This is a genomic window from Halorubrum sp. F4 (genome assembly GCF_027257195.1).
Lineage (GTDB): Archaea > Halobacteriota > Halobacteria > Halobacteriales > Haloferacaceae > Halorubrum.
This window is the reverse complement of record NZ_JAPDFS010000003.1, coordinates 112,077-167,594: the sequence shown is the minus strand read 5'-3', so window position 1 is coordinate 167,594 and position 55,518 is coordinate 112,077. Positions and strand designations below refer to the sequence as shown.

The following is a 55,518-nucleotide window of genomic DNA, read 5'->3' as shown; positions in this document are numbered from 1 at the left end:
GGAGCAACCCGTCGACGAGGACGATGAAGCCGTCGTCGGTGCGGCCGACGCCGGCCCCGCTCTCGTGGATGTCGTCGACCTCGACGACGACCTCCTCGCCGGGCTGGACCGGCTGCTGTTTGAGCTCGTATATGGGCATGTCGTAGTGGTTACACCACTCGGCACCTCCCTTGTTGCCGTAGTGTTGACACCCCATGCCCTGGATCCGTTCGTCGAAACTGGGGCAGTCGTCGGCGAGTGGACAGTCCGCCATACAGTAGGTCAGACCGGCGGCGGTTGTAAACGTTTTCGACTCCCCGGGTGTGAAACGCCGAGAACGCCCGGCTCGTTCGGGCGAAAATCGGGAGATCCGGGTTCTCGGTGTGGCCGTCGAGCGACGGTCGGCACGTCGCTCACAGAAACTCGCGAACCTCGGAGTACCACATGTCGTGGTGGTCGACCGCGCCGACCGCGTCCGCGACGTCGACGGCGATGGCGTGCCAGCAGCGCTCGCCCGGGTCCTCGGGGTCGAGGTTGTACGTCGCGTCCGCGCAGTCGCAGCCGCCGTCCTCGACGACGTACTCGTCCTCGTGGCCGACGACGACCGTGAAATCGCGGTACCGCTTCACTCGGCCCTCCCCGACCGCCTCAAGCGCGCGCTGGCCGCGGTCGCCGTGTTCCTCGACGATCGCGGCGGCGATCGGGCCGGTGAGTTCGCCGGCCGCCTCGATCGCCGTCGGCCAGTCGTCGACCGGCTCCATGCTCCGTCGTTCTCGGGCGGTCGGTTAAATCCCGTCGGTCGCGCGGGTCCGGACTCCCGTCGGTCACGCGGATCCGGACCGATCGTCGACGGACGGAGGCCGGATCCGACACGTAGTTTCAAGCCGGTCGTTCACGATGACCGGGTATGGCCGAGACGTGTCCACACTTGGAGTACCGCGAGGAGAACGAGGACCGATCGTTCGAGGTCGCCCGCGCGTTCTGTACCGTGACCGATTCCTTCGTCCAGCCGATGCGCGCCGACATCTGTAACGCCCGATACGGACTCGACCCGGCGACCGACTGCGAGTTCTACGTCGAACCGGACGGTGAGGGGAGCGACGCGGACGACGCGGCGGAGACCGGAAGCGACGGGGGCGACGCGGAGGCCGACCGATGACCTACGACGAGTACCTCGACGGGAAGCCGGTGGTGATCACCGCGGCGCTCACCGGGGGCGTCCACGGGAAGGAGGCGCATCCGGACCTCCCGGAGACGCCCGAGGAGATCGCCGCGGCCGCGTCGGCCTGCGAGGAGGCCGGCGCGAGCGTCCTCCACCTCCACGCGCGCCGCGAGAACGGCGAGCGGGCGTTCTCGACCGAGCGGTTCCAGGAGGTGACCGACGCGGTCCGCGAGGCGACCGACGATGTCGTTATCCAGCACTCGACGGGCGGCACCGCCGCCCCCGACGACCTCCGGCACGAGCCGATCCGAACCGATCCCGCGCCGGAGATGGCGTCGCTCGACATGGGCCCCCTCAACCGCTACGACCGGCTCACCTCGGAGAACACCCGAGAGCTCGTCTCGTCGCTCCACGCGGAGATGCAAGAGCGCGGGATCAAACCCGAGTTGGAGGTGTTCAACGACGGCCACCTCAACGAGTCGCTCGCGATCCTCGATGAGTTCGAGGAGCCGCCGTACCTCAACCTGCTCTTCGGCGGCGGCACCACGTCGCCGCCGCACCCGCGAAACCTGCTGAATCGGGTCGAGGCGCTGCCCGAGAACGTCGAGTTCAACGTGATCGGGTTCGGCCCGCACCAGCTGCCGATGACGACGCAGTCGATGCTCCTCGGCGGGCACGTCCGGGTCGGACTGGAGGACAACCGGTACTACGAGCGGGGCGAACTGGCGACCAACGAGCAGTTGGTCGCGCGGACGGCGCGGATCGCGGAGGAGCTGGGACGACCGGTGGCGACGCCCGCGGAGACGCGGGAGCTGCTGGGGCTGCGGGGGCGGTGAGACCATCGCCGGCGACGGGTGAAGATCGAGATGAGATCGAGATGAGATCGCGGTGGCGTCGTCGGCGCTTCGCGCCGGCTTCAAGCGAGAGCTTCGCTCTCGCCCTGCGCCTCCGAGTGCCCGTGAGGGCACGAGGAGCCCGCGAGGGACGCCGTGAGCGCGTGAAGCGCGCGAACGGCGAGGCTGGGGAGGCGTGAGGTGCGTGGCGGTGCGGTTGGGTGGGGCTCAAAGGGGCAGTCGCGAGGCGGCCGCAGGCGACGTAAGCACTGGAGGGAGTGAGCGAAGCGAACGACCGAAGCGCGCAACGAGCGTGCGGCCGCCTCGCGACTGGGGCTTTGGAAGTTGCGTTCTCGGCGATCCAACTGATGATCTCGTCCGACCGAGCGGCTGGGGATTTGACGGTGTTCACCGCGCCAGCAACGTTTACCACGCCAGCAACGTCGTCTCGTTGATCGACCCCTCCCCTCGAGTAATACCCACGAACGTGCGCATAGAAAAGCATTAGAACCGGCTCGATAACCACGTAAGTGAATGAATCTGTCCGAGCCGGACCACGAGCTCGTCGCCGCGGAGCTCGGCCGGGAGCCGACGGCGGCCGAGGCCGCGCTGTTCGAGAACCTCTGGAGTGAACACTGCGCGTACCGCTCCTCGCGGCCGCTGCTGTCGGCGTTCGAGAGCGAGGGCGACCAGGTCGTCGTCGGTCCCGGCGACGACGCGGCCGTGCTCGCGCTGCCGACCCCCGAGGCGGCCGACACGCCGGCGGCCGAGCGCGACGCCGACGACTACGGCGACACCTACGTCACGTTCGGCGTCGAGAGCCACAACCACCCCTCCTACGTCGACCCGTTCGACGGCGCGGCCACGGGCGTCGGCGGCATCGTCCGCGACACGATGAGCATGGGCGCGTACCCGATCGCCCTCCTCGACTCCCTGTACTTCGGCGGCTTCGAGAGCGAGGAGTCGCGGTACCTCTTCGAGGGCGTCGTCGAGGGGATCTCCCACTACGGCAACTGCATCGGCGTCCCCACGGTCGGCGGCAGCGTCGCCTTCCACGGCGGCTACGAGGGGAACCCGCTCGTCAACGTCGCCTGCGTCGGCGTCACGAACGAGGACCGGCTCGTCACCGCGACCGCCGAGGAGCCCGGGAACGCCCTGGTGCTCGTCGGCAACGCCACCGGCCGCGACGGGCTCGGCGGGGCCTCCTTCGCGAGCGAGGACCTCGCGGAGGACGCCGAGACCGAGGACCGGCCCGCGGTCCAGGTCGGCGACCCCTACGCGGAAAAGCGGCTGATCGAGTGCAACGAGGCGCTCGTCGACGAGGACCTGGTCGTCGCCGCGCGCGACCTCGGCGCGGCCGGGCTCGGCGGGGCCTCCTCCGAACTCGTCGCGAAGGGCGGGCTCGGGGCCGAGATCGACCTCGGGGCGGTCCACCAGCGCGAGCCGAACATGAACGCCCTGGAGATCCTGCTCGCCGAGAGCCAGGAGCGGATGTGTTACGAGGTCGATCCCGCCGACGTCGACCGCGTGCGCGAGCTCGCCGAGCGGTTCGACCTCGGCTGTTCGGTCATCGGCGAAGTGACCGAGGGCAACTACGTCTGTACGTTCGACGGCGAGACGGTCGTCGACGCCGACGCCGAGTTCCTCGCGGACGGCGCGCCCATGAACGATCTCGACTCCACGAAACCGACCCAGCCCGACCGCGACCTGCCGGACCCGGAACTCGAGAGCACATTCGAGGCCGTCGTCTCCGATCCCAACGCCGCAAGCAAGCGCTGGGTGTACCGGCAGTACGACCACGAGGTCGGAACGCGAACCGCGATGAAGCCCGGCGACGACGCCGCGATCGTCGCGATGCGCGAGGCGGCCGCGGGCGGAGAGGACTCCAACGAGGGGACCGGCGTCGGGCTCGCGCTCTCCTCGGGGGCGAACCCCCGCTGGACGAGCGTCGCGCCCTACGACGGCGCCCGTGCGGTCGCGCTGGAGAACGCGACGAACCTCGCGGCCAAGGGGGCGACCCCGCTGGCCGCGGTCGACTGTCTCAACGGCGGCAACCCGGAGAAGCCGGACGTGTACGGCGGGTTCGAGGCGATCGTCGACGGACTGGCGGACGCGTGTACCGCGCTTGACGCGCCCGTCGTCGGCGGCAACGTCTCGCTGTACAACGACAGCGTCGAGGGGCCGATCCCGCCGACGCCGACGCTCGCCCTGCTCGGCACGCGCGCGGGCTACGACGCCCCGCCCGCCCGGCTCGACGCCGACGCGGCGGGCGACTCCGAACTCCTCGTCGTCGGCCCGTCCGGCGACGCGCTCGGCGGCTCGGCGTACCTCGCGGCGGCCGGCGGGACGGACCGGTTCCCGACGCTTCCCGACGAACCCGCCGACCTCGTCTCGTCGCTCGCGTCGATCGCGCGCCACGAGGGCACGCTCGCGACCCACGACGTGAGCGACGGCGGACTCGCCGTCGCGCTCGCCGAACTCGTCGGCCACGGCGCGGGCGCGGACGTCTCGCTACCCGACCACGCGGCAGCCTTCGAGGAGACGCCGGGACGGGTCGTCGTCCAGACGACGAACCCCGACGCGGTCGCCGAGCTGGTCGGCGACCTTCCCGTCTTCCGGCTCGGCGACGTGACGACCGACGGGACGCTGTCGCTGTCGGTCGGTGACGAGTCGGTCGTCGTCGATGCCGACGCGATCCGGGAGCTTCGCGGCGTGATCGAGCGCGAGCTCGCCTGAGACGGTCGGATCGGCCCGGGAGACCCTCCTCCGCTTCGAACCGCCGCGAGCGACACGCTTTTAGGTTCTCCTAAAATATGTGGTCCCAACGAACGGGTGCCGTCCCGCTCGGCACTCGAACCCACATGGCTCACTCCGAACAGACCGACTCACGACAGGCGGCGGACCGCGCGAAGGCGACGGCGTCCGTATCGTCCGCGGCGGCCACGGACGGCCCGGCCGACGGGGCGTCGATCGATGGGATCCCGACCGACGAAGCACCCGACAGCTCGTCCGCCGAGGCCGTCCTGTCGCTCTCGAACGTCACCAAGGAGTTCGGCCCCGAGCGCGCGGTCGACGGGGTCTCCCTCGAGGTTCGCTCCGGCGAACTGCTCACCTTCCTCGGCCCGTCCGGCTGCGGGAAGACCACGACGCTGCGGATGGTCGCGGGGCTCGAGGAACCCACCGCGGGATCGATCACGCTCGCCGACGAGACGGTCGCCGACGCCGACGACGGTGGTGCGTTCGTCGCGCCCGAGCGCCGCGACGTGGGCATCGTCTTCCAGAACTTCGCGCTGTTCCCGCACCTCACCGTGCGCGAGAACGTCGCGTTCGGGCTGGAGGACGCCGACGACGCCGAGACGACGGCTCGAGTGGACGAGCTGCTCGAGCTCGTCGAGATGACCGAGCACGGCGACAAGACGCCCGACCAGCTCTCCGGCGGGCAGAAACAGCGGATCGCGCTGGCGCGGTCGCTCGCGCCCGAGCCGGACGTGCTCCTCCTCGACGAGCCGTTCTCGAACCTCGACGTGCGCCTGCGCGTCGAGATGCGCGAGGAGGTGCGCCGCATCCTGAAGGCCGCGGGCGTCACCGCGATCTCGGTCACCCACGACCAGGAGGAGGCGCTCTCCATCTCCGACCGCGTCGCCGTGATGAACGACGGCTCCATCGAGCAGGTGGGTCGCCCCGAGAGCGTCTTCGAGCAGCCCGAGTCGAAGTTCGTCGCCTCCTTCCTCGGGCGGGCGTCCTTCCTCGAGGGCCGCCTCCGGGAGGGGCAGGTCGAGACCGGCGTCGGCCGCTTCAACGCCGCCACGCTGGAGGGGTACGACACCACCTACGACGGCGCGCCCGTCGACGTGCTCGTTCGACCGGACGACCTGCGCGCGACGCCCGCCGACGAGGACGTCGCCGACGGCGTCGTCGTCTCCAGACAGTACGTCGGGCCCTCGTTCATCTACCGGGTCGAGCTCGACTCCGGCGAGGCGGTCCACTGCCTCCACAACCACGTCGAGGAGTTCGAGCTCGACCAGCCGGTGAGCATCGACCTCATCGCCGACCACCCGCTGGCGTGGTACCCGCGGTAGGTGCTCTCAAAAGGACGTTCGTCGACCGGCTCTTCTCGCGCGTCTAGATCAGTACCGCCGGCACTACGTACGCGATCAGCAGACCGACGAGCGTGATCGCCGCGCCGATGCCGACCTCGCGACCCCCGAACTCCTGCATCGGGGCGGTCACGCGCTTCTCGGGGTCGGACTCGTGGGAGTGGTCATCCATGTTCGGGAGTGTGATCGCCGGATACAAAAACGCACCTGAACGGGGCGGCGGATCCGACGCTCGATGGGTCGTTTCTCGGAAAAAACCTCGGAGAGATTTATCCGACACCGTGTGGATAGACACGTATGACTGGCGTCGAACTCACCGATCGCGGGCTCGTCGTCGATCGGGAACCGAACCGGCTCGACGAGCTCGCGATCGGCTTTTCGGAGGTTCTCCGTCGGCTCGACATCGACCACGTCTTCGTCGCCGGCTACGTCTCGATCCTCGCCGGCCGATCGCGGTCGACCGAGGACATCGACGTGTTCATCGAACGCTGTCCGGCCGACCGGCTCGACCAGCTCGTTGCCGAGCTGGAACGCGAGGGATACTGGGGTCCCGCGATGCCGCTCTCCGAGATGTACGGAAACCTCTCGAACGACACGAAGGTCTGGGTCGCTCCGGACGGGGAGATGACGCCCCATCTCGAAGTGAAGTTCCCGGGCGACGAGTTCGACGAGGCGTCGCTTCGGAACGCGATCGACGCCCACGTCGGCGACCACACGATCCCCATCGGTCCGCTCGAGCTACAGATCGCGTACAAGCTCTCGCTCGGCGGTCGAACCGACCTCGAGGACACCGCGCACCTCTACGCGGTGTTCGGAGAAACGCTTTCCCCGACTCGTCTCGAAGCGTGGGTCGAACGACTCGACGTCGAGGACCGGTATGAACGACTCACGAACGTCTGATGCGGATCCAAACCCGGATGCCGACCCGGATCGACCGCCGCGCTACGAGCAGGTGATTCGCTGGGCGGAGTACATCAAAACCCACCCACCGGAGGTGTGGGGACCACAGCAGAACGCGGTCGTGAACGGGCAGCTCGAGAGCGCGAAGGCGGTCGACGTGAGCGCCGAGGAGCGAGAACGGGTCCGGGAGTTCGCGGACGACGTGTTGCGGGCGGAACGCGAGGGTGACGAGGACGAACCGGAACGGGACGAGGAGTAACTCGGCTCCGGCTTCCTTACTCGTAGAGGATCTCGTCGATGTCGTCCTCGTCAGTTTCGACCCCGGAACTGACTCGTCCCTGACGCATTCGCTTCTTCTCGGCATCCGACAGCGGAATCGCCATCTCACTGCGCGATCGTTTGCGGGCCGTAATAACCGTTACTCGAACGACTCCAGCTTCCGGACGACCTTCGTGTACACGTCCGGGGCGACGTACCAGCCGGCGTCGATCATCGAGTCGATCGTCTCGCGACCCTCGTCGGACGAGAGGTCGCCGCGTTTCACGGCCGAGAGGACGACGTACGCGGCGGACGACGTCCTCCGGAGTCCGGTCGTACCAGGGATCCGGCATGCGTCCATGAAGTTCCCGAGGAGTCATGATGCATCCGCGTTCGACCGGCCGTAGTACGTCGTCAACACGGCGTGTGTCCGGAACAGTGCCAGGTACGGCCGATGGCGTCGATCTCGCCGCGGATCGCGTCTCTGACGTACGAGAGCGCGGCGTCGTGAACTGGGGAACCTATATGTGCGAGAGTGATCACATCTCTGTTATAGAAGTTACTGATCACAATACAAAAAATACAGTTTATTCAGGCTCATTGCTGCACTTTCTGTGGATATTGTGAAAGTTTACTGGATAATAATATATTTTGAGTTACTACTAACTCCTCTAGTCTACTGTGACCAATATAAGATCGAACAGCAATATATATTTACAATATATACAATACGATATATTACTTATTATTATTCATTATAACTATTAAATTCGAATGTGGCTTGACCTGCGAGTTTATCATCGGTACTCGCATCCTCGCCACTCGTGTCTACACGAACAACAATGTACCAAGTTTCGCCGGGGTTAAGAGCTCTATTCTCAGCATTACCGTCTCCAAGAGTGAGCGGTGTATCCTCTCCACGTGAACCGTGTTGACCTTGGTCGGGCCACTGCTGCGAGCGTGCCCACTTTGGCCGGCCTGCAAAGTGCCCATCACCATCAAATACTTCGAATTCAATGTATGATTGATAGTTTTGATCCCAAGAAGCACTACCATTGACCCAACTCCGATCGTAGTCATAAGTCAAGGTCATTGAGTACGATTGCCCACTGTCGTCTTGGTTGACAATCTTAAATGCGTAGTTGGATTCCGGACTCTCAGAGTCTCCCCAAGTATAAACAGAATCAATGTTAACTCCTTCTCCTTCATCACCGCTTAGATCGAGTTCAAGAGCTCCCGATTCATTGGCAGAAATATCGGGATCATTACCCCCCATAAGCGCAATTTGTGCGTCTGCGTCTCCTGAAACGTCGACAGTTACGGATCGATCTTCCAGTGTCGCGGTTGTGAAAGCACCCGTACCCATCGCAGCTGCGCTTCCAGTGGACAATGCACCCAGACCGATTACGAATTTGCGTCGTTGCATGGTTGGTCTACCTCTGTTACCGCACGCGACCCGCCCTCGGGAACACAGGACATCCCGTGTCACCCCGGGTCGCTCTACTTCACCCATGGGACGTATCCCATATCGTTATGAGTCGGCAGAAGATGTTCTGACAATGGCTGAAGCTGATTCTGGACTGGTCTGTAACCGTTCTGGAGTCCCTCTGTATGCTTCAGGCGGACCCTTCGGCGACGAAATCTTATATTCCTCTTAGAACTAACCGCACATATCTATCGAGAACTCCGGACTCAACTACGATCGATTACTCACAACTCGGGGGTTCGTTTACGTGGACACCAGGCCCCCCGTCGGGGCCATTAAACTTACACGCACTTTCGTCCCAACCTGGATGTCGATAGATGCTGCCATTGACTTCGACAGCAACGATCCAGTCTGTGAGATTTTCGTTTTTGTTTGGTTCTATATCGACAGTCTGGGGAGACGACAGCGAGTTCTGCTTGTCCTGTTCCGATGAACTCCCGTTTGGAATACTATATGCCTTGATTTCGATGGTATCGTTATTTTCAGTCTGACTCTCGACGTTGATCGTCCCTTTACCGTTGTAATGGACCACACTGGATGACTCCGTCTTCTCTCGCGTAACGGTGAATTGGCGTGTCTCGGTATCACCGAACACTTCGGCAGACACGCCAGCTCCCTTGACCTGAATCGTGACGGCGACCTTGATCTCGTCGCCGGGCTCAAATGTCGGCGTTGCTGTGACTGTCGCAGGATCTCCCGGACTGATATCACCGTCCGGTATGTTCAACTCACCAAAGAATTCGCCACCGTCGTCGATAGCGGCGTCGACAAATTCGATCTCCTGAGTGAACCGGTTCGTTACAGTAACCAGATCGATCGTTCCGTCGTCGTTCAGATCGTTGGGGAGCGTTCGGTCATCTGATCGGTATCCCACGAACGCCTGATCGTCGCTCACCACATCCACCGATACACCCCGCTCTGCCTCCATGCTGCTGAACGCCCCCGTGCCGACGCTCATCGCCCCGGAACTCGCCCCGCCGAGCAGGAGGATGAGGTTTCGTCGTTTCATGTAGAGAACCCCTCTTGGGCTGACCGACGTGTTCTACCCGTATGGTTATGCGTCGCCAGAAGACCGGTACGGAGCGCTTGAACTCGAAGCGAGCCCTCCGATACCGTCCTCACTGGAGTTCCGGCGGCTTCTCCAGCTCCCCGACCTTCATCTCTCTCGTGTAGTACAGGTGCGCGATCGAGGAGAACGCGAAGGCGATCACGACCGCCAGCGTCCACGCGAGGTCCGGAAGCAGGAGGAACGGCCACGCCTCCATCCAGACCGCGCCCACGAGCGCGAGCGCGACCCCGGAAAGACCGACGTAGTAGAGGCTCCACGGGATCTCCTTCCCCTCGACCACGTCCATGTAGAGGTCGATGTTCTCGAGCGCGACCGTGGGCTCGACCACCCCTCGGTCCTTGTTGAACTCGACGACGCCGGCACGGTCCATCTTCGGCAGGTGTGACTGCTGGAGCGCGGTGTAGACGCGCTTGCGCTCGTTGCCCGTGATCTCCACCGGCTCGACGTCGTTCTCCCAGGCCGCGATCTGCTCGGCCATCTCCCCGATCTCCATCCGTTGCTCCTCCCGTTTCAACAGGTGCACCGCGAACCGTCGTCGCTGGTTCGCGAGCACCTCGTACAGTTCGTCGTCGGCGATGTCGATACCGACGTCAGAGGGCCCCCCGTCGATCTGCTGTGCCGACGCCATTTACGTCTGACACATATGATCCAATCTACATAAATCCTCGGATCGTGATAGAGAATTGAGAACTTCTCGTGAGTAAAATTCGTCTCCTCTCTCTCCGGCAAAATCTCGTATTACCGCCGATTGAGGGCTGAAACCGGTGTTCTCCGATCTTCATCATGCGATATCGTGGCTGGGAATCCTCTCTACGTTTCCGTTCGTTTACACATATTTTGCCGGATCATGCGGATTCAGACCGATCGTGAACGGTCGGTGAGTGGTCTTCAGACCGAGCCTGAAACGGTCCGACCACCGTTCAAACGGAGGCGGAAGCAAGTCTCCGGTATTCAATCGGTTCTGGAAATACTTCTGGTATTTCATAACGATATGGGTCGGGTTCCATGGGTGAAGTGAAGCGATGCTGCGTGATGCGGGAACTCCCGTGTCGGTGTACGTGGCGTCGCGTGCGAACACAACGAGGTCAACAACTATGACAAACCGACGCAAGTTCATCGCCGGCCTGGGCGCATTGGCTACGGGTAGTGCAGCTGCAATGGGTACTGGGGCATTTACGAGCGTGGAAGCGGAGCGAGGTGTCTCCGTTAACACTGCTGGTGACGCTAACGCATATCTTGGTCTCTCTAGCGACAACGATTTTGTCACCAACAATAACGGAGATCAACTCTCTATAGATCTCGGTGGGCCAGGGAACGGAAAGGGTGGACTCGGGTTCAACCGAAACGCGGCTACTGTGGTTCCGGAAGTTTTCAAAATCACTAACCAGGGACAGGATCGGGTTCGTATCTCTCTCGAATACTCCGGACAGGGAAGCGTCGCCAGTGAAGTAGACAACGTGGGTCTCGATGACGGCGAAGGAGTATACTTCGAGGTTTCCGACGATGGCGGGGGTACTGATATCTCGCCGGGTAACTCGACCACCGTCGACGTCGCCGTGGTTGAAACGGACGGAAACTCGGTTTCCGGCGGTACGCTCACGATCAACGCCGACGAAGTATAACGTACTGAGTCCCGCCATTCAGTGAGACCTCTTTTTATAACAACGACTGAATCACTCGTTCTCGGTTCAAGATCTATCCGCTAATTTCCACCCACAATGACACCCTTCAGTGACTTCAGGCACCGCATAATCAAGGACCCCCCGGGCGTAACTACAACCGACTGAATGCCCACCGCCCGCCGCACCGCGATCCTCGCCGTCCTCCTCGTAGCCGCGGGCTCGCTCGCGTTCGCGACGGGCGCGGCGGTCCTCGACGGGGAGGCGGACACCCTCGCCGACGACCGGATCGCGGTCCAGCCCGCGGACGGGCCCAACGGCGACTACGCGTACCTGAACGACGACGACGAGATCGCGATCGACGTCTCCGCGTCGAACCCGAACCTCCGGAACTCCAGCTTCGAGGGCGTGAACGTCGATTCTCAGGGTACCATCGACGACGTCTTCACGATCACCTACACCGCCGACCGGTCCGCCGAGGTCTGGATCGAACAGGACGACGCCGGCGAGGAGGGCGACGGAAACCTGACGTTCGTCCACGCGGACGGCTCGATCGAGAACGAGTCGAACGGCGTCACCCTCGCGCCGAACGAGTCGGTCTCGGTCGGTCTCCGGTTCGACACCCACGGCGCGGAGGCGGGGACGCGCCTCGGCGCGGACGAGTTCTCGATCCACGCGAACGTCACGGATCCGGAGTCGGAGACGATGACGACCGCGGACGACGACTCCGACTCCTCGGGCCCGAGGACCCTCGTCACGGGCTCCGGAGCCGAGCGAAGCCTCAGTGCGAGCGACGTCGACGGAGGCGACACGGTCCGGTTCGGGACCGACGGAATGCCGATCGACCGATCGAACGTCACGCTCGACCGCCTCGAGCTCGAGGGCGTCTCCGTCGAGCGCGTCGAGATGACCGCCGGCGGCAGCCCGGAGGCGTTCCCCGATGCTGGCGACCTCGAGACCTCGCAGACCCCGATCCCGCTCGGCTACCTCTCGCTCGCGTACGACTTCGACCCCGAGAGCGTCGGCTCGATGCGCCTCCGGTTCAGTATCGACCGGGAGTACCTCGGCGACGCGGACCCCGAGGACGTGACCGTCTTCCGCCGGAGCGACGGCGAGTCCGACGGCGACTGGGAACCCCGCGAGACCGAAGTCCTCGACGAGGAAGCCGTCGAGGTACGCGGACTCCCCGAGGATCGGGTCCACTTCGTCGCGACCACCGACGACTTCTCGACGTTCGCGGTGGCGGTCCACACCGACCGGATCGGCGTCGAGGAGGCCGAACTCGCCGACGACGCCGTCGAGACCGGCGCCGAGACGACCGTGACCGCGACCGTCGAGAACACGGGCGGCGCGGCCGGGGAGCGGGCCCTGTCGCTCACCGCCGACGGCGACACGCTCGACTCGACGGACGTGACGCTCGCCCCGAACGAGTCGACGACCGTCTCGTTCCCGGTCGCCTTCGAGGAGGACGGCGCGTACGACCTCGCGGTGGGGGGAACGCCGGCCGGAACCCTCCTCGTCGGTGACGGAACCGACTCGAGCGACGGAGGGGATCGGGCCGCCACGGACGGCGGAGACGCGGACGCGGACGGGTCCGGATCGGGCGCGTCAGACGACGAGCCGGGATCCGGCGCGTCCGACGACGACGAGCCATCGACCGACGCCCCGACCGAGGAGCCGGGCGGGTTCGGGCTCCCGGAACTCGCGGGCGTGACGGGAGTACTCGCCGTGCTCCTCGGGTGGTTGGCGGTGATCCGACGAATGCCGCGTTCCTGACCGCTCGCGGCGACAGGGATTTACTGTCGGCCGCTGACGGTGTAGTCGTGACGAATCGGTCGATCGATTCGAGCGTCCGTGGCGTGGATCCATCGCTTCGCGAGGTCCTTCGCTCGCGGGCCCGCCCGATCGACCTCCTCGTCCTGCTCGCCGTCCCGGTCGTCCTCCTCGCGGTCTTCACGCTCCCGGAGGCGACCCGCCGATCGCTCGCGTTCGCGTACCACGACCCGACCGTGCTCACGGCGTTTTCCGCCCACTACGTCCACCTCGAGGCCGACCACCTGCTCGCGAACGTCGCCGCCTACGGCCTGCTCACCGGCGTCGGCTACCTGTTGGCGGTCGCGAGCCGACAACGTCGGTTCTTCTTCACCGCGCTCGCGACGTTCTGTCTCGCGTTCCCGTTCGCGCTCTCCGCGTTGAACCTCGCCGTTCCGCGGCGCGCGATCGGCTTCGGCTTCTCCGGGATCAACATGGCGTTCGCGGGACTCCTCCCGCTTCTCCTCGCCGCGTTCGTCCACGAACACCTCTCGGAGCCCGGATTCGCCTCCGCGAACCCGTCGCCACGGTCCGGAGGCCCGCAGCACGTCCCGCTCTCCGACTCCGCTCCGGTCCGACTGCTCCCGGCGACCTTCCTCGTCGTCGTCGGCTGGATCGGCGTCCTCGCGCTACCGGCCTCGGCCGACCTGACGGGGCTCGTCGGCCCCGCCGTCCTCCTCGGCGGCTCGCTTCTCGGCGCGCACGAGCTCCTGTCGACCTCGCCGGAGGGCCGACCGTCCCTTCGGGACGGCCTCAGTCGGACGGTCGGTCGCCCCGGGTACGGCGACCTCTTCCTCGTCGGTGCAGCCCTGGCGGTCGCGTACCCGGCCGTCGGATTCCCGGCGGAGCCGTCGGTCGACGGCGGCGTGATGAACCTCTACGTCCACCTCCTCGGCTTCTGTCTCGCCTTCATCGGCCCGTACACGTTGCTCGCGGTCGGCGCGTTCGACCACCGGTCGTTGAGTTCCGAGACCCGCTCCGACCTACGAATCGATTGACACGACCCGCGAGTTTATTATGCGCCGCTGATTGCGTGCTACCGAACGCGACTGCTTCCTGACTGACACATGTCTCCCCGACGATTCCTCTCGATCGGTTTACAGGTCGCGGCCGTCCTCGTAGTGCTCTCGCTCGTCGTCGGGCAGTTCCTGGGGCAGCCGGTCCTCCTGAGCTTCGTCGAGACGGGAAGCATGCAGCCCACCCTCGACCCCGGCGACGGCTTCGTCGCGATCCCCGCGCCGGTCGCGGGCGGGATCGGCGTCGGCGACGTGGTCACCTTCGAGGCCCAGGAGATCCAGGGCGGCGGGCTGACGACCCACCGCGTCGTCGACGAGACGGAACGCGGCTACGTCACGCAGGGCGACGACAACCCCTTCACCGACCAGGACGGCGGGGAGCCGATCGTCCAGGAGGCCGACGTCGTCGCGAAGGCGCTCACCGTCGGCGGGAGCGTGGTCGTGATCCCCCACCTCGGGACGGTCGCCATGGCGTTCCAGTCGGCGCTGGAGGGGATCCAGACCTGGCTCGCGGTGACGTTCGGGGTCCGGTCGCTCCAGGGCACCCAGGGACTGGCGTACCTCCTCTTCGGGCTCTCGATCGTCGCGTACGCCGCCGACTGGCTGCTCACGGGCTCGACCCGCGACAGACCGGAGCGGGACCGCTCCCGGGACGACGGCACCTCGGTGACGTTCATCCTCGTCGTGCTCGCGCTCGTGCTGATGAGCACCGCGACGGCGGCGATGGTCGTTCCGGGCGGCACCCAGGAGTACGGCGTCGTCAGCGCGGAGTTCGAGTCCGAGAACCCGACCGTGATCGAGCGGGGGACGAGCCAGGAGCTGGAGTACGTCGTCCCCAACGCGGGGCTCGTTCCCGTCCGGACTTATATCGAACCCGCCAGTCCGGGCGTGACCGTCGATCCCCAGCGGGTCGCGGTCGGTCCTCGCGGCGAAGGGTCGACCACGGTGACGCTCACGGCCCCCGACGAGACCGGTTACTACCGCATGTTCGTGGTCGAACACCGATACCTCGCGGTGTTGCCACCGGCGGTCATCGACGGTCTCTACGAGGTCCACCCGTGGGCGCCGATCGTCGCGATCGACGCCCTGCTCGGCGGCGGCATCCTCCTCACCGGGTTCGTCCTGCTCCGCGGGGAGCCGGCGCGGATCCGGGGCCGCGAATCGCGCCGGACGACCCCGCTCCACCGACGACTCCTCCGTAAACTCTACTGATACCCATGAGTACGCCGCTTAACTCCGACGAAACCGCATCCACGGGTCCGGACGAAACCCGACTCCGGCTCCGTGCCTTCCTCGACGCACAGCTTTCCGTCCTCCTCGTCGTCTGTCTCCTGGTCGCTGCCGTCGGCGGCGGGATCGTCTACACCACTCACCTCGACCCCGGCACGGAGACGCAGACGCGAACCGTCTCCTCGTGGACCGTCGAATCCGGGTACTCCCACAGCGCCGAGGTGACCGAACCGAGCCCCGTCTTCTCGATCGGCGACGAACTCACGAACCGCTCGACGTACTTCGCGACCGTCGCCCCCGAACTCGACGTCGCCGCCGAGGTCACCTACGCCATCGATCCGGCCCGGGGCGTCGACGCGGACGATGCGGCCGAGAACGTCGACGTCGCCGTCGACTCGACGCTCGTGGTGCGCAACGTCGGCGAGGAGGGGACGCTCTACTGGCAGCAGCGGGAGTCGATCGACTCGACGACTGCCGAGAACGTCGCCCCGGGCGAGACGGTGTCCGCACCGTTCACGCTGAACAGCACGGCGATCGACGAACGGGTCTCGGCGATCGAAGAGCAGCTCGGTGCCTCCCCCGGACAGACGGAGACGTTCGTCGTCACCGACGTCGAACTGACGGGCACGCTCAACGGGGAGAACGTCACGTACACGCGGTCGGTCCAGTTCGGGATCTCCCACGAGGGCGCGACCTACACCGTCTCCGACCCGGGCGTCCAGTCCGACGGCGACGAACAGCAAGTCACCGAGACGGTCGAGCGGACGTACGGGCCGCTCCGCGGGATCGGCGGCCCGGCCCTCCTCGTCGTCGGTCTCCTCGGCGTCGCGGGGATCGGCTATGGCCGGTACGAGGGAGTACTCGACGTGAGCGAGGCCGAACGGGCGTACCTCTCGTATCGCGACGACCGTTCGGAGTTCGACGAGTGGATCACGCAGGTCCGGCTCCCGTCGGAGGTGCACGACCGGCCGGAGGCGCACGCGGAAGGTCTCCGCGACCTCGTCGACTTCGCCATCGACAACGACACCGGCGTCGTCGAGGACCCGAACACAGGGGCGTTCCACGCCGTCTCCGGCGAGTTCGTCTACACGTACCGACCGCCGCTCGCGCCCGGCTGGGGGGCGGACGACGGCGAGGGAGTCGCGGGGTCGACCCTCGACGGGAACGACGATCCCGGCGACGGGGAGCCGGCGGAAACGGACGCGGGGCTGTTCTCCGGATCGCTCCTCGGCGGAGACTCGGACGGCGGGAGCGGATCGGACGGCGATAACGACGCTCCGGACGCGACGGACGATCCGAACGAGAACCCCTGATTCGGAACCGGAGCGGGGCTCAGAGCGCCTGCTCGTAGCCCGCTTCCTCGATCGCGGCCGCGAGGGCGTCGTCGTCGGCGTCGCCCTCGACGCTCGCGGTGCCCGCCTCGTGGTCGGCGGTCGCCGACTCGACGCCGGGCACGTCGTCGAGCGCGTCCACCACGTTGTCCTCGCACCCGCCACACGCCATGCCGTCGATCTCGATCGTTCGCATGTCCGCCTTTCGGCCGCCACGAACATCGGGCTTTCCTTGACGGCAGGTGGGTCCGGACGCTTTTGTCCGCCGGGAGGAAAGGACGCCCATGCGCACGCTCGACGAGACGGATCGGGAGATCCTCCGACTGCTGTTGACGGACGCCCGGCGGCCCTACAGCGACATCGCCGACCGGGTGGACCTCTCCGCGCCGGCGGTGTCGGACCGGGTCGACCGGCTCCGCGACGCCGGCGTGATCGAGGGGTTCACCCTGCGGATCGACGCCGACGAACTCTCCGAGGGGCTGGCGGCGCTCGTGACGCTCGAGGTGTCGCCCGCGGACGCCCCGGCTGTCTACGAGGCCCTTGCAGGTCGAGACCGTGTGGAACACGCCCTCCTGACGGCCGACGGCGACGTGGTCGCGCTCGTCCGGGTCGCCGACGGCGACGTTCGCGCGTTCCTCGACCGAACCGTGGGGTTGGATCGGCTCTCGGACCTCTCGGTGCGGGTCGTCGACCGCCACGAGTGGTCGCCGGGGATCGGCGACGCCGACCTCGCCGTCGACTGCGTCGAGTGCGACAACACGGTCACCGCCGAGGGGGAGTCCGCGCGGATCGACGGGACGCTGTATCACTTCTGTTGTGGGTCCTGCCGGCGGAACTTCGAGGAGCGATACGAGCGATTGGAGGAGGGAGCGTGAGCCCGGGAAGGTAACCTACTTGAGTCCGGCCCGGTTACCGGCATTCGAAGTCCCGTGGTGTAGTGGCCAATCATAATGGCCTTTGGAGCCATTGACGGCGGTTCGAATCCGCCCGGGACTATGTCCTCGACGTCTAGAGTCCTTACACGCCAGCGTCCGCACTCTCGGCTCGGGCGCGACCCGTTGTGACCGACCGATACGTACGAAAGACCGTCGCGCCGCTCAGACCAGCCGCTCGGCGATGCGGGCCGCGCCCTCGGCGGCAGCGGTCGCGGGATCGTCGGGGGCGACGACCTCGACGTCGCGGTCGAGTTCGGCCGAGAGCCGCTTCTCGAACTCCTCGACCAGTCCGGGGATACACGCCATGCCGCCGGTGACGGCGATCGGGCGGCCCAGCGCGAGCTGGTAGGGTTTCATGTGGTCGTTCGCGAGCTCGGGGAGGAACTCGTTGGCGACGGCGTCGACCGCGTCGTCGATGTAGCGGTCGACCGGCTCCTGGACGCCGCGGTCGACGGTGAACTCGTGGCTCCCGCCGCCGGGCTGTTGAACCACGTCCGTGAACGGCTCGAAGTCGTACACGTCGGCGTGCTCCTCCTTGTACTCCCGGGCGGTCGTCCGGTCGATGTGGACCCGGCCCTGGCTCTCCTCCTCGACGGCGGCGACGATCCAGCGGTCGACCTCGTTGCCCGTGACCGAGCCGGTCGAGAAGGGCGAGAGCTGCTCGCCGCGGCGGTACGCACACGTCTCGAGCGTCGTCGACCCCATGTTGACCGAGATGAACACCTCGTCGATCGCCTCGAGGCCGTCGCCGTAGGCGGGGATCGCCCCGCACAGCGACTCGGGGAAGCTCCGCACCGCGACCTCGCCGATCGACGAGCCCTCGATGACGGACTCGAGGTTCTCGACGCCCGTTTCGTTGTCGATGGTCGGCACCGCGTAGACGACCGCGCTGTCCGCGGGGACGTCGTGGGCGTTCACGACCGCCTCGAAGAATCGCTCGGCGTCGGCGACGCCGTCGTCGTCCTCGGGCAGCCCCGATCGGAGCATGAACCGGACGGAGTCCGGGTATTCGATGGCGGCGTCGCGGCCGAAGAGCACCTTCTCCGCGCCCGTGATGGCGTCCTCGTAGGTCGCCAGACAGGTGAGCGTCGAGCGTCGCTCGCGGCCGTCGCGGTCGTCGGGGAGGTCGAGCACCGTCCGGGTGCTGCCGAGTTTCACTCCGACCGGGGTCGGGGCGTTCTGGTCGTCGAGGTCCGTCGTATCGGTAGATTCTGCGTCGCTCATTGTTCACTCGCACACGAGACGATCCGGACGACCGAGACGAGGCTGACCCGATGGTCGGCGGGGGAAAAGGGCCGGTCGTGGCGCGGCGCGTCGAAGCCGGTCAACCGGCGTTCCAACGCGTCCGCGACTCCCGGCGCGATCCACCCGAGTTCGGCGTAGTACGACAGCGCGTCGCGGCTCCGCAGGTGGCCGCCCACGTCGACGAGATAGCCGAGCCAGTCGGCGACCTCCCGCTCCGCCTCGGGACCGGCCGGGAGTACCCGCAAGTAGGGGCGCTCCCCGTCGACGACCCGCCGCAGCCCGCGTTGTCGCTGGAGGACCTCCGTGAAGGCGGCCGAGCGAGCCACCCGCTCGGCGCGGTTCCGGTTCGGCTGACGAAGCGGCCGCTCCCGAGGCGCTTCGTCCGCGCCCGCCCGCGTTCCCGCGAGCCAACGCAGTTCCCGTACGTCGTATCTCCGTGGATTCAGGCTCATCGTCCGTCCGTCGTTCGCGTCCGTACCGAAAGCGTCCCTCCCGGCGTATATGAGGGTTCGTGCGCAGTTATCAGCCGTGAAACTCACCGTGGCCCGTCGGATCCCCTTCGAGCCTCCGTCCGGCTACCACGCGTCTCGTCCCCTCGACCGGGTGACGATCCGGTTCGCGACCGCGACGCTGCCGATCGCGAGCGCGGCACCTGCGACGACGTCGGTCGCCCAGTGGATCCCGAGGTACATCGTCGCGACGGCGATGCTTCCCGCGAGGAGCGCGGCCACGGGCGTCCACCGCGGGAACTCCTCGTGGGTCGAGACGGCGACGAGGAGGACGGTGGCCGACAGCGCGGTGTGAAGGGAGGGAAACACGTTCGTCTCGACGTTCACCCGCGCCGTGAGCTGGGTCACCTGCCGGAACGAGTCGAGGAGCGGCTCCTCCACCCGCGCCGCGTTCGGGTCCGCGCCGGGCAGCCGGTGATAGTTTCGCGGGCCGTACGCCAACACCGCCGCGTAACAGCCGATCGCCGCGGCGTAGTTGACCGCGTACGCCGCCACGAGCGTCTTCAACGGACGGGCGTTCCCGGCGAACAGGTACGCGGCGAACGGGAACGCGAGCAGGACGACGTACCCGATCACGTACACCGGCGCGAAGTAGTAGAGTCCCCAGTCGGGGATCGCCCCTTGGAGGCTCGCGACGAAGTCGCCCTCGACGGCGTAGAACCACGCGGTCGCGTCCATGCCGTACCGCCGGGAGAACGCCTCGAGGCGGTCGAGGAGCCCTTTGTTGACGAGCAGAACGACTCCCAATCCGCCGACGTAGGGGGCGACCGCCCGGAGCCGCCGCCGGAACCGGTCGCGTTCGGCGGCGACCGTCCGGACTCGATCGAGCCCGACGCACGCCGGGAGCAGGACGGCGAAACACGCGAGGGTGACCCCCGAGACCAGGGTGGCAAGCGCCGCGAACAGCATCGGTTCTCCGGGGTTACGACCGGGCAGGTATCACTCCTCCGCTCCCGGCGAGGCGGGTCGTCGGCCGCCGTCCCTTCCGTTCCCCTCCGTCGTTCCCGTCTACTCCCCGTCGTCGACCCACGGCAGCGGCTCCGTACACCAGTGACAGAAGTCGAGGGTCGCGTCGGTCTCCCGCCCGCAGTGGGGACACTCGACGTCGGCGTGATCGCGGTCGGGCGTTTCGGCGGCCTCCGGTTCCGCCGGTTCGCGGCCGACGCCCGTACCGTCCTCCTCGGGTCCGCCCGTCGCGTGCCGCCGTATCGCCGCCGCGGTCGCGGCGGCTCGATCCGCCTCCGCGGCCTGCGACCGTGCCACGAGGTACGCGTCCACCGCCGAGAGCCCGACCAGCACCGAGATCGGCAGGGCGATCTCGGGAGGGATCGCGGCCGCGACGTCGGCGACCGATCCGGTCGGATCGACGGGGCCCGCGTCCGAGAGGCTGTACAGCGCGACGGCCCCCCCGATGACCGTCACGTGCCACACGATCGCCCGCCCGAACCGTCCCAGGAACGCGTGTCCCAGGCCGGGGACGAACGTCGCCAGGAGGGCGGCGACCGGCGCGCGGAGACGGCGTCGCATGCCGATCGGTTCTCGCGGCCGCTACTTACCGGCTGCGATGGCGGACGAGAAAGCACCGACATCGGCTCGCCACCGCGGATAACAACCGTTAATCGGGGGCCTCCCCTGCGGTGAGCCATGAACCGCCAGCGGGCGACCGCGTTCGTCCCCGGCCACGTCACCGCCTTCTTCAGCGCGCACCCGGCCGAGGATCCGGCCGTGGCGGGATCGCGTGGAGCGGGACTCACCCTCTCGGACGGCGTCGACGTGACGGTCGATCCGGTCGACGACGCCTCCGCGGCGGACGACGGCCTCGACGCGCTCACGCTCAACGGCGAGTCGGCGTCGATCGGCGCGGTCGCGGACGTGCTCTCCGCGCTCGGCGTGCGGGCGCGGGTGACGCTCGAGACCGACCTCCCGATCGGGGCCGGATTCGGCGTCTCAGGTGCGGCAGCGCTGGGGACCGCGCTCGCCGCCAACGCGGCCGCCGACCGCGGTCGGTCGGAGAACGAGCTCGTGCGGGTCGCTCACGCGGCGGAAGTCGAGCGCGGAACCGGACTCGGCGACGTGGTCGCTCAGGCCCGCGGCGGGCTCCCGATCCGCGTGGAGCCGGGTGCGCCCGGACACGGCGAACTCGACGGGATCCCCGCCCACGCCCGCGTGGAGTACGTCACCTTCGGGGAGCTGTCGACGGAGGACGTGCTCGCGGGCGACACTTCGACGCTCTCGGCGGCGGGGGAGCACGCCTTCTCCCGGCTCCGTGCCGACCCACGGCTCCCGACGCTGATGGACGCCTCCCGCGAGTTCGCGGAACGGGCCGACCTGCTCGTCCCCGAGGTCGCCGAGGCGATGGAGGCCGTGGCCGCCGCCGGCGATCCGGGACACGACGACTCCGTCGACCGCGCCGGCGACGGGTCCGGAACCGGGGCGTCGATGGCGATGCTCGGCCGAACCGTCTTCGCGCTCGGAACCGGGCTCTCCGACGTCGGCTACGACCCCGCGGTCTGTCACACCCACCCCGCGGGTGCGCGACTGATCGAGGAAGAGCGATGATCGGGGCGAGGATCGGCACGACCGGATGAGGAGCGTAACGGTCGGAACCGGCCGTCTCAGTCGTCAATCCGTCCGGACGGCCGCCGGATCCCGCGCGTCGAGATGGTCGCGGGCCGCCTCGGCGATGACCTCGGCGGGGCCCCGGACGCACTCGCGGCGAAGGTCGGGATAGCGGCCGTCGACGAGCTCCTCGACGATCGTTTCCGCCTCGAGGGCACGCCCGATCGGCTCGCCGGTCAGCGCCTCCGAGACCATGCTCGCGACCGCGGTGCTCACCGCGCAGCTCTCGCTCTCGAAGCCGATCTCGGCGACGGTTCCGTCCTCGCCGAGCTCCACGTAGAACTCGCCGTCGTCGCCACAGGAGGTCTCCGCCGAGTGCTTCGTGAACGTCGGGTCGGCGATCGCCCCGGCGTTCCGCGGCGAGCGGTAGTGGTCGGCGAATCGGTCGTGGAAGCGGTCGGACGCGATCAGCTCGTCGCGGTGCTTCCGTGCGTCCTCCAGCGCGTCGATCAGGGCGTCGACCTCGCGCTCCGTGTTGTAGACGTAAAAGGACGCGCGCACGGAGCCGGGGATGTCGAGCCGGTCGTGGAGCGGCTGGGTACAGTGGTCGCCGGCGCGGACGGCGATGCCGCGGTCGTTCAGTATCGACGAGAGGTCGTGGCCGTGAACGCCGTCGACGTTGAAGGAGACGAGCCCGGAGCGCTCCTCGCCCCGCGGGACGCCGTAGACGGTCACGTCGTCGCGCTCGGCGAGCCGGTCCATCGCGTACTGGGCCAGGTCGTTCTCGTGGGCGGCGACCCGTTCCATCCCGATCTCATCGAGGTAGTCGGCGGCGGCCGCGAGCGCGATCCCCTCGGCTATCGGCGGCGTCCCGGCCTCGAACTTCCAGGGCGGCCGGTTCCACGTCGACCCCTCGAAGGTGACGTGGCGGATCATCTCGCCGCCGTAGAGGAACGGCTCCATCCGCTCTAAGAGGTGGCGTTTCCCGTACAACGCGCCGATTCCGGTCGGCCCGGCCATCTTGTGGCCCGAGAAGGCGAGGAAGTCGGCGTCGAGCGCCTCCACGTCGACCGGGCGGTTCGGCACCGACTGGGCGCCGTCGAGGAAGAGCAACGCGCCGTGGTCGTGTGCGAGGTCGGCGAGGTCGCTCACGGGATTTATTGTCCCGAGGACGTTCGAGACGTGCGCCACCGACAGCATGCGGGTGTCGTCGTCGATCACCTCGGTCGCGTGCTCCATGTCGAGGTGGCCGTCCTCCTCGACTCGGACGTACCGGATCTCCGCGCCGGTCCGGCGGGCGACCTGCTGCCAGGTGACGAGCGAGGCGTGGTGTTCCATCTCGGTCACGACCACGTTGTCGCCGGGCCCGAACTCCTCGATCCCGAAGCCGTAGGCGACGAGGTTCATCGCCTCCGTCGCGTTCTTCGTGAACACGATCTCCTCCAGCCCGCCGCTCGCGCCGACGAACTCGGCGATCCGCTCGTGGGCCTCCTCGTAGGCGACGGAGGCCTCGTGGCTCAGCCCGTGGATCCCGCGGTGGACGTTCGCGTTGTACTCCTCGTAGTACTCGCGGAACACGTCGTACACCTGGGTGGGCGTCTGGGTCGTCGCGGCGTTGTCGAGGTAGACGAGCGGCTCGCCGTCGACCTCCCGGTCCAGTATCGGGAAGTCGTCTCGGATGCGTGCGGGGTCGGCCATACCGGCAACAGATACCGTCGTACAATAAGCTTCAGGGTGGAAACGTCGCCGTCCGACGCCCGCGACGACGTGCCGTTCGGCGGTCGTGACGACGCGCCGATCGTTCGTGTATCACGACGCGCCGATCACGACACCGGGTCGCGCGCCGGTGTGGTCGCCGTCGCGGACGACGAACTCGCCGTTGACGAGGACGTGGTCCACGCCGGCGGGATACACGGCGGGATCGAGGAAGTCACCGGTCTGCTCGACCGTCTCGGGATCGAACGCCGTCACGTCGGCGCGGGCGTCCCGTTTCAACACGCCCCGGTCGTCGAGGCCCAGCCGTGACGCGGGCATTCCGGTCATCTTGTGGATGGCGCGCTCGAGCGGGATCACTTCCTCCTCGCGGACGTATCGACCGAGCACGCGGGGGAACGTCCCGTAGTTGCGCGGGTGTGGCACGCCCTCGCCGAGCGGGCCGGACCGGCGGAGGGAGGACCCGTCGCTGCCGACCATCGTGAGGTCGTGACGCAGTACGGTCCGAACGTCCGCCTCGTCCATGCCGAAGCTGACGTGCATGGTCCGGTTCTCGTCCTCGAGAACGATGTCGAGGAGGAGCTCCGCGGGTGGTCGCTCCTCGCCGCTTCGGGCGGCGAGTTCGGCGATCGTCCTCCCCTCGATCCCCTTCAGATCGGGATTCTGGACCCCGGTCACCAGGACGCCGTCCCAGTCGGCCGTGCGCTCCGTCTTCAGGTCCTCCCGGATCCGGGCTCGAGTTTCGGGGTCGCGAAGCCGCTCGAGGAGCGCGTCGTCGCCGCCGTCGTGGGCCCAGTCGGGGAGGAAGGCCCCCAGACTCGTCGAGGAGGCGACGTAGGGGTACTGGTCACACTGGACGTCGATCCCCTCCCGTTCGCGAACGAGTTCCATCCGGCGGAGCGTCGCCCGCACCTTCCCCCAGTTGTCGGGACCGATCGCCTTGTGGTGGGACACCTGTACCGGCGCGTCCGCTCGACGGCCGATCTCGATGGCCTCCTCGACGCTCTCGAGGAGGTCGTCGCTCTCGGAGCGCATGTGGGTGGCGTAGAAGCCGCCGTGGTCGGCCGCCACCTCGGCGAGCGCGACGACCTCGTCGACGTCGGCGTAACAGCCCGGCGGGTAAAACAGGCCGGTGGAGAGGCCGACCGCCCCGTCCGTCATCGCCTCGGCGACCAACTCGCACATCTCGTCGAGCTCGTCGGTCGAGGGCGCGCGGTCCTCGTATCCGACGACGGCCGCGCGGACGTTTCCGTGGCCGACGAGCGACCCGACGTTGAGCGAGAGGCCGTCCGCCTCGAGGTACTCGAGGTAGCCGGCCATCGACTCCCACTCGTCGGCGTCGACGGCGTCCCCGAGTCCACGGCTCTCGAACCAGTCGTCGACGGAACGGGAGGCCGCTCCGTACCGCGGGGCCACGCTCGTCCCGCAGTTCCCGACGACCTCGAGCGTCACGCCCTGTCTGACCTTGCTGTGTGCTTCGCGGTTCGCCGGGAGCGTGAAGTCGGAGTGCGTGTGGACGTCGATGAACCCCGGCGCGACGACGTCGTCGTCGAGGTCGATCTCGGCGTCCCCCTCGCCCTCGACCGTCCCGACCGCGGCGATCCGACCGTCGTCGACGGCGACGTCCCCGCGGTACCACGGTGACCCGGTTCCGTCGACGATCCGCCCGTTTCGGAGCACGCAGTCGTAGTTCATCGAGCCGATCCACGGGAAGCCACGGGTAAAGGGTGCCGTCGCCGCCCGTCGCTTTCGGCCGCCGCCACCACGCGCTCGGGGCGACGAACAAAGCCTTTACCGCGTGGCCCGCCTACCTCCGGCAAATGGTGCTCGACGACCTCGGAACGTCCCTGCGGAGCAGCCTCGACAAGCTCCAGGGGAAGACGCGTCTCGACGAGGACGACGTCGAGGAGATCGTCAAGGAGATCCAGCGATCGCTGCTCTCCGCCGACGTCGACGTCTCCCTCGTCATGGAGCTGTCGGACTCGATCGAGACGCGCGCGCTGGAGGAGGAGCCGCCCGGCGGCACGACCGCCCGCGACCACGTCCTCAAGATCGTCTACGAGGAGATGGTCGCCCTCGTCGGCGACTCCACGGCGCTGCCGCTCGAACCGCAGACGATCCTGCTGGCCGGGCTCCAGGGCTCCGGGAAGACCACGTCCGCCGCCAAGATGGCGTGGTGGTTCTCGACGAAGGGACTCCGCCCGGCGGTGATCCAGACGGACACCTTCCGGCCCGGCGCGTACGACCAGGCGAAACAGATGGCAGAACGGGCGGAGGTCGACTTCTACGGCGACCCCGACGCCGACGACCCCGTCGAGATCGCCCGTGAAGGGATGGAGGCGACCGCCGACGCCGACGTGCGCATCGTCGACACCGCGGGGCGACACGCCCTCGAGGACGACCTCATCGCCGAGATCGAGGAGATCGAACGGGCGGTCGACCCCGACCGGTCGCTGCTCGTGCTCGACGCCGCGATCGGGCAGGGCGCCAAGGACCAGGCCCGCCAGTTCGAGGCGTCGATCGGCATCGACGGCGTGATGATCACCAAACTCGACGGGACCGCGAAGGGCGGCGGGGCGCTCACCGCCGTCAACGAGACGGGCTCGTCGATCGCCTTCCTCGGCTCCGGCGAGACCGTTCAGGACATCGAGCGGTTCGAGCCCTCCGGGTTCATCTCCCGGCTGCTCGGGATGGGCGACCTCAAGCAGCTCTCCGAGCGCGTCGAGCGCGCGATGCAGGAGGCCACGGAGGAGGACGACGACTGGGACCCCGAGGACATGCTTCAGGGCGAGTTCACCCTGAAGGACATGAAAAAACAGATGGACGCGATGAACCGGATGGGGCCGCTCGACCAGGTGATGGACATGATCCCCGGGATGGGCGGCGGGATGATGGACCAGCTCCCGGACGACGCGATGGACGTCACCCAGGACCGGATGCGAAAGTTCGAGCGGATCATGGACTCGATGACGGAGGGGGAACTGGAGAACCCCCGCGTCGTCGGGCAGGAGCGCACCCGCCGGATCGCCCGCGGATCGGGTACGGACGAGGAGACCGTCCGCCAGCTCCTCGAACAGCACTCGATGATGGAGCAGACCATCCAGCAGTTCCAGGGGATGGGCGAGGGCGACATGCAGCGGATGATGAAGAAGATGGGCGGCGGCGGTGGCGGCCTCGGAGACATGATGGGCGGCGGGAAGGGGCCGTTCGGGTAGGCCGATTCCTGCCGAACCGCCCGCCTTCGCGCGACCGTCAGCTCTGCCGACTTCCTCCGTTTTAAGCGTCCGACCGGACAAGGGCGGCCGATGGACCTCCGGCGGATCGCCGAGTACGACGTGCTCCTGTTGACGGCGCTTCTGTGGTTTCTCGGCAAGTTCCTTCGGTACGCGTTCCCGCCGCTTTTCGAGTCACTTCAGGCGAGTTACGGCGTGAGCAACGCCGCGGTCGGCACGGCCTACACCGGGTTCATGCTGGTGTACGCGCTGATGCAGTTCCCGAGCGGTGCGATCGCGGATCGGGTCGGCGCGGTGCGGGTCATCGTGGCCGGAGCGACCGTCGCGGCGGTCGGGGCCGTCGCGCTCGTCGTCGACGCGCCCTTCCTCGTTCTCGCCGCCGTCATGCTCGTCATCGGGGCCGGGACGGGCGCACACAAGACGGTCGCCGTGCGGCTGCTCTCGCGCGTCTATCCGGCGCGGACGGGGCGTGCTCTCGGCGCGCACGACACCATCGGAGCGTTGGGCGGCGTCGCCGCGCCCGCGGCGGTCGTGCTCTTCGTCTCCGCGCCGGCCGCGCTCGACGCGCTCCTGGACCGGCTGCCGGGTGCGGACTGGCGCGGGCTGTTCGTCGTCTCGGGGATCGTCGTCCTCGCGATCGCGGTCGCGTTCGCGGTGCGCGTCCCGAGCCGGCTCCCGGAGAACGCCGACCGCGGGGAGCCACAGGAGGGTCCCGAACCGACCGCCCGGGACTACCTCGTGTTGTTCCGGGACCGCCGAATGACCGCGTTCGTGATCGCCACGATCGCCGCCTCGTTCTCGTACAACGGTGCGGTCGCGTTCTTCCCGCTGTACCTCTCACGGGCCGCCGGGCTGTCCACGTCGACGGCGAGCCTACTGTACTCGGTGCTCTTCGCGGTCACGTTCGTCCAGCTCGTCTCGGGCGACCTCTCCGACCGGCTCGGTCGCTTCCCGGTGATGACGGTCGCGCTCGGGCTGGCGGCGGCCTCGCTCGTCGGCGTCGTCCTCCTCGTCGACGCCGGGCCGATCGTTCTCGGCGTGCTCGTCGCCACGCTCGGGCTGGGGTCCCACGGCTACCGCCCCGTCAGGGGGGCGTACCTGGTCGAGGCGCTTCCGGAACGGCTCGCCGGCGGCGGGCTCGGCGTCGTCCGCACTCTGCTCATGGCCGCCGGTGCGCTCGCGCCGGGAATCGTCGGCGCGATCGCCGACGTCGCGGGATTCCGTCCCGCGTTCGCGCTGCTGGCCGGATCGACCGCGCTCGCCGCGTTCGTGGTGGCGGGACTGTGGATGACCGAGTGAACGATCCGTAATCGGATCGGGATATCGGCCCACTTGTTGCGTTGTTTACTCGATGAATTCAGTGTATTCCGACATCGTACTCGGAGATCGTATTTACAATAACACATTTCTGTGAAACATCGGTGGGTTTATGTAGATCTTGTCGCGACACTACATCGGACATGGTAGGGAGTAGCACATGTTACATGCAACCAGCCTAACCACCCGACCCGACGCGGAGTACGAGCCGAGAGACGACCCGTTCATCGAGGGTTCGTCTCCCGAAACACGCCGCGACGTGGAGGGTGACGGATGACGGGCGCCGAGACGTTCGGAGCGATCTCGGTCGTTCCGCCGCTCCTGGCGATCGTCCTCGCGATCGTCACCCGTCGGGCGATCCTCTCGCTGTTCCTCGGGATCTGGTCCGGCGGGATCATCTTCACGGGGAGCCACGGGATCGTCCAGACGCTCAACTGGACGGTCTCGTCGCTCGGCGAGAGCCTGTTCAACGCCAAGATCCTCACGATCGTGATGTTCCTCGGCGGGGGCGTCGCGCTGATCTGGCGGCTCGGCGGGGCGAAAGCCATCGGGAACGCCGCGACCTCACGGCTCGATTCACAGCGGAAGGTCGGGCTCGCGACGTGGATCTTCGGCATGCTCTGGTTCTTCGGGGACTACTCCAACACCGCCATCGTCGGCACGACGATGCGGGACATGGCGGACGAGCTTCGGATGTCCCGGGAGAAGCTGTCGTACATCATCGACTCCACCGCCGCGCCGGTGGCGACGTTCGGCATCTCCAGTTGGGTCGTCTACCAACTGAGCATGATCGAACAGGGGTACGAGGCCGCCGGGATCTCGGGGGAGGCACCCGAGGCCTTCAGCCTCTTCCTCCAGAGCATCCCGTTCAACATGTACTGCCTCTTCGCGCTGGCGATGGTCGGGATCATCATCATCACGCAGCGCGACTTCGGCGAGATGCTCGACGCCGAACACCGCTCGTGGAAACACGGGAAGCTGCTCCGTGACGACGCCGTCCCGATGCAGAGCGCCGAGGACAGTCTCGGGGACATGGTGACGGACTCGCCGCAGCTCCGGTACTTCCTCCTTCCCGTCGGCACGCTCATCACCGTCGTCTTCGTCGGCTCCGCCTACACGGGCGTCCAGGGGGCCGGGGCGAACCCCGAGCTGATCGACATCGTCGGCAACGCCGCCTTCGTCGACGCGCTGTTGTGGGGTTCCTTCTCGATGGTCGGGATGGGCCTCATCAGCGGGTTCGTCGGCGGCCTGATGGACCTCGAGGAGGCGATGGAGACGGTCATCGACGGGTTCAGCATGATGATAACCGCCGCGTCCATCCTCGTCATGGCGTGGACCATCGGCACCGTCACGACCGAGCTCGGGACGGGGATCTACGTGACCAACGTCGCGGAGTCGATCATCTCCCCGATGCTTTTGCCCGTGGTCATCCTGTTCGCCTCGGCGGTGATCGCCTTCTCCACCGGGACCTCCTGGGGGACGATGGCCATCGTCACGCCGATCGCCATCCCGCTGGCGTGGAGCATCGGCGGTTCCGCCCCGACGCTTCTGCCGGTCGCGGTGGGGACGGTGTTCAGCGGCGCCATCTTCGGCGACCACTGTTCGCCCATCTCGGACACGACGATCCTGTCGTCGACGTTCACGGGGGCGGACCACATCGACCACGTGCGGACGCAGATGTACTACGCGGTGACCGTCATCATCGTCGCCTCGGCGATGCTGCTGGTCTGGGGCGCGACCCGGATCACGCCGCTGGTCCTGCTGCCGATCGGCGTCGGCCTGCTCTACGGGCTCGTCTACGGGCTCTCGGAGTTCGACGCCAACCGCAAGGACCTCACGCCGCAGGCGGCACGGACCGAACAGCAGTCCTCGCCGTCGGACGACTGACGGCGTCGCGGTTCCCGATCTCCGTTTCGTTTTTTTTTTCGCACGCTACCTCGCCAGCGGCGGCTCCCGGTCGTCGGGCGACAATATAAGACCGGTCCGGCCGAACGATCCCCTGAATGAGCCGGAACGACGAGGTCGCGTCGCTCCTCGAGGAGTTCGCGGACCGACTCGAGGCGACGGGCGTGGAGTACAAACCCTCGGCGTACCGCCGCGCCGCCGAGAACGTCCGCGAGTACCCGACGCCGATCGAGGACCTCGCGGCCGACGGCGAGGACGCGGTCGCCGAGATCGACCGCGTCGGCGACGCCATCGCCGCGAAGGTCGTCGAGTACCTCGAGACGGGCGAGATCGCGGAGTTGGAGGCGCTTCGAGAGGAGATCCCCGTCGACATGGCGGCGCTGACGGCGATCGAGGGCGTCGGTCCGAAGACCGTCGGAACCCTCTACGAGGCGCTCGAGATCACGACGCTCGACGAGATGGAGGCCGCCGCCGAGGCGGGGGAGATCCGCGAGGTGAAAGGGTTCGGCGCGAGGACGGAGGAGTCGATCCTCGAGAACGTCCCGTTCGCGCGCGAGTCGCGGGAACGGACGCGGCTCGGCGACGCCCGGCCGGTCGCCGACGACGCCCTCGCGTACCTCGCGGCGATCGACGGCGTCTCCCGGGTCGAGGTGTGCGGGTCGATACGGCGGTGGAGGGACACGATCGGCGACGTCGACCTCCTCGTCGCGAGCGACGAACGCGAGCCGATCGTCGACGCATTCACCGAGTGGCCGGTCGCGGACGGGACGATCGAGGCCGGCACGGGGAAGGCGAGCGTCCGCGCGGACGGGACCCGCGTCGACCTGCGCGTCGTCGACGACGCCGAGTTCGGCGCGGCCCTCCAGTACTTCACCGGCTCGAAGGCGCACAACGTCGCGGTCCGCAACCGCGCGATCGACCGCGACCTCAAGCTCAACGAGTACGGCCTGTTCGACGTGAGCGACGTGAGGGATCCGGACGCGGGCCGACGCGTCGGCGTCCGCGTCGCCGGCGAGACCGAGGAGGGAGTCTACGCCGCGCTCGACATGGCGTTCGTCCCGCCGGAGCTCCGCGAGGACGCCGGCGAGGTCGCGGCCGCGGCCGCCGGCGACCTCCCCGACCTCGTCGAGGTCGACGACCTGCGCGGCGACCTCCACACCCACACTGACTGGTCCGACGGCGGGTTCACGATCACGGAGATGATCGAGGCGGCCGACGACCGCGGGTACGAGTACCACGCCGTCACCGACCACGCCGCCGGGCCGGGCGTGTTCGGGAACGTCGGACTCGACGGGGACGAGATCGCCGAGCAGGCGGCGGCGGTCGCCGAGGCGGCCGACGCGGTCGACGCCGGGATCGAGGTGCTCCACGGGATCGAGGCGAACGTCGACGCCGACGGGGGGATCACCACCGACGACGCGACGCTCGCCGATCTCGACCTCGTTGTCGCCTCGCCGCACTCGGCGCTCGACGCGGACGCCGACGCGGCCACCGAGCGGCTCGTGCGTGCGGTCGAACACCCCGAGGTCGACGTTCTGGGCCATCCGACCGGCCGACTCATCAACGAGCGACGGGGACTCGAGCCGGACATGGAGGCGGTCGCGGCGGCGGCCGCACGCGAGGGCGTCGCGATCGAGGTGAACGCGAACCCCGCCCGCCTCGACGCCGACGGGAGCGCGGTCCGCGCCGCGGTCGACGCGGGCGCGACGATCGCGGTGAACACGGACGCGCACTCGCCCCGCGAGCTGGACAACGCCCGCTACGGCGTTCACACCGCCCGCCGCGGCTGGGCGGAGGCCACGGACGTGCTCAACGCGTACTCGCTCGACGAGCTTCGCGAGTTCCTCGCGTAGTTCCCCTCGGCGCGATCGCGACGGTCCCGTCCGGGTCGACGACGGTGCGAGGGAGCCGCCGAGCGCAACCCGTATGGGCCCGCCGCCCGTATCGCGACCCGATGGAACTGGACCGGGCCGTCGACCGGTTGGAGGCGATCGTCGACCGCGTCGAGGACGAGCCGATGCCCGTGCCCGTCCGGGAGGTGTGGGCGTTCGGCGACGTGGCGCTCGGGCTCGACCCGATAGACCGGCTCGACGTCTACCTCACGAAGGACGTCCTGATGGAGAGCGACGCGGACGCGGCGGCAGCCTTCGAGGCGGAGTACGGCGTCAAGGGGGTCGGAACGACGGTTCGCGCGTCGTGGGCGGAGACGAATCCCGACCGCGTGCGCGTCAGCGACAACGGATACGCCGCCCCCGAGAAGTGTCTCGCGGCCGAACTGGTCGCCCCGACCGCCGTGACTGACACGGATTCGTCCGCCGGAAACGACGTCGACACCACCCGCAACGACGTCGACACCACCGGAACCGACGCCCGTGACGCCCCGATCCACCTCGAGGTGTGTAACGCGAGCTTCGGCGACAACGTGACACAGCGGCTGAAGGGTGCACTCGCCCGCGAGGCGTACGGGGAGGTCCTCGATCCCCGCGGCGTCTGTCTGTGGGCCGAGGGGCGGCGGGACGACGAGGCCCTCGAACGGCTTCGGGAGGCGTCGTTCGCGATGCCGACGCTGCCCGCCGCACTCTCGTCGCTCGGCGTCGACGACGACGTCGCCGGGGCGGTCGCGGACGCGCTCGAGGCCGAGCGCGTCGACCAGGAGACCGCGTCGGTCCGCGGCGACATGGTTTGACGAGGTTCGCTCGAACGGAGGTTCCGTGACCGCCGACCTCTCCACGATTTCCGCGACCCGACCCCTTTTGGGACCGATCGCCGTGGGGACGGTATGCCCACGCCGACCGACCGCGTCCGGGACGCGGACCGATCGAGCATCCGCGTGATGTACGACCTCGCACAGGAACAGGGCGGCGACCTCGTCCGGCTCGAGGTCGGCGAGCCCGACTTCGACACGCCCGAACACGTGATCGACGCGGCCGCCGAGGCCGCCCGCGGCGGCGCGACCCACTACACCTCCAACGCCGGGCTACGGGAGTGCCGCCGCGCGATCAGCGACACGCTCTCGCGCGACTACGGCGTCGAACACGACCCGGACGAGATCGTCGTCACGGTCGGCGGGATGGAGGCGCTCCACCTGGCCACGCTCGCCACCGTCTCGCCGGGCGAGGAGCTGCTCGTCCCCGGCCCGACCTGGCCCAACTACGCGACGCAGGCGCGGCTCGCGGACGGGACCTTCCGGGAGGTTTCCATGCCGGCGGAGACGGGGTTCGACCTCGACGCGGACCGCGTGGTCGATGCGATGAGCGACGACACCGCCGCGGTCGTGCTCACGACGCCCTCGAACCCGACCGGCCGCGTCTTCGACCCCGAGGAGTGCCGGGCGGTCGTCGAGGCGGCCGCCGACCACGACGCCTACGTGATCGCCGACGAGGTGTACCTCGGGCTCACCTACGACGGCCCCGCCGAGGGGATCGCCGCCTACACGGGCCACCCGGACCACGTGTTGACGGTCGGTTCCTGCTCGAAGCGGTACGCCATGACCGGCTGGCGGCTCGGCTGGCTCGCGGGCGACGACCACGTGATCGACGACGTGGTGCGGGTCCACGAGTCGACGACCGCCTGCGCGTCGAGCGTCGCCCAGCACGCGGCGATCGCCGCGCTCACCGGCCCGCAGGAACCCTACGAGGAGATGTACGACGCCTTTCGGGAGCGCCGGGACCTCGTGGTCGACCGCGTCGCGGGGATCGACGGGCTCTCGTGTCCCCGACCGGAGGGCGCGTTCTACGCCTACCTCGACCCCGGCCTCGACGAGCCCGCGATCGACGTCGCGAAACACCTGCTGAAGGAACACGGCGTCGTGCTCGCGCCCGGCGACGGATTCGGCGACTCGACGCCCGGCCGCCTCCGACTCTCGTTCGCGAACTCCACCGAGCGGATCGAGGAGGGGTTCGACCGGATCGAGGCCGGGCTGGCGGAGTACTGAGTCGGCTCCTCAGTCGTCGGCGGGCACGGGTTCGGCCGTCAACAGGCCGTGCGCGTCGAGCGCTCCGATCGTCGCCAGCCTGATGGCGTGGGGCCACCCCAGCGGCGTGGCGCTGTCGGGGGTTCCGTCGTCGAAGAACTGTTCGGGGAGGTATCCGGTCGACTCACACAGCGACCCGTCCGGCGAGACGAGCCCGAGCAGGTCGCGGGCGCGCTGGGCGAACCGCTCCGCCCGCGGGTCCTCGCGGGCGGCGAGCAGGGCGGCCGTCTCCGCGCAGGCGTGCGCACCCCACGCGGTCGAGACCGTCCACACCTTCTCGCCCGGCTGGTCGGCGCGCCGCCAGCCGTCGCCCTCGTAGCGGAACAGCCCGGACACGTCGTCCGTCTCGCGAGCCAGCCCGTCGACGACGCACTCGACGTGTGAGACCAGACGGTCGAGCCGCTCGTCGTCGACCGCGCCGCCCGCGGTCGAGCCGCCTCCGGCCGACGGATCGTTCTCGGCGTCCCCGAGCACGTCGTACGCGCGATGTGCGCTCGCGAGCGCGAGCGTCGCGGAGTCGAGCCGGTCGTCGACGTCGCCGTGAACCGTCTCGCGGAGCGCGTAACAGCCCCGGTCCGGAACCCAGAGGTCGTCGAGCGCGTCGTACACCTCCCGGGCCCGCTCGCGGGCGTGATCGGCGGGATCGGCGCCGAAATCGTCGTCGTCCGGGCGATCGTCGTCACCGTCGTCGGCGAGCCCCTCGCCGTGACGCGCGAGCGCGCTGTACGCCTCGAGGAACGTCGCGGCGGTGTGCGTGAACCGGCCGACGGAGTCCTCCCAGGCGTTCTGACAGACGACGGGGCGGCCGTCCTCCGCGAGGGTCGAATCGAGGCTCGCGAGCGCGTCGACCAGGGTCGAACCGAGCCCGTCGACGTCGACGCCGCGTCCCCGTGCCCGAGCGAGGAACGCGATCACGCTGCCGGTCTGGTCGGCCTGGTAGTCCACGTCGGGGCCGTCCTCGATGCGCGCGTTCGCCCATCCGGGGGCGAGCGCGCCGTTCCGCGGCCAGACCCGATGTGGCCAGGACCCGTCTGGACGCTGGGTCTCGACGTACATCCGCGCGGATCGGGCGTGCCAGTCGGCGAGCCCGAGGTCGAGCCGATCGTCCGACTCGAGGAGGAACGTCGAGATCTCGGCGTCGTCGCGGAACCAGGTGTAGCCGTAGCCGCCCGAGTGCTGGTAGTGCGGGTCGAAGTCCGGCCCGGCGATCCGCAGGCCGGTCTCCGCCGACAACAACGACAGCACCCGCAGGTCCGCGACGACCGACTCCCGCTCGGGAACCGACGCGGGAACCGTCGGGGTCGTCCCGGCGGCGGCGTCCGCCAGCGCCTCCGCGGAGTCGAGTTCCGCGAACAGCTCCGAGAGGCGGCTCCGGGCCTCCTCGCGGGTCGCCTCCGAGCGGTCCGTGAGGAGGGTTCCGAGCGTCGCCGTGGCGTTCTCGAAGGGGGCTTCGACGACGACCTCGCCGGAGAGCCGCTCCTCGTCGTAGCGGGCGGCGTCGCGGTCGCGCGGGAGGTCCATCGGCGCGTCGTCGAGCACCTCGGGGAACGTGGGCGGAAGCTGCCCGCGCAGGTCGCTGAGGCCGGTCGCGCTCGCGAAGAAATCGTGTTCGTCGGCGTGGTACACCTCGACCGCGTCGTCGTAGCGGAGCTGTCCGACGCGTTCGTCGCGCCCGTCGGGCGCGAAGGCCGCGTACGCGACGAACGTGAAGTCGTCCGCGTCGCGGTCGGCGTCCGGATCGGGCTCGACGGTCGCGCGAGTGAGGTGGGCGGCGCCGATCGCGAGGTCGTACCGGCGCACGGTCGTCCGGTCGGTCTCGTGGACCGTCTCGACGAGCGGCGTGTCGTCGACGTAGCGCTGTCGGGAGCGGGACGGATCGAACCAGGTCACGTCGCCGTCGACGGCCAGTCCGAACCGTGAGCGAGAGAGTCCGCTGGTGCCGGTAAGCGGATAGCCGAAGTCTCGAAGTCCACCGTCGGGGGCGACGTGGAGGAGCCGCCCGTCGCCGCCCGTGAACCGACCCGCCACGGTGCGTCGCTCGCCCGCGAAGAGCCGGTCGTGGCCCGCGTTTCGCTTGTAGTCGTCGAGCGCGTCGCGAAGTTGCATTGGTCGCGAGGACGTGCCCGCCGGGAATGAATCTTTGGTGAACTATTCATTCACGATTTTTCATTGTGGAAACGCTCATGCGGGTCCGGTCCCGGATGGGGATATGCACGAGCCCGGACCGCCGCGAGCGACGAGCGTCGGGCGGTCGGTCGAGTTGGCCCCGCGGGACCCGGACCCGTCGGGACGATACGAGTGGACGCTACTGGACGCGCCCGCCGACGGCGACGTCCTCGAGCCCGGCGAGACGAGCCGGCCGGACGACCCGGTCGTTCACCTCCGTCCGGACGTGCCGGGAACCTACGTCCTCCGGCTGGACGCTCCTGACGGGTCACACCGCCAACGCGTGCGGGCGTTCCCGGACGAGCGACGCGAGACCGAGATCCGCGTGCCCGCGGGCGACCTCCCGATCGAGGACGACGCGGTCGATCGGGTCTCCCTTCTGTGGCGGCACAACGACCGACTGCTCGCGCGCGATCGGCCGACGCGCGAGGGCGACGAGTGGGTCTACCGGACCCGCCTCCCGCCGGGTCGTCACGGCGTCGGTTTCGTCGCCAACGACGACCGGAGTACCGAACGCCACGTCGCCCACGAGGTCGAGGGACCGGGTCGTCCCCGGCTCTCGCTCGACTGGTCGGTGGAGGGCGGGAGCGGTGACGCGCCCCCGGTCCTCAGCGTGACCGCCGACGTCGGCGTCCCGCCGGACTCGGAGAGGGACCCCGCCGACGTCGACGTGGCGTTCCTCGTCGACGACCGGGACGCCGACCCCGAGGCCGTCGATCGGATCGAGGCTCGCTCGAACGGGCACACGCTCGCCGTCCCGCTCCGGGACCTGGACGGGGTCGACGACGGGCTCCGGATCCACGCCGTCCCGCACGCCGAGCGGCGCGGGGCGATGGCGACGATTCGAGTCGAGGCCGGTGCGGACGAGGAACTCGCGGCGACGAACCCGCACGCCCGGCCGACGTGGGCGGAGTCGCCGACGGTGTACGAGGTGTACGTCCGGTCGTTCGCGGGCGACACGCTCCCGACGACGTTCCGGGAGATCGAACGGCGGATCCCGTATCTCGAGAGCCTCGCAGTCGACGCGCTCTGGTTGACCCCCGTGCTCGCCTCGCCGACCGAGCACGGCTACCACGTCACGGACTACTTCGAGACGGCCGCCGACCTCGGGTCGCGGGCGGCGTTCGAGTCGCTGGTCGCCGCCTGCCATGACGCCGGGATCCGGGTCGTCTTCGATCTCGTGATCAACCACACCTCCCGGGACCACCCGGCGTTCCAGCTCCACTCGGCCGGCGTGCCCGAATACACCGACCGCTACCGGCGAGCCGACGCCGCGGTCGACGTGACGGGGATCGACTGGGCCGAACTCCCCGCGGGCGGGGTCCCGGAGTACCACTTCGACTGGGGGCGGATCCCGAACCTGAACTACGACGACCCCGCCGTCCGGGCATGGATGCTCTCGGTCGTCGACGAGTGGGCGACCGTCGTCGACGGGTTCCGCGCGGACGTGGCCTGGGGCGTCTCCCACGGGTTCTGGAAGGAGGTCGCGGACCGCGTCCCCGACGACTTCCTGTTGCTCGACGAGACGCTCCCGCACGACCCCTTCTACGGCGAGGGTGAGTTCGACCTCCACTACGACACCTCGCTGTACGGGGCGTTGAACGCGGTCGGGGCGGGGAGGGAGCCGGCCGACGCGATCGCGGACGCGCTCGAGCACACGACGCGGCTCGGGTTCGACGATCCGAGCGCCCAGCTGCGCTACGTCGAGAACCACGACGAGGACCGATATCTGGCGACGCACGGCCGGGCCGCGCTGCGCGCGGCCGCCGCGGTGACGTTCACGCTCCCCGGCGCGCCGATGGTGTACGCGGGACAGGAGCGGGGCAACGAGACGACTCGCGGCCCGTTCCGCTGGCACGACGGCGACAACGCGCTCACCGAGTTCCACCGGCGTCTCTCGGCGCTCCGGGACGCCGAACCGGCCCTCCGTGCCCCGAACGTCGACTTCGCGACCGGATCCGAGGCGATCGAGGTCGCGTCGGGTGAGGGAGAGCGAGTCACCGCGTACGTGCGGACGGGTGGGCGTGGCAGCGAGCGCGGGAGTGGGACGGAAGGCACCGTCGACGCCGACCACGACCGCCTGCTCGTCGTCGTGAACTTCGCGGACGCGCCGGCGATCGTCGAGGTACCGGACCGGTTCGACCGGGACCTGTTCGCCGACGAGCCGGTCGACGGGGAGGTCGTCGTCGAGAGCGTCGCGATCCTCGCGCGGGACGGCCGACGCGGACCGTGACCGGGTGACGTCGACTGACTCGACCGCCACCGACCGCTATAAGTGCGGCGTCCTCCCCGTTCGAGTATGGACGACCGGACGCTGACGGACCTCCTCGGTCGGTTCGGGCTCTCCGAAAAGGAGATCGACACGTACCTCACTCTCCTCGGGTACGGCGAGGCGAAGGCCAGCACCGTCGCCGACGCCGCGGGCGTCTCGAAACGCTACGTGTACAGCGTGAGCGAGTCGCTCGCGGACCGCGGGTTCGTCGAGGTCCACGACCACGCGGTGCCGACGACGGTCCGCGCGAACCCTCCCGAGGAGGTGATAGAGCGGCTCCGGTCCGACGCGGACGCGATCCGACCCGGACTCGAGGAGCGCTACTCGCGGGCGGAACGGGAGGCGGAGCAGTTCGAGGTGGTCAAATCCCGCGTCACCGTGATCAAGCGGATCCGATCGCTTCTCGAGGATGCCGACGCGGAGCTGACGCTCTCGATCCCCGTGAAGCACCTCGCCACGGTCCGGGACGCGCTGGCGGCCGCGCTCGATCGCGGCGTCCTCGTGCTTCTCGTCGTCACCGACGTCGAGGACGCCGCGGAGGTCCGCGACGTGCTCGGGGACGCGGAGGGCGCCGATCCGATGGACCTCGAGGCGCTCGCGAGCGTCGTCCGGACCTGGGGCGAGGCGATGCCGACGATGCTCACCGTCGACTCGGCGCGGGGGCTCGTCGCGCCGCCGGAGCTGTTGCGCCGGTCGGACTCCGACCGGCAGGCGATCGTCTTCGCGCAGGCGCAGCTCGCGCCCGTCATCGTCGGCGCGTTCATGGGCAACTACTGGCCCGCCGCCGCCGAGGTTGCGCGTGCGGAGCCGGCTCCGCTCCCGGTCGAGTACGACGACTTCAGGCAGGTCGTGTTCGAGGCCACGCTTCACCTTCGGGCCGGGCGGACGATCCGAGCGACGGTCGCCGGGAGACGGATAGACGAGGGGGCCGAACCGGTGGAGGTGACCGGTCGCGTCCGCTCGGTCAAACAGGCGATGGTCGAGCCGACGAACAACGAGTTCCCCGTCGAGAACTCGCTCACCGTCGAGACGGAGGACGGGGTGGTCTCGGTGGGAGGTCGTGATGCGTTCGTCGAGGACGTGGAAGCGGAACTCACCCGCCTGGAGGCCGAGTGACGACCGGCCGGTGAGACGGGTCAGCCGGCTCAGATCCGCCGGTCCCGGAACGCGCGGATCACGTCCTGCCGGGCGATGAGCCCGACGAGGGTGCCGTCGTCGTCGACGACGGGTAGGCGGTTGATGTCCGGATCGTCTCCGGAGAGCAGCTCGAGCACTTCGTCGACGTCGGCGTCGGGAGCGACCGTCGCCGGGTCGGCGGTCATCACCTCGGTGATGGGTCGGTCGGCGTTGCGAACGAGGTCGATCCCCAGATCGAGGTCGCCCCAGGGCGGCTTCACTTGATACGTGAGCGTGTCGACGAACGGGGGGAGCCCGATCGGGATCCACAGCGTCTCCTCCTCCGGCTCGAACAGGTCGACGAGGTCCGACTCCGTGACCACGCCGACGACCCGACCGTCGTCGACCACCGGGAATCCCGAGAAGGAGTTGCGGGCGAACTTGTGGAAGACGTCGCTCACGTCGGCGTCGTCGGGGACCGTCTTCACGTCCTCGACCATCAGGTCGCGTGCGTTCATACTCGATCCTCGTGGCCGCGGGTGGTAGGCGTTACGACGCGCTCGTGGCGGACGACGGGGTCGCGACACGGGGCCACGACGGGTGACGAGCAGTGCGACGAGCGGTTCGACGGATCACGGCGCTGATAGAGATTTCATATCGCGGTATCTGATTTATTGCTTGCCGAACGCCCGAACCGTCTCGAAGGAACCGTCGGCGATCGCGGCGGCGATCCCGGCGGTATCGGTCTCACGGTCGATCTCGTGAGGGTACTTCCGGCCGAAGTATCTCAACAGGTTGGCCACGTCGCGTTCGAGGAACTCCCGGGCGTTCTCGTGGTCCGTCGGGACCGCCTGCGGCCAGTCGAACACGGTGACCCCGTCCTCGGAGATCGCGACGTTGTGTTCGGACATGTCGGCGTGGACCCAGCCGAGCTCGTGGGTGGTCATCAGTTCGCGGTAGATCAGGTCGAGGACGCCGGCCGCCTGCTCGGGCTCGAGCTTGGCACGGGCGAGTTCGACGCCCGCGAACTTGTCCATCACGATGGCGTGGCGGTTGTGATCGACCGGGCGCGGGACCGACACGTCGGGATACAGCGCCTCCATCGCCCCGTACTCGCGCTCGGCCGCCTTGCGCGCGGTGTACATCCAGGAGACGTGGTCGCGGTCGGCGGTGTACTCGCGCTCGCGGTTGACCGCCCGGAAGTTGGTGTACCCCTCGCGGTGGTACTTCAACGCGAGCGGCTTGAACGACTGGACCTCGTAGACGTCGCCCTCCTTGCCGAGCCCGAGCGGGGAGCCGACGCCGTCTATCGTTCCGCGCTCGGAGAACGTCCGCAGCGCGAGCGCGTCGTACCCCTCGAAGGTGAGCTGGTACCCCTCGTACTGGATCGTCTTCCGTTCTATCAGCTCGCGGTCGAGACACCGGTCGATCCGATACTCTATCTCCTCGGCCGTCAGGTCGGCGTAGTCGGGCAGTTTGTCGCGGCGCACCCACTCGGAGAAGCGCATCCCCTGCTCGACTCCCGAGAGGAGATAGAAGTCCTCGGGGTCCAGCTCCGCCATGTCGCCGGCGACGTTGCGTACCATACGGGCCCTACTCCGGGGATTCGTAAAAGCCACCCGCGTTCGTCGGCTGCCCGTGATAAATCTCATACTGCGATATCAAAACCATTCGTTCATCCCATTCGTCGGATGCGCCAGTTTCGGGTTGATCGAAGTCGGCCCCGTCGGTGGCGGCACCGACACCTCGTGGTGTGTCGTCGGAACCGGCGATATCGACGCTGACGTGTCCGTACGGCGATCCCGCACGGACGGTCTCGGTACCGGCGTCTTTCCCGCGATACACGGCTGTGTCACGTGCCCGGCCTCGCGGACGTCACCTCAGGATCGAAGCAGAAGTTCCGCCGTCGAGACGAGTCTCTGAACGAGCGTGAGTCCGGGGGTCACGGCTGCCGTGGCCGGTTTCCCGATCGACGCTCTCGGCGACCATCGTGTCACTCCGACTCCACGGGGAACGGCTCCTCGTAGCCGCTCGTGTCGTACTCGTTCTCGCGGAACGATCCCGACTCGCGGAGGATCCGTGTCCCGGCCGCTTCGTCTATCGTCGTCCACGTGTCGCCGTCGCCCAGCGGGCCGTCAACCGTCCCGACGTAGCCACGGAGCGCGGCGTAGCCGTCCGCGAACCCCGGGAAGCCGGTCTGTCGCCAGCTCTGGACCGCGGCCGGGTCGTTCGGGTGTTCGCGTCGGCTCGGGGGCTGGGTGAACTCGTCGTATCCCTGCCACTCGCTGTAGTAGATCATCTCCACGAAGCCGATGACCAGTTGGCCGACGAGGCCGGCGTCGAGCTCGAACAGGTCGTCGTCGGTCGGGGAGAACTCGACGTCGAACTCGTCGAGGATGCCGATGGCCCGCAATCGGTCGCGCCGAGACAGCTTCGCGAACGGACCGACCGCGTCCTCCACCGTCGCCGGCGACGGGTCGTCGGACCCGAGCAGCGACAGCGCCCGATCGACGCTCGGATCGCTCTCGTTGTCGCCGCGCTCCAGAAGCGTCAGCGCCGCCGCGTCGAGGGTGTGAGCGATCGGGTCCGCGATCGGGATGTTTCCCTGGGGTCCGAGATGGGGAAGCCCGAACTGGAACCCGTCGTCCACGTAGGTGATCGCGAACTCGTCGAGATCGATCGCGAGCCCGCCGGGGACGTGTTCCGGGCCGAACTCCTCCGCGAGCGCCGGCGTCTCGGGGACGACCGCGTCGGTGATGGCCCGAAACGTCACCCGCGTGTGCGGGTCGACGTCCGGACCGATCCCCACGAACTCGAGGAGTAACCCCACGGCGGACGTCAGACTTCGCCGTGCGGCCGTCAGCCACGCCCCAATGCGACTAGTTACCATGGTCGGGATCGAACGACCGAGTGCAAAAATCTTGTCCCGATGACATCCTCTGGTCAACGATCCTGCGGATCGTCGACGGAACGTGGAGACCGCGAGCACGTCGACCGCGATCGTGCCGACCGTGAGCACGTCGACCGGACCGCGGCGAACGCGATCTCGACGGACGACGCCGGAATCCGCCGAAATCTATATGAGCTCCGAATCAACACGTGTATGCGAAGAGGTGTCAATTGACAATGAGCTTTCTGTTAGATCCCCCTGCTCTGGTGGGAATCGGCGTCCTGCTCGACCGCTACGTCGGATCGCCGGTCCGTCGCGCGCGGCTGGCGGCGGGCGTCGTGATCGCGTTTCTCACCGCGAGCACGCTGCTGTATCTCGACGTCCTCCCGTGGTGGTTCACCGACGAGGACGGTCCCGAGTGGATGCTGAACTCGGGACTCGACACGGAGGTGACCAGGCAACCGGGGACGGACGTTCTCGCCGTCGTCATGTTCGCCGCCTATCCGCTCTGGATGAAGCTTGGGCTCGAACTCTGTCGCGACTGAGGCCGCCGATCCGACGCTCGCGACGGGTGCGCCTTCCGCCGGCTCGAACTCCGCGGCGGCGGGCAGCCGTCCGGGCCGGGTGACGGACTCGTTCACGGGAGTGAGACGACATGAACGAACACACCGAGGCGTTCACCGACGATCCGAGGAACAGCACCCGCGAAACGATCGAGGCGGTGTTTCGAACGGCGGATCCCCTCCCGCTGGAGACGCTGGTCAACGAGGGGGGACGACGGATACACGTCCCCGATCGGGAGGTCCGCATCGACGAGCACTGGCGCGGCTTCTTCCCGTCAGATCACGTCGTCAGCGCCGCGAACCGGTTCCTCCCGTTGCCCGCCGGGTTCCACAAGCGGTTCCGGACCGAGGGAGGCTCCTACGTCGGCGAGACGACCGACGCCGACGGCGTCGTCACGGGTCACAACCGGATCCGGGAGGTGGAACACGAGGGGCGGCCGTACGGGTTGCTCACCTACACCGACCTCCAGTACCGCCCGTTCTACGACCTCCTGCTTCCGGTCACCGAGGACCTCGCGGTCGGCAAGGCGTTCGTCGGCCGCTTTCCGTACGGGATCCGCGTCCTGACGTTCGGGTTGACCCGGCGGTACGACTTCGACTTCCTCGCGCCGGCGGACCACGCGGCGCTCTGGGAGGAGGGGACGGTCCCCGAGCCCGACGCGCTCGAGGGGTGGTGGGACGTTCGGCTCGTCTCGAACGCCGGACTGTCGGCCCCGCACTTCGAGTTCGAGTTCGAGACCACCGAACACGGCGTCGACGGTCGCTACGAGGTGCTGGACACGGCCGGGGGTGACGTCCGGCTCGACTTCGAGGAGGAACAGATGCAGATGTTCGATTTCTCGAACTGGCACGACGAGATCCGCCAGGTGACGGACGAGTTCATGGTCGGCAAGTACTGTCAGAACGAGCTCCGGCTGCTTCCCTCGCCCGGCGACGGATCGGTGGGTCATCTCCACGCCGAGGACACGGCAACCGAGGACCGGCTCTGTCTCTACTACGTCATGAACGCGAAGGACGGGCCGAAGGAGGGATGACTCGGATGCTCGTGCCGCATCGACGCCGGCTCCACGGGCACGGGGGGACCGAGGGATCGACGGTCGGCGGGCGGACGATCGGTAGGTGGGCGGTCGGCGTGGCTGGCGACCGGTGGTGGCCGTGACCGACCCGAACCCGGGGATCGAGACGCCGCTGCCGGAGGTCTCACACGTCGCGTTCGTCGTCGAGGACCTCGAGGAGAGCATGCGCCGGTTCGGGGACCTCCTCGGCGTCGAGCCGTGGCTGGTGTACCGCTACGAGCCGCCGCGGTTGACGGACACGACCTATCGTGGCGAGCCCGTCGAGTACTCGATGCGGGTGGCGATGACGGACGTCAAGGGACCGGTGGACGCGACGACGGCCGTCGCCAGTGGGAGCACGGTCAAGCGACTCCTCGGGTGGTTCACGTCGGTCCGCGACCGGCTCGGGCTCGGGTCCTCGTCGGGGGGTGGGCCGGGCGATGGAGTGGTTCGCTCGCGAGGGTCTCCCTCCCCGTCGCTTCCGACTCCCGGGATCCCGGGCGTGAACGTGGAGTTGATCGAGCCGCTACGGGGGCCGAGCACGTACACGACGCACCTCGCCGAGCGTGGCGAGGGGATCCACCACGTCGGCTGTTTCGCCTACGACGACCCCCACGCTGTCGTCCGGGGATACGAGGACGCGGGGGTCCCGATCGTCCAGAGCGGCGTCTTCGACGGGCTGGAGTTCTGGTATCTCGACATGCGGGAGGCGCTCGGCGGCGTGATCCTCGAGGTCGCGGCGAATCTCGGGTCGATCGAGGAACCCGACGCGGTCTTCCCCGAGTGAGCGTTTTCTCCAAGTGAGCGTTTCCCCGTCTGAGCGTCTCCCCGGAATACGCGTCCTCCTCGAACGCGACGCCGCGATCGTCGCTATCGCCACGGCTCGTGTGTCCGGAGGCCGGTCACGCCGAGGACCACCACGACCGTGCCCGAGAGCTGTGCGAGGAGGACGACTCCCCACCGGAAGGGGGTCATGTGCGCCGGATCCACGAGATGCCAGACCTCCGCGAGCAGGAAGAAGAGGCCGAATGCGGCCGCGAGTCCGTATCCCCAGGGTCGGTCGGTGGAGACCGACCACAGCCCGACGGCGCCGACGAGCGTGAACGCTCCCATCCCGATCGTCGCCACCGGCGGAGCGTTTATCGGGTCGAATGGGGCCCAGTTCCCCGCCAGCTCGTCGGCCACGTGCATGAACTCGAACACCATCGTCGCCACGAGCGCGTGCGGCGTGTACCGCGTCCGATCGGGATCGATCATGGCGTTTGGAAGTGTCGCTCGACGATCTTCTCGCCCGTCCGGGCCGCCAGCGCCTGGCCCGTGTTCGTCGGGTTCGGTCCCCCGATGCCGTTCGCGAGCGCGGAGTGGTCGGCGACGAACAGCCGGTCGACGTCGTACGCCTCACACGCCTCGTCGACCACCTTCCCCATCCGCATCGTGCTGTGGATGTGGATCGCTGTCGGCGGGGAGTCCGAACGGTGGACGTGGGACGCGCCCGCCTCCCGAAGGACTTCGGCCGCGACCTCCGCCAGCTCGTCCCGCCGCCGCCGGTCGCCCTCGCTCGGCTCGAAGTTGACCTGTGCGACGGGCCCGTGTTCGTCCGCGACCCCCGGGGCGACCGAGACGCCGTTGCGCTTGTGCGGCCGATCGTCGGTGAGGACGAAAAGCGGGAGCAGCCGGCGGTACCCCGCGAGCAGTCGCTTGAGCTCCGTCCCGACCAGCCGTCCCGTCGTGTCCCACCGCGCGTCCGCGGGATCGCTGCGGAAGGCGAACCCGGACGCGCTCGCGCCGAACCCGAGGAACGCGGCGATCCCGGGGGCGGCCGTGATCGGCTGGAACATGCCGACGCCGGGGTAATCGAACCGGACCGCGCTGTCCTGGCCGTGGTGCTGATCGACCGTTCCCTTGCCGATCGTGTCCTCGAGGTCGTCGGCGTCCCACAGTCCCATCACGCTGTCGGGGAAGTGGATGGTCATGCCCCGGCCGACCCAGTCGTTGTCGGGGAGGTCGGCGTTGAGCCAGAGCCGGGGCGTCTCGATCGCCCCCGCTGCCAGCACCACCACCTCGGCGTTCACCCGGTCGGTCGTCCCCGACCACGTGTCGCGGAACTCGACGCCGGTCGCCGCGGGCGTGTCCCCGAGCGCCGTCTCCGTCAGCACGTCGGTGACGAAGGCGTTCGGACGGATCGTGACGTTGTCGGTGCGCAGCGCCGGTGGGACGAAACTCACGTTGCTCGCCCGTTTCGCCTTCTCCTCGAAGGGCGCGCCCCGCGGATGGGGGTTCCCCGTGATGTTGCCGAGCGCGAGGGTGTCGCCCTCGACGTCGGGGTAGGTGAACTCGCCGTCGTAGTCGGCGTCCACGTGGAGTCTCCCGTCGGGCTGTCTGATCGCGTTCGGCTGGGGCCGATATCCCGGCTCCGTGACGTTCAATCCCTCCAGGAGGTCCCACCCAGCCGCCTCCGCCCCGCGGGCGAACAGCTCCTCTTTCGCGGTGAACGGGGCGGGTGCGACCTCGCACATCTCCTCGACCTCCCGGTAGTAGGGAAGAAGGTCGGCGTACTCGATCGGCCAGTGGCCCTGCTCGTCGATCGAGGCCGGATACGCGCGCGGGTGGTTTCCGAGGTAGTGGAGGGTGGTGCCGCCGACGCCGGCACACTGGAGGATCGCGCCGTCGCCCGGGAACTTCCGGAACCAGAGCCCCCGTTCGTGGTCGGCCGGTCCGAAGAGTAGCTCGTTGAGCATCTCGAACTCGCGGCTGGTGAACTGGTCGTCGAGGAGGTCGCCGCTGAGGTCGTCGACGCTCGAGGAGGCCTCCCCGCCCGGCTCCTCGTGGGGGTTGGGCCACTGCTCGTTGCCGTGGAACGGCCCCGCCTCCAGAACCAACACGGAGAGGCCCGCCTCCGCGAGCTTCCAGGCCGTCACGGGGCCGTCACCGCCCGCTCCCACCACCACCGCGTCGTAGCTCTCGGCGACCATCCACGCTCACCCCGGATCGAGCGTACCGGGTTCGGCGGTCGCGTCGGTTCCGGCCGCCGCGCTGGGCCCGGTCGCCGCCTCGGTCCTGGCTTTCGCGTTGGACCCGTTCGTGTCGTTCGTCCGGTCCCGGAGCGTTGCCCCCGTGCGTGAACCGTTCGGCCGCCGAGCAGCGATCATGGCATCATGTCACACGGACAAGGATTAAACGTTTGGACGGGGAGCGGGGGATCGACGCGGGTGGCCGGTCCCGATCGGGCGAGTCGATCGGTCCACGGATGGATACTGGAGCGCCCGAGACTCCGCCTCCGCCCGGTGAATCGGTAACGGGCGATCTCGAACGACATCCAGAATTAAATAATTCGGTGACGATCGTCACCTATGCACATACGACGATCGACCGGCGAGTCCACGAACCGCACGCCGTTCGTCTCGGCTCCGACCACGTCCGCGTCCTTCGCCGTCGGGTAGATGCCGGGAGTCAACCTCTGGGACGTCGTCCAGGTCCCGTTCGACGCCGTCCGGAACGCCTATCGGCAGCTGCGGAAGGCGCTGTTCACGGCGTCGCGGCCGTCCGGGGAGTACCTCGTCGTCGAGCGGACCGTCGCGGAGCTCGAACGCGACCTCGGCGAGCACAGCTTCGCGCCAAACTGGGAGTTCTCCTACTACGAGCGCGGCGAGATCCTGAACCTCGCACGCGTCGTGTACGAGGAACGGACGGTCGACGGGACGACCTACCGCTGGTGGCAGACGCACCTCCGCGGCTGGCGTGGCGACGAAGGGAGCATCGAGCTCCACGGCCACTGGGAGCTCGAGCCGACCGAGAACGGGAACGACCACATCGACGGCGTCGGCTTCGACTTCGACCGCGGCATGGACACGCTGCGGTCGTATCTCGACGAGGCCGGCATCGAGTACGAGGAGACGACGGTCGACACGGGGGACGACGGTCACTGAATCCGCTCGGCCGACCGCGAACGCAACCGCTTTCGGATCGCCGCGCCGACGGGAGAGCATGACCGCGCCGGAGGGTGACTGGCGACTGATCCGCGAGGAGGACCGACCGGGGCCGATGCAGATGGCGCTCGACGAGGTCGCGGCCGAGACCGCGAGCGCGGAGGGACTCGCCACGGTTCGGACCTACCGCTGGGGCCCGAGCTCTCTCACGCTCGGGTACGGACAGAGGCCGGAGACGGTCGACTGGGAGGCCTGCGAGCAAGCGGGCGTCGACGTCACCCGCAGACGGACCGGCGGCGGCGGGATCCGCCACGACTCGTACGGCGACGTCGCGTACTCGATCGCCGTGCCCGCCGAGGACGTCCCCGGGAAGCTCCTCGACGCTTATCACCTGCTGTGTGAGCCGGTCCTCGACGCATTCTCCCGGCTCGGGATCGACGCCGACTACGTCGAGGAGGCGGTTCCGGAGCTGTATCACCCCGCGTGTTACCTCCGCGAGCTACACCCGGCCCACGACGTGGTGGCCGCGGGACGGAAGGTCGCCGGCAACGCGCAGTACCGCACCCGCGACGCGGTCGTCCAGCACGGCTCGCTCTCCTTTTCTGTCGACGCTGAGAGCCATCTCGCCGCGTTCGCCGACCCGCCGGTGGACGCGGAGACGTTCCGCGACCGCGTCGTCGGGATGGACGAGTTGGCCGACGTCGATCGCGCGGACGCGGTCGCGGCGGTCGAGGAGTCGCTCGCGGTGTGGGTCGAGGCGGGGATCGGTTCGGATGGGACCGGATCGTTCGACCGTGACGGATCGTGGACCGACGACGAACTAGAGCGCGCGCGCGAACTCGTCCGGGAGAAGTACCGGGACGACGACTGGGTCCGGTCCCGTCCGGGCGACCGGGAGTAGAGAGTTCGTCCCGCCTGGCCTCGCCGCGCGGCGAAACCGACGCCTTCCGAAGCGGCTTTTCCCCTCCCCCGTCTACGACGAGTATGAGCCTGAAAGTCGGCGCGCACGTCTCCATCTCCACGTCGAGAGCGTCGAACGATCCCGAGACGCCCCCGCACGGAAACATCGCGAACGCCGTGTTCAGACAGACCCAGTTCGGCGGCAACTGCGGACAGATCTTCACCCACTCCCCGCAGGTGTGGGAGGACCCGAACCTCGACGAGGAGGAGACCGCACAGTTCCGCGAGTACACGGAGCGCGACCTCGACGGCCCGTGGGTGATCCACACCTCCTACCTCGTGAACCTCTGTACGCCCAAGGAGGGGCTTCGCGAGAAGTCTCTCGAGTCGATGCAACGGGAAGTCGACGCCGCCGACGCGCTGGGGATCCCGTACGTGAACGTCCACCTCGGGGCCCACACCGGCGCGGGCGTCGAGGGCGGCCTCGACAACGCGGCGAGCGTCATCGACGACGTCGACGTTCCGGAGGGCGTGACGATCCTCGTCGAGAGCGACGCGGGCGCGGGCACGAAGCTCGGCGGCGAGTTCGAACACCTCGCGGGCGTCATCGACCGGACGGAGACCGATATCGACGTCTGTATCGACACCGCCCACGCGTTCGCGGCGGGCTACGACCTCTCGACGGCCGAGGCCGTCGACGAGACTGTCGCGGAGTTCGACGACGTGGTGGGCCTCGAGCACCTGCAGTGTATCCACCTCAACGACTCGAAACACGCCTGCGGCACCCACAAGGACGAACACGCCCACGTCGGCGAGGGGCTCATCGGCGAGGAAGGGATGGAGCGGGTGATCAACCACTCCGACCTCGCGGAGGTCCCGTTCGTGTTGGAGACGCCGACGGAGGACGGCAAGAGCTTCGCGTGGAACATCGAACGCGTCCGGGAGCTTCGTCACGAGTGAGGACGCGAGGGACGCCCGTCTGACGCGTTTTTAAGTTCTCCCGGCGTGTGAACGTGACCCATGACGACCACGGAAGCGCTGCTGTTCGGCCGTCGGCGCGAGCGAGCGATCGGGCTCGTGGTCGGATTCTCCGTCGCCGTCGGGGCGGTGGCGGCGGCGACCTTTGTCGCGAGCGCGGTCGATCTCGGACCGGTGGCGACCCTCTCGTCGCGGACGCTTCCGGTGTTGCTGGTGTACGCGCCCGCACCGATCGCCGCCGTCGGCGCGTACGCCCGCTGCGGCGGACCGGCCTGTCTGGCGGTCGGGGTCGTCCCGGTCGCCGTCCTCGGATCGTTTCTCGCGGTTGCGAGCGCGATCGGAGCGCCGGGGGTCGCCGGCGGCGCGTGGGTCGTCGAACTCACGGGCTCGTTTCTGGTCGGCAGCGTCGCGAGCGCGTTCGTCGGCTTCTGTGCGGGCGTCACCGCGGCGCTGGTCGCCGACCTCGTCGGGACCCGATCGGACGGGTGAGCCGGCTCCGCCCCCGTCGCTTCGTCTCCGATCCCGCCGCTTAATCCCCGTCGCCGCGAACGGGGCGACGTGAGACGGTTCTCCGCCGACTACCTCGAGCACACCCGCGAGGGGATGTGGGCCGACGGGCGCGAGGCGCTCGCCGACTGCTCGCTACCCGACCGCGAGCGCGTCCTCGACGTCGGCTGCGGCACGGGCGAGTTCACCCGCGTGCTCGCCGAGGAGGCCGGCCCGGACGCGACCGTGATCGGCGTCGACGCGGACACGACTCTGCTCGACGTCGCCCGCGAGGGAACGACAGCGTCCTACGCCGCCGGCGACGCGACCCGGCTCCCCTTCCGGGACGACGCCGTCGACCTGGCCGCCTGTCAGGCGCTCCTGATCAACCTGCCGGAGCCGGCGCGGGCGGTGCGGGAACTCGTGCGGGTCTCCTCGGATCTCGTCGCGGCTGTAGAGCCGAACAACGCCGACGTTGCCGTCTCCTCGACGGTCGAGCGGGAGGCCGACCTCGAGCGCGAGGCGCGGGAGGCGTACCTCGCGGGCGTGGGTACCGACGTGGCCCTCGGCGACCGCGTCGAGTCGATCTTCGCGGACGCCGGGCTCGTCGACGTTCGGACGCGGCGATACCTCCACGAGAAGCGGACGGCCCCGCCGTACGCGGAGCCCGCCCTCGAATCGGCCGCCCGGAAGGCGTCGGGCGCGGGGCTCGCGGACCACCGCGAGGAACTCCGGGCTACCTTGTCGCCGCCGGCGTACGACGACCTTCGCCGTCGCTGGCGCGAGATGGGGCGGGAGGTGGTCGCGGCGATGCGCGAGCGCGAGTACGAGCGCGTCGAGCTCGTCCCCTTCGAGGTGACGGTGGGTCGGGTTCCCTGAAGCGCCGTTCGCCCGCCTTCCCCTTCGTCCTCTTTTCTCCCGTCCTCTTTCCCTCCGTCCCTCCTTCGCCGGGTCCGGAAGGACGAAGTCGGTCGGGCCGGACCGGAGAGACATGCCAGCCGCAGTCGTGACGGGGTCGTCGCGAGGGATCGGTCGGGCGATAGCGCTTCGGTTCGCCGAGGACGGATACGACGTCGCCGTCAACTACCACACGAGCGAGGACGCGGCCGAGTCGGTCGCGGCCGAGATCCGAGATCTGGGTCGGGAGGCGGTCGTCGTCGGAGCGGATGTCTCCGATCCCGAGGACGCCGCGCGGCTGGTCGAGACCGCCGCGGACGCGTTCGGCGGCGTCGACCACGTCGTCAACAACGCCGGGATCGACCAGCACGTGTACACCGCAGAGCTCGATCCCGACGACTTCGACCGGGTCATGGACGTGAACGTCAACTCCGCGTTCAACGTGACGAAGGCGGCGCTCCCGTTCCTCCGGGAGTCCGCGGACGACCCGTCGGTGACGAACGTCTCCTCCATCCTCGCGCACACGGGCGCGCCGATCGAGTGTCACTACGCCGCCTCGAAGGGAGCGCTGCTCTCCCTCACCCGCAGCCACGCCGGCGACTTCGCGCCGGACGTGCGGGTGAACGCGGTCGCGCCCGGCCACGTCGAGACGGACATGACCGGCGACCGGACGCCCGAGGAGGAGCGCGAACAGCTGGCGGCGATCCCGGTCGACCGCTACGGCCAGCCCGCGGACATCGCCGAGGCGGCCGCCTATCTCCGGGACGCGGGGTTTGTCACCGGCGAGACGCTGAACGTGAACGGCGGCGAGTTGATGCGCTGATCTGAGAAGACGGCCGCGGCGCTAGCCGTCAGTCGTATCCGAAAACCGCAAAAACCGCTTCGGAGAAACCGGTCGTATCTAGAGAAGCCCCGTCTTCTGGAGCTTCATCAGGTCCTCGGTGTCGAGGGTCTCGCCCTCCTTGAACTTCTGGTAGATCTCCTCGGCTTCCTCCTTCTCCTCCTCGCGCTTCTCGGCGCGCTCGTCCTTGCGCTCCTCCTCCTCCTTCTTGTCGAGCTCGCGCAGGCGCTTCTGGACGCGGACGAAGTCCTCGTGGTGGCGGTCGGCCGCCTCCTGGGCCTCGACGAAGAGTTCGTGCATCTCGTCGGCCTCGTCACGGATGTCGTCGGCCTCGCGGTAGGCCTCGATCATGTCGTTGTGGTGCTCCTGGGCCTTGTCCGCGAGCTCCGTCACCTTCTGGTGGTGTTTCGACGCCTCCGAGCGGACCTCCTCGGCCTCCTCGACGAGGTCGTCGAGCTCGCTGGTGTCGTCGACCTTCTCCTTCTTCTCGGCGAGCTTCTCGCGTTTGTCGTCGATCTTCTCGATGAGCTCGCGTTCGTCCTCCGCGTCGAGCACCTCGGTCTGCTGGCGGAACTCGAGGTCCTCGATCTCCTCTTTGAGCTCCTCGATGGACTTGCCGGAGCCGAGCTCCATGTCCCCTTTGAGCTCCTCGACCTCGTCGAACAGTTCGTTGGCCTCGGCGTTGAGCTCGTTACGCTTGTCCTTGTGTTCCTGGACCTGCTCGTTGAGCTCGTCGCGCTTCTCGCGGTGTTCCTGGGCCTCGTCGACCTTCTCGCGCGTCTTGGCGTTGAGATCGTCGCGCTTGGAGGCGCGCTCGGAGGCCATCTGGTTCAGCTCGTTGCGTCGGTCCCGCAGCTGACCGGCGCGTTTGATGAGCTGTCCTTTCGACCCGTTCTCCAGGTCGTCTTCAGAAAGGTCCACGTTGTCCGCGTCGTTCATCGGCTCGATGTCGTACTGTTCGATGACTTCGTCTTTCGTTACCATTTTTTATCTCTCCATCACCGCTCCGGATGTGGCGGCCGCTCGCCGTCGTGCGTGGGGCCGTTGATAAGAACTCCCGTTCATTTCAGCGTGCGATCCTACCAGCGCCGGAGGCGTTCTGGTACCTCTACGTACCGTAGGGTGACATATAAATACTTCGGTGAATTCGTGTGAAAGTCGGTAGCACGGACCGTGTACCGCCCGATCTTGAGGGTCCACCTTTTCTCGTCGGGTTCCCTCGCTCACTGCGTTCGCTTCGGGAACCGCTCCTCGAAAACCTTGGAGGGAAAAAGCCGACTTCGCCGTCTCCGACGGCTCCGTCGGTGAACCGCTCGTTTCACTCGCGGATGCTCAAGACAGGCTACGAATTAACCGCTGTAAGTCCTACCAGTTTCAGATGATGTTTGAATCGTCGTGCAAGATACAGCGCGCGTATCTCGCACGGACAAGGAGTGCAACTGAAGTTCATTTGATCAACCGACACAGAGGACGACATCCCGCGAGCGATCCTGATCAATCTATCAGCTACTAAGTGACCCGTATAAGAATCAAGGGGATTCTCAAGCAAGAGGATGTCAATTTTAGTCAGGTAGGACCAACGATCCATTACGTGAGTTCTCGAACGTCTCACCGTCGGCGACGACTTCCACGTTGAACCGCATCTGCAGGGAATCGGTCGTCCGAACGAGCGACACATCCGTCGTGAACGTGGCTTGAACGAAGTCGATGTCCGTGCTGAATCCTGTATCCTCGCTCAACGTCTCTGACCACGTGTCCACGACCCCCAGTTCTCCGTCCGACTGTTCGAGAAGCCACTGAGCGGAGATATCTAGCGAATCGGAATCGGGCATTCCGCCCAAATAAATGTTGATGGTGATATTGTGCTCGGTCGATTGCTGGGAGCCGGCTCCTCCCGAGTCAGCTGTGATACTCGTGGGCCCGACGATCTCGATTCCGACCTCTCCCTCTTTTGGATCGGTCGGATCTTCGCCCTCTTCGTTCAGACATCCAGCCAGCCCTGTACCACCAATGCTAGCCAAGATACCCAATGCCTTGCGACGGTACATAATGTTCAGTTTATGCCGCGATCAACAATAAATGCAGTACGGTGGGACGGAAGCTATCCACTTTTTGAACTCTATTCCTGCACGGGATGTGCCCTACATCTTGCACGGCACTCCAAACAGCATCAGAAACTGGGAGGACTCTCAGCGGTCAATTCGCACTACCGATCTACCAGATGACTCGGACGGAACGGGGTGAAAACAAACGGCTCATGAACTATCCGATGACACTCTCCATACGCCGTGAGTGGCGTCATGTGGTCGGACGGGTCCGCTCCCGCCGTCATTCCGGTCGCTTCAGGTATGGTTGCGCCCGCTCCCGTTCACGCTCTCCCGTCGACGTCGTACGAGAGGACGGCCCCGTCGTCGAGCCGCTCGACCCCGGTCAGCTCGAGCCGAGGGAACGCCTCCACGAAGCCCTCGCCGTCGGCCAGCGTCGGCGCGTCGCGTCCGCCCACGACGAGCGACCCGACGTACACCTGGAGCTCGTCGACGATCCCGGCCGCGAAACACGAGTAGATCACCTCGCCGCCGCCCTCGACCATCAGCCGGTCGACGCCCGCCGCGGCCAGCGCGCTCGTGCCGTCGACGAGGTCGACGCGTTCCTCGCCGGCGACGATCACCTCCGCGCCCGCCTCGGCCAGTTCCTCCCGGCGCTCGGGCGTCGTCGCCGCCGACACGAGCAGATAGGTGGTCGCGGCGTCGTCGAGGATCCGCGCGTCGGTCGGCGTCCGTCCCGTGGAGTCGACGACGACGCGCGCGGGGTCGCCCGGTCGACCGTTCCGGAGCCGTTCGACGCGGCGCGCCTCCTCGTCGAGCGTGAGGTGTGGGTCGTCGGCGAGGACGGTCCCGACGCCGACGAGGACCGCGTCGGCGGCCGCCCGGATCCGATCGACGCGATCGAAATCCTCCTCGCCCGAGATCCGGAGCTGCTCGCGGCGGCGCGTCGAGAGCTTCCCGTCGACGCTCTGTGCCGCGTTGACGACGACGTACATACGCGAGGGTGGTGCGGGCGTCGAATGGTCGTTTCGGTCCCCGTACGTCGGAGCGATGGAAAACGTTCGGAACCTCCGGAATCCGGCTGTCGATGATTTGATTTCGGAGACCACCGCCTGCGTCCGCCTCCCGGCTGCCCCTTTGAGTCCCACCCAGCCCCGCACCTCACGCCTCCCCAGCCTCGGCGGGGGGGGGGGGGGGGGGCG

Annotated in this window: 53 protein-coding genes, 1 tRNA gene and 1 pseudogene (1 of these 55 cut by a window edge); 31 read left to right on the top strand and 24 right to left on the bottom strand. The window is 68.1% G+C overall.

Going from position 1 to position 55,518, the window contains the following annotated elements:
• Positions 1–253 carry the 5' portion of a TRAM domain-containing protein gene (locus OKW78_RS09180; RefSeq protein ID WP_281194885.1) on the bottom strand. It extends 230 nt beyond the left edge of the window, so 253 of the gene's 483 nt are visible here — the first part of the coding sequence; its start codon is at positions 251–253; its stop codon lies beyond the left edge, outside the window.
• 139 nt (positions 254–392) lie between these two features.
• Entirely contained in the window at positions 393–740 is a 348-nt protein-coding gene (locus OKW78_RS09175) for a hypothetical protein (RefSeq protein WP_281194884.1), read from the bottom strand.
• Positions 741–886: 146 nt separating this feature from the next.
• Here OKW78_RS09175 and OKW78_RS09170 point away from each other — a divergent pair, with 146 nt between their 5' ends.
• The 4 genes from OKW78_RS09170 to OKW78_RS09155 all read left to right on the top strand — a co-directional run bounded on the left by OKW78_RS09170 (position 887) and on the right by OKW78_RS09155 (position 6,053).
• Positions 887–1,138, top strand: a complete 252-nt coding sequence (locus OKW78_RS09170) for a hypothetical protein (RefSeq protein WP_281194883.1) — start codon at positions 887–889, stop codon at positions 1,136–1,138.
• On the top strand, positions 1,135–1,977 hold the full coding sequence (locus OKW78_RS09165; protein ID WP_281194882.1) for a 3-keto-5-aminohexanoate cleavage protein: 843 nt from the start codon (positions 1,135–1,137) through the stop codon (positions 1,975–1,977). The genes OKW78_RS09170 and OKW78_RS09165 overlap by 4 nt, the downstream gene beginning before the upstream one ends.
• 531 nt (positions 1,978–2,508) lie before the next feature.
• Positions 2,509–4,710, top strand: coding sequence for a phosphoribosylformylglycinamidine synthase subunit PurL (gene purL / locus OKW78_RS09160; RefSeq protein WP_281194881.1), 2,202 nt, complete (start codon positions 2,509–2,511; stop codon positions 4,708–4,710).
• 77 nt (positions 4,711–4,787) lie between these two features.
• Entirely contained in the window at positions 4,788–6,053 is a 1,266-nt protein-coding gene (locus tag OKW78_RS09155; protein WP_281194880.1) for an ABC transporter ATP-binding protein, read from the top strand.
• Between the two features lie 43 nt (positions 6,054–6,096).
• Here the strand turns inward: OKW78_RS09155 and OKW78_RS09150 are convergent, their stop codons facing one another.
• Positions 6,097–6,243 (bottom strand): hypothetical protein, encoded by a 147-nt coding sequence (locus OKW78_RS09150; RefSeq protein ID WP_281194879.1) that lies wholly within the window; start codon positions 6,241–6,243, stop codon positions 6,097–6,099.
• A gap of 125 nt (positions 6,244–6,368) precedes the next feature.
• On the opposite strand from OKW78_RS09150, the gene OKW78_RS09145 reads away from it, so the two are divergent.
• Positions 6,369–6,971 carry a hypothetical protein gene (locus tag OKW78_RS09145; RefSeq protein WP_281194878.1) on the top strand — a complete coding sequence of 201 codons (603 nt, stop codon included), beginning with the start codon at positions 6,369–6,371 and terminating at the stop codon, positions 6,969–6,971.
• On the top strand, positions 6,949–7,230 hold the full coding sequence (locus OKW78_RS09140; protein WP_281194877.1) for a hypothetical protein: 282 nt from the start codon (positions 6,949–6,951) through the stop codon (positions 7,228–7,230). Before OKW78_RS09145 ends, OKW78_RS09140 begins: the two co-directional genes overlap by 23 nt.
• A 159-nt stretch (positions 7,231–7,389) precedes the next feature.
• Here OKW78_RS09140 and OKW78_RS09135 read toward each other — a convergent pair.
• The 4 genes and pseudogenes from OKW78_RS09135 to OKW78_RS09120 all read right to left on the bottom strand — a co-directional run.
• Positions 7,390–7,536: pseudogene (locus OKW78_RS09135) on the bottom strand (DUF3368 domain-containing protein); the annotation flags it as partial.
• Positions 7,537–7,977: 441 nt separating this feature from the next.
• Positions 7,978–8,655, bottom strand: coding sequence for a hypothetical protein (locus OKW78_RS09130; protein WP_281194875.1), 678 nt, complete (start codon positions 8,653–8,655; stop codon positions 7,978–7,980).
• Between the two features lie 280 nt (positions 8,656–8,935).
• Complete coding sequence (locus OKW78_RS09125; RefSeq protein WP_281194874.1) at positions 8,936–9,724, bottom strand: hypothetical protein; 789 nt, start codon at positions 9,722–9,724, stop codon at positions 8,936–8,938.
• Positions 9,725–9,833: 109 nt separating this feature from the next.
• The gene (locus OKW78_RS09120; protein ID WP_281194873.1) at positions 9,834–10,412 is read right to left on the bottom strand and encodes a hypothetical protein; all 579 of its coding nucleotides are present in this window, start codon (positions 10,410–10,412) and stop codon (positions 9,834–9,836) included.
• Positions 10,413–10,878: 466 nt separating this feature from the next.
• Between OKW78_RS09120 and OKW78_RS09115 the strand changes: the two genes are divergently transcribed.
• From OKW78_RS09115 to OKW78_RS09095, 5 genes are all read left to right on the top strand, one after another.
• On the top strand, positions 10,879–11,406 hold the full coding sequence (locus tag OKW78_RS09115) for a hypothetical protein (protein ID WP_281194872.1): 528 nt from the start codon (positions 10,879–10,881) through the stop codon (positions 11,404–11,406).
• 165 nt (positions 11,407–11,571) lie between these two features.
• Positions 11,572–13,179, top strand: coding sequence for a CARDB domain-containing protein (locus tag OKW78_RS09110; RefSeq protein ID WP_281194871.1), 1,608 nt, complete (start codon positions 11,572–11,574; stop codon positions 13,177–13,179).
• A 47-nt stretch (positions 13,180–13,226) separates the two neighbouring features.
• Entirely contained in the window at positions 13,227–14,213 is a 987-nt protein-coding gene (locus OKW78_RS09105) for a hypothetical protein (protein ID WP_281194870.1), read from the top strand.
• A gap of 69 nt (positions 14,214–14,282) precedes the next feature.
• Positions 14,283–15,443: a signal peptidase I gene (locus OKW78_RS09100; protein WP_281194869.1), complete on the top strand. Its 1,161-nt coding sequence runs from the start codon at positions 14,283–14,285 to the stop codon at positions 15,441–15,443.
• 5 nt (positions 15,444–15,448) lie between these two features.
• Positions 15,449–16,774 (top strand): DUF5305 domain-containing protein, encoded by a 1,326-nt coding sequence (locus OKW78_RS09095; protein WP_281194868.1) that lies wholly within the window; start codon positions 15,449–15,451, stop codon positions 16,772–16,774.
• A gap of 19 nt (positions 16,775–16,793) precedes the next feature.
• Here OKW78_RS09095 and OKW78_RS09090 read toward each other — a convergent pair whose 3' ends face one another.
• Positions 16,794–16,988, bottom strand: a complete 195-nt coding sequence (locus tag OKW78_RS09090) for a heavy-metal-associated domain-containing protein (RefSeq protein ID WP_281194867.1) — start codon at positions 16,986–16,988, stop codon at positions 16,794–16,796.
• A gap of 88 nt (positions 16,989–17,076) precedes the next feature.
• Here OKW78_RS09090 and OKW78_RS09085 point away from each other — a divergent pair, with 88 nt between their 5' ends.
• Together OKW78_RS09085 and OKW78_RS09080 are read left to right on the top strand one after the other, a co-directional pair.
• A complete protein-coding gene (locus OKW78_RS09085; RefSeq protein ID WP_281194866.1) occupies positions 17,077–17,667 on the top strand; it encodes a winged helix-turn-helix transcriptional regulator in 591 nt (196 codons plus the stop codon).
• Positions 17,668–17,715: 48 nt separating this feature from the next.
• Positions 17,716–17,788: transfer RNA gene (locus OKW78_RS09080), tRNA-Gln, on the top strand.
• 101 nt (positions 17,789–17,889) lie between these two features.
• Here the strand turns inward: OKW78_RS09080 and OKW78_RS09075 are convergent.
• The 4 genes from OKW78_RS09075 to OKW78_RS09060 all read right to left on the bottom strand — a co-directional run bounded on the left by OKW78_RS09075 (position 17,890) and on the right by OKW78_RS09060 (position 21,008).
• On the bottom strand, positions 17,890–18,951 hold the full coding sequence (locus OKW78_RS09075) for a rod shape-determining protein (protein ID WP_281194865.1): 1,062 nt from the start codon (positions 18,949–18,951) through the stop codon (positions 17,890–17,892).
• Positions 18,948–19,424, bottom strand: a complete 477-nt coding sequence (locus OKW78_RS09070; protein ID WP_281194864.1) for a FlaD/FlaE family flagellar protein — start codon at positions 19,422–19,424, stop codon at positions 18,948–18,950. The genes OKW78_RS09075 and OKW78_RS09070 overlap by 4 nt, the downstream gene beginning before the upstream one ends.
• A gap of 123 nt (positions 19,425–19,547) precedes the next feature.
• Positions 19,548–20,390 carry a phosphatase PAP2 family protein gene (locus OKW78_RS09065; RefSeq protein WP_281194863.1) on the bottom strand — a complete coding sequence of 281 codons (843 nt, stop codon included), beginning with the start codon at positions 20,388–20,390 and terminating at the stop codon, positions 19,548–19,550.
• A 99-nt stretch (positions 20,391–20,489) separates the two neighbouring features.
• Positions 20,490–21,008, bottom strand: coding sequence for a zinc ribbon domain-containing protein (locus OKW78_RS09060; protein ID WP_281194862.1), 519 nt, complete (start codon positions 21,006–21,008; stop codon positions 20,490–20,492).
• Positions 21,009–21,125: 117 nt separating this feature from the next.
• Here OKW78_RS09060 and OKW78_RS09055 point away from each other — a divergent pair, with 117 nt between their 5' ends.
• Entirely contained in the window at positions 21,126–22,040 is a 915-nt protein-coding gene (locus tag OKW78_RS09055; RefSeq protein ID WP_281194861.1) for a pantoate kinase, read from the top strand.
• Between the two features lie 63 nt (positions 22,041–22,103).
• Here the strand turns inward: OKW78_RS09055 and OKW78_RS09050 are convergent, their stop codons facing one another.
• A complete protein-coding gene (locus OKW78_RS09050) occupies positions 22,104–23,738 on the bottom strand; it encodes a SufS family cysteine desulfurase (RefSeq protein ID WP_281194860.1) in 1,635 nt (544 codons plus the stop codon).
• 111 nt (positions 23,739–23,849) lie between these two features.
• On the bottom strand, positions 23,850–25,448 hold the full coding sequence (locus OKW78_RS09045) for an amidohydrolase family protein (RefSeq protein ID WP_281194859.1): 1,599 nt from the start codon (positions 25,446–25,448) through the stop codon (positions 23,850–23,852).
• A 125-nt stretch (positions 25,449–25,573) separates the two neighbouring features.
• Here OKW78_RS09045 and OKW78_RS09040 point away from each other — a divergent pair, with 125 nt between their 5' ends.
• From OKW78_RS09040 to OKW78_RS09015, 6 genes are all read left to right on the top strand, one after another.
• Positions 25,574–26,968: a signal recognition particle protein Srp54 gene (locus OKW78_RS09040; protein WP_281194858.1), complete on the top strand. Its 1,395-nt coding sequence runs from the start codon at positions 25,574–25,576 to the stop codon at positions 26,966–26,968.
• A 90-nt stretch (positions 26,969–27,058) separates the two neighbouring features.
• Positions 27,059–28,285 (top strand): MFS transporter, encoded by a 1,227-nt coding sequence (locus OKW78_RS09035; protein ID WP_281194857.1) that lies wholly within the window; start codon positions 27,059–27,061, stop codon positions 28,283–28,285.
• 291 nt (positions 28,286–28,576) lie between these two features.
• Positions 28,577–30,190 (top strand): Na+/H+ antiporter NhaC family protein, encoded by a 1,614-nt coding sequence (locus OKW78_RS09030; RefSeq protein ID WP_281194856.1) that lies wholly within the window; start codon positions 28,577–28,579, stop codon positions 30,188–30,190.
• 116 nt (positions 30,191–30,306) lie between these two features.
• Entirely contained in the window at positions 30,307–32,061 is a 1,755-nt protein-coding gene (gene polX, locus OKW78_RS09025; protein ID WP_281194855.1) for a DNA polymerase/3'-5' exonuclease PolX, read from the top strand.
• 101 nt (positions 32,062–32,162) lie between these two features.
• On the top strand, positions 32,163–32,894 hold the full coding sequence (locus OKW78_RS09020; protein WP_281194854.1) for a hypothetical protein: 732 nt from the start codon (positions 32,163–32,165) through the stop codon (positions 32,892–32,894).
• Between the two features lie 93 nt (positions 32,895–32,987).
• Positions 32,988–34,142: a pyridoxal phosphate-dependent aminotransferase gene (locus OKW78_RS09015; protein ID WP_281194853.1), complete on the top strand. Its 1,155-nt coding sequence runs from the start codon at positions 32,988–32,990 to the stop codon at positions 34,140–34,142.
• 9 nt (positions 34,143–34,151) lie between these two features.
• Here OKW78_RS09015 and OKW78_RS09010 read toward each other — a convergent pair whose 3' ends face one another.
• Positions 34,152–36,287: a glycoside hydrolase family 15 protein gene (locus OKW78_RS09010; protein ID WP_281194852.1), complete on the bottom strand. Its 2,136-nt coding sequence runs from the start codon at positions 36,285–36,287 to the stop codon at positions 34,152–34,154.
• A 103-nt stretch (positions 36,288–36,390) separates the two neighbouring features.
• Between OKW78_RS09010 and OKW78_RS09005 the strand changes: the two genes are divergently transcribed.
• Both OKW78_RS09005 and OKW78_RS09000 read left to right on the top strand, forming a co-directional pair.
• The gene (locus OKW78_RS09005) at positions 36,391–38,580 is read left to right on the top strand and encodes an alpha-amylase family glycosyl hydrolase (protein WP_281194851.1); all 2,190 of its coding nucleotides are present in this window, start codon (positions 36,391–36,393) and stop codon (positions 38,578–38,580) included.
• A gap of 66 nt (positions 38,581–38,646) precedes the next feature.
• Positions 38,647–39,735: a TrmB family transcriptional regulator sugar-binding domain-containing protein gene (locus tag OKW78_RS09000; protein ID WP_281194850.1), complete on the top strand. Its 1,089-nt coding sequence runs from the start codon at positions 38,647–38,649 to the stop codon at positions 39,733–39,735.
• 29 nt (positions 39,736–39,764) lie between these two features.
• Here OKW78_RS09000 and OKW78_RS08995 read toward each other — a convergent pair whose 3' ends face one another.
• From OKW78_RS08995 to OKW78_RS08985, 3 genes are all read right to left on the bottom strand, one after another.
• Positions 39,765–40,253 (bottom strand): HPP family protein, encoded by a 489-nt coding sequence (locus OKW78_RS08995; protein WP_281194849.1) that lies wholly within the window; start codon positions 40,251–40,253, stop codon positions 39,765–39,767.
• Between the two features lie 153 nt (positions 40,254–40,406).
• Positions 40,407–41,321, bottom strand: a complete 915-nt coding sequence (locus OKW78_RS08990; protein ID WP_281194848.1) for a serine/threonine-protein kinase RIO2 — start codon at positions 41,319–41,321, stop codon at positions 40,407–40,409.
• Positions 41,322–41,728: 407 nt separating this feature from the next.
• Positions 41,729–42,625, bottom strand: coding sequence for a hypothetical protein (locus OKW78_RS08985; RefSeq protein ID WP_281194847.1), 897 nt, complete (start codon positions 42,623–42,625; stop codon positions 41,729–41,731).
• 236 nt (positions 42,626–42,861) lie between these two features.
• Here OKW78_RS08985 and OKW78_RS08980 point away from each other — a divergent pair, with 236 nt between their 5' ends.
• The 3 genes from OKW78_RS08980 to OKW78_RS08970 all read left to right on the top strand — a co-directional run bounded on the left by OKW78_RS08980 (position 42,862) and on the right by OKW78_RS08970 (position 45,030).
• Positions 42,862–43,170, top strand: coding sequence for a hypothetical protein (locus OKW78_RS08980; RefSeq protein ID WP_281194846.1), 309 nt, complete (start codon positions 42,862–42,864; stop codon positions 43,168–43,170).
• Between the two features lie 110 nt (positions 43,171–43,280).
• Complete coding sequence (locus OKW78_RS08975) at positions 43,281–44,222, top strand: hypothetical protein (RefSeq protein ID WP_281194845.1); 942 nt, start codon at positions 43,281–43,283, stop codon at positions 44,220–44,222.
• A gap of 121 nt (positions 44,223–44,343) precedes the next feature.
• Positions 44,344–45,030 (top strand): VOC family protein, encoded by a 687-nt coding sequence (locus OKW78_RS08970; RefSeq protein ID WP_281194844.1) that lies wholly within the window; start codon positions 44,344–44,346, stop codon positions 45,028–45,030.
• 83 nt (positions 45,031–45,113) lie between these two features.
• Here OKW78_RS08970 and OKW78_RS08965 read toward each other — a convergent pair whose 3' ends face one another.
• The 3 genes from OKW78_RS08965 to OKW78_RS08955 are packed head-to-tail and all read right to left on the bottom strand — an operon-like array spanning position 45,114 to position 47,392.
• Entirely contained in the window at positions 45,114–45,500 is a 387-nt protein-coding gene (locus OKW78_RS08965; protein ID WP_281194843.1) for a hypothetical protein, read from the bottom strand.
• Complete coding sequence (locus OKW78_RS08960) at positions 45,497–47,215, bottom strand: GMC oxidoreductase (protein WP_281194842.1); 1,719 nt, start codon at positions 47,213–47,215, stop codon at positions 45,497–45,499. Before OKW78_RS08960 ends, OKW78_RS08965 begins: the two co-directional genes overlap by 4 nt.
• A 6-nt stretch (positions 47,216–47,221) precedes the next feature.
• Positions 47,222–47,392 carry a hypothetical protein gene (locus OKW78_RS08955; RefSeq protein ID WP_281194841.1) on the bottom strand — a complete coding sequence of 57 codons (171 nt, stop codon included), beginning with the start codon at positions 47,390–47,392 and terminating at the stop codon, positions 47,222–47,224.
• 291 nt (positions 47,393–47,683) lie between these two features.
• On the opposite strand from OKW78_RS08955, the gene OKW78_RS08950 reads away from it, so the two are divergent.
• From OKW78_RS08950 to OKW78_RS08925, 6 genes are all read left to right on the top strand, one after another.
• Positions 47,684–48,169, top strand: coding sequence for a hypothetical protein (locus tag OKW78_RS08950; RefSeq protein ID WP_281194840.1), 486 nt, complete (start codon positions 47,684–47,686; stop codon positions 48,167–48,169).
• Positions 48,170–48,227: 58 nt separating this feature from the next.
• The gene (locus tag OKW78_RS08945; RefSeq protein ID WP_281194839.1) at positions 48,228–49,070 is read left to right on the top strand and encodes a biotin/lipoate A/B protein ligase family protein; all 843 of its coding nucleotides are present in this window, start codon (positions 48,228–48,230) and stop codon (positions 49,068–49,070) included.
• Between the two features lie 83 nt (positions 49,071–49,153).
• Positions 49,154–50,029: a deoxyribonuclease IV gene (locus OKW78_RS08940; RefSeq protein WP_281194838.1), complete on the top strand. Its 876-nt coding sequence runs from the start codon at positions 49,154–49,156 to the stop codon at positions 50,027–50,029.
• A gap of 60 nt (positions 50,030–50,089) precedes the next feature.
• Positions 50,090–50,536, top strand: a complete 447-nt coding sequence (locus tag OKW78_RS08935; RefSeq protein ID WP_281194837.1) for a hypothetical protein — start codon at positions 50,090–50,092, stop codon at positions 50,534–50,536.
• Positions 50,537–50,605: 69 nt separating this feature from the next.
• A complete protein-coding gene (locus tag OKW78_RS08930; RefSeq protein WP_281194836.1) occupies positions 50,606–51,412 on the top strand; it encodes a class I SAM-dependent methyltransferase in 807 nt (268 codons plus the stop codon).
• 112 nt (positions 51,413–51,524) lie between these two features.
• Positions 51,525–52,253 (top strand): 3-oxoacyl-ACP reductase family protein, encoded by a 729-nt coding sequence (locus OKW78_RS08925; protein WP_281194835.1) that lies wholly within the window; start codon positions 51,525–51,527, stop codon positions 52,251–52,253.
• A gap of 78 nt (positions 52,254–52,331) precedes the next feature.
• Here the strand turns inward: OKW78_RS08925 and OKW78_RS08920 are convergent, their stop codons facing one another.
• The 3 genes from OKW78_RS08920 to OKW78_RS08910 form a co-directional block, all read right to left on the bottom strand.
• Positions 52,332–53,255 carry a coiled-coil protein gene (locus OKW78_RS08920; protein ID WP_122105314.1) on the bottom strand — a complete coding sequence of 308 codons (924 nt, stop codon included), beginning with the start codon at positions 53,253–53,255 and terminating at the stop codon, positions 52,332–52,334.
• A 578-nt stretch (positions 53,256–53,833) separates the two neighbouring features.
• The gene (locus OKW78_RS08915; protein ID WP_281194834.1) at positions 53,834–54,319 is read right to left on the bottom strand and encodes a hypothetical protein; all 486 of its coding nucleotides are present in this window, start codon (positions 54,317–54,319) and stop codon (positions 53,834–53,836) included.
• Between the two features lie 320 nt (positions 54,320–54,639).
• Positions 54,640–55,311, bottom strand: a complete 672-nt coding sequence (locus OKW78_RS08910) for a 2,5-diamino-6-(ribosylamino)-4(3H)-pyrimidinone 5'-phosphate reductase (RefSeq protein ID WP_281194833.1) — start codon at positions 55,309–55,311, stop codon at positions 54,640–54,642.
• Positions 55,312–55,518 lie beyond the last annotated feature (207 nt).

Bases quoted from the DNA above. Each gene is read 5' to 3' on its own strand.
- OKW78_RS09175 (WP_281194884.1), bottom strand. From the start codon at position 740: ATGGAGCCGGTCGACGACTGGCCGACGGCGATCGAGGCGGCCGGCGAA.
- OKW78_RS09170 (WP_281194883.1), top strand. From the start codon at position 887: ATGGCCGAGACGTGTCCACACTTGGAGTACCGCGAGGAGAACGAGGAC.
- OKW78_RS09165 (WP_281194882.1), top strand. From the start codon at position 1,135: ATGACCTACGACGAGTACCTCGACGGGAAGCCGGTGGTGATCACCGCG.
- purL (WP_281194881.1), top strand. From the start codon at position 2,509: ATGAATCTGTCCGAGCCGGACCACGAGCTCGTCGCCGCGGAGCTCGGC.
- OKW78_RS09155 (WP_281194880.1), top strand. From the start codon at position 4,788: ATGTGGTCCCAACGAACGGGTGCCGTCCCGCTCGGCACTCGAACCCAC.
- OKW78_RS09150 (WP_281194879.1), bottom strand. From the start codon at position 6,243: ATGGATGACCACTCCCACGAGTCCGACCCCGAGAAGCGCGTGACCGCC.
- OKW78_RS09145 (WP_281194878.1), top strand. From the start codon at position 6,369: ATGACTGGCGTCGAACTCACCGATCGCGGGCTCGTCGTCGATCGGGAA.
- OKW78_RS09140 (WP_281194877.1), top strand. From the start codon at position 6,949: ATGAACGACTCACGAACGTCTGATGCGGATCCAAACCCGGATGCCGAC.
- OKW78_RS09130 (WP_281194875.1), bottom strand. From the start codon at position 8,655: ATGCAACGACGCAAATTCGTAATCGGTCTGGGTGCATTGTCCACTGGA.
- OKW78_RS09125 (WP_281194874.1), bottom strand. From the start codon at position 9,724: ATGAAACGACGAAACCTCATCCTCCTGCTCGGCGGGGCGAGTTCCGGG.
- OKW78_RS09120 (WP_281194873.1), bottom strand. From the start codon at position 10,412: ATGGCGTCGGCACAGCAGATCGACGGGGGGCCCTCTGACGTCGGTATC.
- OKW78_RS09115 (WP_281194872.1), top strand. From the start codon at position 10,879: ATGACAAACCGACGCAAGTTCATCGCCGGCCTGGGCGCATTGGCTACG.
- OKW78_RS09110 (WP_281194871.1), top strand. From the start codon at position 11,572: ATGCCCACCGCCCGCCGCACCGCGATCCTCGCCGTCCTCCTCGTAGCC.
- OKW78_RS09100 (WP_281194869.1), top strand. From the start codon at position 14,283: ATGTCTCCCCGACGATTCCTCTCGATCGGTTTACAGGTCGCGGCCGTC.
- OKW78_RS09095 (WP_281194868.1), top strand. From the start codon at position 15,449: ATGAGTACGCCGCTTAACTCCGACGAAACCGCATCCACGGGTCCGGAC.
- OKW78_RS09090 (WP_281194867.1), bottom strand. From the start codon at position 16,988: ATGCGAACGATCGAGATCGACGGCATGGCGTGTGGCGGGTGCGAGGAC.
- OKW78_RS09085 (WP_281194866.1), top strand. From the start codon at position 17,077: ATGCGCACGCTCGACGAGACGGATCGGGAGATCCTCCGACTGCTGTTG.
- OKW78_RS09075 (WP_281194865.1), bottom strand. From the start codon at position 18,951: ATGAGCGACGCAGAATCTACCGATACGACGGACCTCGACGACCAGAAC.
- OKW78_RS09070 (WP_281194864.1), bottom strand. From the start codon at position 19,424: ATGAGCCTGAATCCACGGAGATACGACGTACGGGAACTGCGTTGGCTC.
- OKW78_RS09065 (WP_281194863.1), bottom strand. From the start codon at position 20,390: ATGCTGTTCGCGGCGCTTGCCACCCTGGTCTCGGGGGTCACCCTCGCG.
- OKW78_RS09060 (WP_281194862.1), bottom strand. From the start codon at position 21,008: ATGCGACGCCGTCTCCGCGCGCCGGTCGCCGCCCTCCTGGCGACGTTC.
- OKW78_RS09055 (WP_281194861.1), top strand. From the start codon at position 21,126: ATGAACCGCCAGCGGGCGACCGCGTTCGTCCCCGGCCACGTCACCGCC.
- OKW78_RS09050 (WP_281194860.1), bottom strand. From the start codon at position 23,738: ATGGCCGACCCCGCACGCATCCGAGACGACTTCCCGATACTGGACCGG.
- OKW78_RS09045 (WP_281194859.1), bottom strand. From the start codon at position 25,448: ATGAACTACGACTGCGTGCTCCGAAACGGGCGGATCGTCGACGGAACC.
- OKW78_RS09040 (WP_281194858.1), top strand. From the start codon at position 25,574: ATGGTGCTCGACGACCTCGGAACGTCCCTGCGGAGCAGCCTCGACAAG.
- OKW78_RS09035 (WP_281194857.1), top strand. From the start codon at position 27,059: ATGGACCTCCGGCGGATCGCCGAGTACGACGTGCTCCTGTTGACGGCG.
- OKW78_RS09030 (WP_281194856.1), top strand. From the start codon at position 28,577: ATGACGGGCGCCGAGACGTTCGGAGCGATCTCGGTCGTTCCGCCGCTC.
- polX (WP_281194855.1), top strand. From the start codon at position 30,307: ATGAGCCGGAACGACGAGGTCGCGTCGCTCCTCGAGGAGTTCGCGGAC.
- OKW78_RS09020 (WP_281194854.1), top strand. From the start codon at position 32,163: ATGGAACTGGACCGGGCCGTCGACCGGTTGGAGGCGATCGTCGACCGC.
- OKW78_RS09015 (WP_281194853.1), top strand. From the start codon at position 32,988: ATGCCCACGCCGACCGACCGCGTCCGGGACGCGGACCGATCGAGCATC.
- OKW78_RS09010 (WP_281194852.1), bottom strand. From the start codon at position 36,287: ATGCAACTTCGCGACGCGCTCGACGACTACAAGCGAAACGCGGGCCAC.
- OKW78_RS09005 (WP_281194851.1), top strand. From the start codon at position 36,391: ATGCACGAGCCCGGACCGCCGCGAGCGACGAGCGTCGGGCGGTCGGTC.
- OKW78_RS09000 (WP_281194850.1), top strand. From the start codon at position 38,647: ATGGACGACCGGACGCTGACGGACCTCCTCGGTCGGTTCGGGCTCTCC.
- OKW78_RS08995 (WP_281194849.1), bottom strand. From the start codon at position 40,253: ATGAACGCACGCGACCTGATGGTCGAGGACGTGAAGACGGTCCCCGAC.
- OKW78_RS08990 (WP_281194848.1), bottom strand. From the start codon at position 41,321: ATGGTACGCAACGTCGCCGGCGACATGGCGGAGCTGGACCCCGAGGAC.
- OKW78_RS08985 (WP_281194847.1), bottom strand. From the start codon at position 42,625: ATGGTAACTAGTCGCATTGGGGCGTGGCTGACGGCCGCACGGCGAAGT.
- OKW78_RS08980 (WP_281194846.1), top strand. From the start codon at position 42,862: ATGAGCTTTCTGTTAGATCCCCCTGCTCTGGTGGGAATCGGCGTCCTG.
- OKW78_RS08975 (WP_281194845.1), top strand. From the start codon at position 43,281: ATGAACGAACACACCGAGGCGTTCACCGACGATCCGAGGAACAGCACC.
- OKW78_RS08965 (WP_281194843.1), bottom strand. From the start codon at position 45,500: ATGATCGATCCCGATCGGACGCGGTACACGCCGCACGCGCTCGTGGCG.
- OKW78_RS08960 (WP_281194842.1), bottom strand. From the start codon at position 47,215: ATGGTCGCCGAGAGCTACGACGCGGTGGTGGTGGGAGCGGGCGGTGAC.
- OKW78_RS08955 (WP_281194841.1), bottom strand. From the start codon at position 47,392: ATGATCGCTGCTCGGCGGCCGAACGGTTCACGCACGGGGGCAACGCTC.
- OKW78_RS08950 (WP_281194840.1), top strand. From the start codon at position 47,684: ATGCCGGGAGTCAACCTCTGGGACGTCGTCCAGGTCCCGTTCGACGCC.
- OKW78_RS08945 (WP_281194839.1), top strand. From the start codon at position 48,228: ATGACCGCGCCGGAGGGTGACTGGCGACTGATCCGCGAGGAGGACCGA.
- OKW78_RS08940 (WP_281194838.1), top strand. From the start codon at position 49,154: ATGAGCCTGAAAGTCGGCGCGCACGTCTCCATCTCCACGTCGAGAGCG.
- OKW78_RS08935 (WP_281194837.1), top strand. From the start codon at position 50,090: ATGACGACCACGGAAGCGCTGCTGTTCGGCCGTCGGCGCGAGCGAGCG.
- OKW78_RS08925 (WP_281194835.1), top strand. From the start codon at position 51,525: ATGCCAGCCGCAGTCGTGACGGGGTCGTCGCGAGGGATCGGTCGGGCG.
- OKW78_RS08920 (WP_122105314.1), bottom strand. From the start codon at position 53,255: ATGGTAACGAAAGACGAAGTCATCGAACAGTACGACATCGAGCCGATG.
- OKW78_RS08915 (WP_281194834.1), bottom strand. From the start codon at position 54,319: ATGTACCGTCGCAAGGCATTGGGTATCTTGGCTAGCATTGGTGGTACA.
- OKW78_RS08910 (WP_281194833.1), bottom strand. From the start codon at position 55,311: ATGTACGTCGTCGTCAACGCGGCACAGAGCGTCGACGGGAAGCTCTCG.